We start from the raw sequence: 55,543 nt of genomic DNA, 5'->3' as shown, positions 1-55,543 counted from the left end.
ATGCGCGCGGTCGGCGTACGGCTCAGTCGCGCGCAGCTGTCGGACATCGCCCGCGCGGCCGAGTGATCCACCCCCGTGTCGGGGGCGTGACGTAGGCTGGAAGTGTTCGGCGGGGGGTCCGCACACTGACGACGAGGTGAGTTGACGTGACGCACTACATCTACCTGGTGCGCCATGGCGAGCACCAGGATGCCGAGCACGGGCTCACAGACGGCCCCCTCTCGCCCCGCGGCCAGCGCCAGGCTGCGCTGCTCGCCGACCGGCTCTCCGGGCTGCCGCTGGATGCCGTGTGGCACTCGCCGCTCGAGCGCGCTGCGCAGACCGCGCGCGCCGTCGCCGAGCGTCTGCCGTCGGTGTCGCCCGAGGCATCCGCCCTGCTGTTCGACTGCGTCCCGACGGGCATGACGCCCGAGACCCCCGCGGCGTACGAGCCGTTCTTCGGCTCCGTGACCGAGGCGGAGGTCGAGGCGGGGCGCGCGCAGATGGAAGACGCCACGGCCGAGTTCCTCGCGCGCAAGACCGGCGAGGTGCACGAGTTGCTCATCACGCACAACTTCGTCATCGCGTGGTTCGTCCGCGAGGTACTGCAGGCCCCCGAGTGGCGCTGGATGACGATCAACCAGGCCTACTGCGGGCTGACCGTCATCGCGCAGAAGAAGGGCCGACCCTGGACGGTCCTGTCGCACAACGACCTGGCCCACTTGCCGGTCGAGCTGCGCACCGGGCTCGTGGATCCGCTGCCGGTCTGAGATGCCGACGGCGTCGCGCGGCGGACCGTATGTGCCCGTCGTCGGGTGCCTGGCTCTGGGCGGCAGCGTCACCGGAGCCCTGGTCTGCGCGGTCCTCTTCGGCTTCCTGATCCCGCCCGACCGCGGCGAAGAGGGCGTGGTGTGGGTCCTGCCGTTCTACGGAGCCTTCGCCGGTTTCGTCGCCGTGCTGCCGGCGGTGCTCGGGTTCTGGGTCGCACTCCTGCTGTGGACAAGGTCTCGACAGCGATCGGTCGCCTCCCGCGCGGCGGTGGCGACCGCCTCCGCGGCGGGGACGGCATTCGTCTTCTGGCTCGCCGTCGTGACGGCGGCGACCGGGGGCTACGGCGTCGTGCTCGGCCTCTTCTTCGGCGGACTGACCGCGGTGGTCACGGTGGCGATCGTCGGCCCGGTGACCGTTCGGGCCGCGCGACGGAACGACCGCGCCGGCGCTGAGCGCGAGGCCGGCTTTGCTCGGGTCGACGTGCATCCGCACCGTCCCTGAGCGATCCGGGGCCACCGCGAGGTACGGTCATCTCCCGTGGTGAGAGCGGATCAGCGCGCCGCCGTGTCCCCTCGCGTCGCGAGGACGAAACCCTGCGCATACTTCGCGTGCGGTGTCCCGAGCGACCGTGTCGCGACTGTCGGAGACCGTGGTCAACTCCGGTGGAGCGGCAGCTGGCCCTCCTCCTGCAGCGCCTGCCGGTGCGCGGACAGCGCGGAGCGCACGGCGGTATAGATGATGAACCACAGGATCAGGCAGCCGATGAGGAACGATGCGGCGGCGATGATCCACGTGAGGGTGGTGGTTTCCTCGAGAGTCATGTCTCGGACGCTAGCGGAACGCGCGGTCCGCGCCCTGGTCCGTGCTCCCGGCTACGGCCGCGCGCCTTCTCTTCGGCCGGAGGCACGTCGGCGTTCATCCCGATCGGCATCCGTCTCGCCGTCGCGAGCGAAGACACCCGCGGTGCCGATGATCTGGAAGCTCTCCATCGACCCGGCTCTGCTCGGGCAGGGGATCGGCGCGCGGATGCTCGACACCGTCCGTGCCTTCCCGTCACCGGATGCCACCCGGGTCGGCATCGAGCACGTGACGGGTGGATGTGGGCGCCGGGCGGTTGTCCGAGCAGGAGGAGTTTCCCCTCGACCGCGTTGACGAGGAGGCGTCTGGAGACCCGCGCGAGAGCGTCACCTCATGCGTGAAGGCGATGAGGCGAGCGGGACGGCATCCCGGGCGGCTTCCAGCACCGGTTTCGCTGGCCAGGAGCGATCCTCGGGGCCGCCTCCGAGGCGACGCCCGCTCAGAGCACCTTGCCATACCACCTGGTCGCGTTGACATTGTCGTTGTACGCCGGGATCGCTTCGAAACCCGACCGCGCGTAGAGCCCGCCCGCCGCCTCCAGCGTGTGGTGCGTGTCGAGCACGAGTTCTGCCGCTCCGCGCTCGCGCGCCCGGCGTTCGAGGTCGTCGAGGAGCAGACGGCCCCACCCGCGACCGCGCCCGATGTCGCGCACGAACAGGTGCTTGACCTCGTCGCGCGGGCCGTGCGGTCCGTCGTCGATCCGCCGGATGCCGCCGCACCCGGCGGGGCGGCCTTCGTCGTCGTCGAGCACGACGAACACACCGGCCGGTTCGACGAACGTCGCGGGGGAGGGGAACGTCGTGCGGTATCCGCCGCCCGGGAAGATGGCGGCGCGCACGGCGAAGTACTCCTCGAGCAGCGCGTGAGCATCGGGGGCGTCAACGGGGGAGATGCGAATCGAAGCCACGGGTCGATGCTAGGCGAGGCCGGACGGCGCGTCTGTGGACAGGACCGGTCGGGAGGTGGCGCCGCCGCCTAGGCTGGCAGCATGACCACACGCGTTGCCATCGTGGGCGGAACCGGAAAGCTCGGCGGAGTCATCCGCGAGGTCGTCGAGGCCGAAGAGGGGTACGAGGTCTCCGCGGTGCTCGGCCCGCGCTCCGATCTCGGCGAGCTCGACGGTGCCGACCTGGTGATCGACGCGTCGACTCCCGCGGTCTCGATCGACGTCGTGCGCGCGGCCATCGAGCGCGGGATCAACGTGCTCGTCGGCACCTCGGGATGGTCGAACGAGCGCATCGCGCTGGTCCGCCCCCTCGTGGATGCCAGTGGCACGGGTGTCGTCTTCATCCCCAACTTCTCGCTGGGATCCGTGATCGGTAGCGCACTGGCGGCCGCGGCCGCCCCCTTCTTCCCCTCCATCGAGATCATCGAGGCGCACCGCGAGTCGAAGGTGGACTCACCCAGCGGCACCGCCGTCCGCACGGCCGAGCTCATCGCCGCCGCGCGCGAGAAGGTCGGTCCGGTCCGCTCGCCGCACGTCGACCAGCGCGCCCGCGGCCAGCAGGTCGCGTCTGTCCCGATCCACTCGCTGCGTCGTCCGGGAGTCGTCGCGAAGCAAGAGACCGTGCTGTCCGGGCCGGGGGAGTCGCTCACGCTCGTCCACGACACGATCGACCCGGCCACGGCCTATGCCCCCGGCATCCGCATCGCGATGGCCGCGGCCCGTGAGGCGCGCGGAGTGATCGTCGGTCTCGACAGCTTCATCGACATCGGCGTGCGTACGCGCCCGGCGCGCGACGAAGCGCCCGTCGCCGACGGCGCGGTCTCGGGCCAGGTCGCGGGCGCCACCAGCGCATGAAGACGCGCGCCGCCGTCGCGGTCATGACGGTGCTGCTGCTGCTGTACATCGTGCTGGCCGGTCAGCGCGCCGTCGTGCTGCTGTCCAGCGGCGAGGGCGTCGGTATCGCGATGGGGGTTGCGCTGATCGTGCTGCCGATCATCGCGCTGTGGGCCATCGGCCGTGAGCTGTGGTTCGGGGTGCGTGCTCAGAAGCTGGGCGAGATCCTGGATGCCGAGGGCGCCCTGCCCGACGAAGAGATCGATGTGCGACCGAGCGGGCGCGCGACGCGCGACGATGCCGACGCCCTCTTCCCCTCCTACCGCGCCGCCGCGGAGGCGCATCCCGACGATTGGCGGTCCTGGTACCGCCTCGGCCTCGCATACGACGCGGCCGGCGACCGGCGACGCGCTCGCGAAGCCGTCCGTCGGGCGATCGCGCTCGAGGCCGTCGACCGCCGCGCGGCCTGAGCCGGCGCGGCCGCACGACCGCGCGGCGCGTTCCCGGCCGCCGCCTGAGGCCGCCCCACCCCGCTCAGCGCGCGGCGGGGACGGCAGAGGCCACGGCATCCTCCACGGTCTCGTGCGTGAAGGTGAAGCCGTCGTCCTGCAGGACCGACGGGCGCACGTCGGCGTCCGAGGCCAGCAGCGCTTCGGTCGCATCGCGGCCGAGCGCGAGCTTGACGCCCCACACCGGGGCGCGGAGCGCATAGGGGCGGTTCATCCGGCGCGCGAGCGCGAAACCGAGGTCGTTCGCCGTGGCGCGCGCGGGTCCGGTGAGGTTGACGGGGCCGTCGAGGTCGGAGTCGATGACGTGACGGATGGCGCGCACCTCGTCGTCGAGCGTGATCCAGGGCCACACCTGGGTGCCGCGGCCGATCGGGCCCGAGACGCCGAGCTTCGTCAGGAGCAGCAGCGGCTTGAGGACACCGCGCTCGTGGACGATCGGGGCGGTGCGCAGCAGGGCGACGCGGGCGCGCGACCCTGCCCCGCGCGCGGCCGTCTCCCACTCTCCGCAGATGTCGGCGAGGAAGCCCTCGCCACGGGCGGACGCCTCGGTGAGCACCGCCCCGGGCTGAGACCCGTAGTAGCCGGTCGCCGAGGCGTTCACGAGCGCGGGGGCGTCGTCGCCGAGCTCCCGGATCGCGGTGGCGAGAGTGCGCGTGGGCGTGATCCGCGACCACAGCAGTGTGCTCTTGTAGGAGCGCGTCCAGGGGAAGCGGCCGATCGTCGCGCCGTTGAGGCACACGACGGCGTCGGCGCCGGCCAGCACGTCCGGGTCGAGGGGAGCAGCATCCTGGAGCCACTGCACCTCGTGCGGGCCGGTGGGCTCGTGACGGACGAGGGACGTGACCTCGATGCCGTCGGCGCGCAGCGCCTCGGTCAGGGCCGAGCCGATGAGACCCGACGCGCCGCTGAGGACGACGCGTCGGGTCGAGGACTCAGGCAAGCGTGGCCTCGAGGGTGATGTCGATTCCTGCCAGCGCCTGCGAGACGGGGCAGTTCGCCTTGGCGTCGTTCGCGATCTTCTCGAACGTGGCGGCGTCGATGCCGGGGACGACCGCGTTCACGTTCAGGTGGCTGCCGGTGATGCCGGTGCCCGGCTTGAAGGTGACGGAGGCGGTCGCATCGATCGACTGCGGCGGGGTGCCGTTCTCGGCGAGGGCGTTGGACAGCGCCATGCTGAAGCACGACGAGTGTGCGCCGGCGAGGAGCTCCTCGGGTGTGGTGACCGAAGCGGAGCCTTCGCTGCGCGCCTTCCAGTTCACGTCGAACGTGCCGATCCCCGACGACGTGAAGGTCACTTCGCCCGATCCCTCGAACAGGCTGCCCTTCCAGGCGGTGGTGGCTTCGCTCGTGACGGTCATTCGAACCTCCCGGTTTCCGACGCAGCCCTCATGGCTGCGGCGTTGGCCAGCCTAGCCAGGGGGTCCGACCCGCCGAGGGTCTTGACAGGCGACGCGGGGGAGAGGCTCAGGCGGCAGAGGGGCGCCGACGCCCGACGAGGCCCGCGCGCTGCAGCAGCAGGTAGAGCTGGCATCCCAGGCACAGTCCGAAGACGGCGTTGAGGAACGCCGCGACGAAGGCCATCGCCGCGGCGATCGGGAGAGCCCACGGCACGCCGAAGAGGTGCAGCAGGAGGCCAACGGCGGTCACGAACAGGCCGACGCCCTGCGCGAACCGCGGCGGACGCGGGTCCTCGAACTCGGTGGGCGGCGCGAGTCGCGGCTGCACCACGCGGCGGAAGAGCACACCCCACGGAGCGGTGCGCGGCGAGACGACACCCCACACGAACAGCAGGGCGATCACGAGCAGCAGCAGGAACCCGGGGTCGACGACGCGCGCCCACAAGGGAGCAGTCGACACGGCCCATTCCTCGGGGCGATAGACCGCGTCCGCGAGCGGCTGGTAGGCGAACCACCCGAAGGAGCGGGAGCGCTGCGTCGAGATCCCGACGAGCGACAGGAACGTCGCGATCAACAGCAGAACGGCGGTGAGGGATGCCGCGAACCGCGGTCCTCGGACATCGATGCGCTGGACCTCAGGCACGGGTGGTCTCCTCTTGCAGGCGGCTGAGCTCGAGTTCCACGACCGCGCGACCGGGCGTGCCCCCGAAACGGGTGCGGATCGCACCGTGGCGGTCGAGGACCAGGGTGGTGGGGGTCTGAAGAACGCGGAAGTGCTGGGCGATGTCGGGGCGGTGGGTGAGGTCGACGTCGAGATGCCGTACGCCCTCGCGGCCGTCGGCGACCTCCGACAGCATGCGGTGCACGCCGGGGCACCGCGAGCACATCTCGGTGCTGAACTGCAGCAGCGTGGCTTCCTCGCCGAGTGCGTCCGCACCGAGGCGGCGCGGGTCGACGATCTCGGCGGAGTCCACGGTGCGGGCGCGGCCCTGGGTGAGGCGGAAGACGACGCCGGCGACCGCTGCCAGCACGACGAGCGCGGCGACGGCGAAGAGAGCGATGGTCAGGTCCACGACCGACAACGCTAACGCGCCCGGGAGCGCCAGGGGCCGATGAGTCGCCCCATGACGCCTCCGCTCAGCGTTTGCCCGGCCCGCGTCCAGGTGGCGCCTCCTCCCCAGCGGGCCCGGCGCCGGGATCGTTCCCCCGGCGCACTCCGGCGCGCGGGACCCGCGGGTATCGTGAAGGCCGTGACCGCCGACATCCCCACCCCCTACGAAGACCTGCTCCGCGACGTCCTCGAGACGGGCGTCCACAAGTCGGATCGCACCGGCACCGGCACCACGAGCGTGTTCGGGCGGCAGATCCGCTTCGACCTGGCCGCCGGCTTCCCCCTCGTGACGACCAAGCGCGTCCACATGAAGTCGATCGTCTACGAACTGCTGTGGTTCCTTCGCGGCGAATCCAATGTGGGGTGGCTGCAGCAGCACGGCGTGAGCATCTGGGACGAGTGGGCGGATGCCGAGGGCGAACTCGGCCCCGTGTACGGCGTGCAATGGCGCTCCTGGCCCACCGCGGACGGCGGCGCGATCGACCAGATCTCGCAGGTGATCGACCAGATCCGCCGCGATCCCGACTCCCGTCGGCTCATCGTGTCGGCCTGGAACCCCGCCGACATCCCCGACATGGCGTTGGCTCCGTGTCACGCCCTGTTCCAGTTCTACGTCGCCGACGGCAAGCTCTCGTGCCAGCTGTATCAGCGCAGCGCCGACATGTTCCTCGGCGTCCCCTTCAACATCGCGTCCTACGCCCTGCTGACGCTCATGATCGCGCAGCAGACGGGGCTCGAGCCCGGCGAGTTCGTCTGGACCGGCGGCGACTGCCACGTCTACGACAACCACCGTGCGCAGGTCGAGGAGCAGCTCTCCCGCGACCCCTTCCCGTACCCGACCCTCCGGTTCGCCCGGAAGCCCGCCTCGGTCTTCGACTACACCTACGACGACATCGTGATCGACGACTACCAGCACCACCCGGCCATCCGGGCGGCCGTCGCGGTATGACGACCCTCGGACTCGTCTGGGCGCAGTCGCGCGCTGGCGTCATCGGCGCGGGCGGCGGCATGCCGTGGCACGTCCCCGAAGACCTCGCCCACTTCCGCGCCGTGACGGGGGAGTCCGACGTCGTCATGGGCCGGCGCACGTGGGAGTCGCTCCCGCCGCGCTTCCGGCCCCTTCCGGGGCGTCGCAACATCGTGGTGTCGCGGACGAGTGGAGGGGATGCCGAAGGCGCCGAGCGGGTGGACTCTCTCGATGCCGCCCTGCAGAGCGCCGACACCGACCGGGTGTGGGTGATCGGCGGGGGGCGCCTCTACGCCGACGCGATCACCCACGCCGACGTGCTCGAGGTCACGCAGCTCGATCTCGACGTCGACGGAGACACCGTGGCGCCGAGCCTGGACGGCTGGACACGGATCGCCGCCGACCCGAGCGACGGATGGCACGTCTCGCGGACCGGCATCCGCTACCGGTTCGAGACCTACGTGCCCGAGGGCCGGGAGTGACGCGGACCGCGCTCGTCACCGGCGCGAGCTCGGGCCTCGGCGCCGAGTTCGCGCGCCAGCTCGCCGCCCGCGGCGCGGACGTGATCCTCGTGGCGCGCGACCGCGCCGCGCTCGCCGCGGTGGCCGACGGCATCCGCTCGACGTGCGGATCGAACGTCGAAGTGCTCGCGGCAGACCTCCTCGACGCCGACGACCTCAGAGCGGTCGAGGCCCGGGTGGCCGCGGGCGTGGACCTGCTCGTCAACAACGCCGGCTTCGGGCTGAATCTGTCCTTCGAGGCCAACGACATCGCCGACGAGGTGCGCCACCTGCGGCTGCACGTCGAGGTCGCGATGCGATTGACCCACGCGGCGTTGCCGGCCATGCTCGCGCGCGGCGAGGGACGGATCGTCAACGTCGCCTCTGTCGCCGGGTTCGTCCCGCGCGGCACATACGGCGCCGTCAAGGGCTGGCTCATCTCCCTCAGCCGCTGGGCGAACGTCGCCTACGCACCGCACGGCGTGACGGTCACCGCCGTCTGCCCGGGATTCGTCCACACGAACTTCCATGAGCGGCTGGGCCTCCCGCCCGGCCAGGAGGGCGTTCCGCCCGGGATGTGGCTCGACGCCGAGACGGTCGTGCGCGAGGGACTGCGCGACGCGGCACGCGGTCGTGCAGTGTCGATCCCGTCCTGGAGATACAAGCTGCTCGTGGCCGCCTCGCGCGTTCTGCCCGACCGGGTGGTCGTGCGCGCGGCGGCGCGGGGGCGCTGAGCTCAGCGGAACCGGCCGAGCCGGATGCCGGCGAACGCCAGCGCCGCGACCGTCTCGCCGTCGGAGATCTCGCCGTCGGCGACCAGGCCCAGGACGTCCCCGAACGGTACCCAGCGCACGGCTTCGATGCCCTCCTCGCGCTGTGAGGCCGCGGCATCCACGATCTCCAGGTCCCGCGCGAGATAGACGTGCTCCGGGGCGTCAGCGATGCCGTTGAGGGCGTTCATGCGGCCCAGGTGCTCCCACCGTGCCGCGGTGACGCCCGTCTCCTCGCGCAGTTCCCGCTGCGCCGCGACGAGGGGGTCCTCGCCGTCCGTGCCACCGGCCGGGACCTCGAGCGAGCGCCCCGTCGTGTAGCGCTCCAGCTCGACCAGGCACACACGCTCGTTCTCATCGAGCGCGATGATGAAGACGGCGGGCTGCTGCATCCGCACGACTCCGTAGATGCCGTCGCCGTCCGGCCCGGTGACCTCGTCTTCGCGGACCTCGATCCACCGGTTCTCGTACACCGTGCGGGAGGAGCGGGTGGTCCAGGTCATGCGGTCAGCCTAGAGCGCCGCCGACCGCGGAACGGGCGGCGTCGGTCGATGTTCACCGGGAGGATCGGCGCGACAGCGGGGAGAGCGGGGCGAACCGATAACCTGAGAGCATGACGCACTCCGGCAACCCCTTCGGTCAGGTGCTCGTCGCGCTCGTCACCCCGATGACGGCCGACGGCGAGGTCGATTGGCCCGCCGTCGAGAAGCACATCGACGACGTCGTCAGCGCGGGCGCCGACGGTGTCGTCGTCACGGGCACGACGGGAGAGACCTCCACCCTCACCGACCCCGAGAAGCTCCGCCTCGTCGAGGTGGGCAAGGACGTCGCAGCCGGTCGCGCCAAGATCATCACGGGCGGCGGATCCAACGAGACCGCGCACGCGATCGAGCTCTACAAGGCCAGCGAGAAAGCCGGCGCCGACGGCATCATGATCGTCACGCCGTACTACAACAAGCCCACCCAGGCCGGCATCCTGACGCACTTCCGTCTCGTCGCCGACGCGACCGACCTTCCGGTGATCCTCTACGACATCCCCGGCCGTACGGGTGTCGAGATCAAGTACGAGACGATTCTGCGGCTGGCCAAGCACCCGAACATCCTCGCCGTCAAGGACGCCAAGGGCGACTTCAGCGAGGTCAGCCGGGTGCTCAATCAGACCGACCTGATGTACTTCTCGGGCGATGACGCCAACGTCCTCCCGCACCTCGCGATCGGGGCGTCCGGACTCATCGGTGTGACCGCGAACATCGCGGCCGCGCCGTACCGGACGATCGTGGATGCCGTGAACCGCGGCGACCTCGCGACCGCCACCGCAGCCCATCAGCGCCTCGAGCCCCTGGTCCGCGCCACGATGACGCACGTGCCGGGCACGGTCGCGGCCAAGTACATCCTGCACGGCCTCGGCCGCATCGGCAGCCCGCGCGTGCGCCTGCCCCTGGTCGGTCCCGAAGAGTGGGAGGCCGCGGCGATCGAGGACGAGCTCGCTCTCGTCCGCGAGGTCGCGGGCGCCGACTTCTCCAACTTCCGCCCCGACCGCAACGCGGCCGCCGGCGGTGCCCTGCCGAAGGTGCACGGCACCACGAGATAAGCACCGGCGTCCGCCGAACCGCGGCCAGGGACGCCACACGAAGGGATGCCGTACGGCGGCATCCGAGGAGGCACTTCATGCCCACGACCGTCTACGACCCGCCCGCGCTCCAGCCGGGCACACTGCGCGTCTTCCCCCTCGGCGGCCTCGGCGAGGTCGGCCGCAACATGACCGTCTTCGAGTACGAGGGCAAGCTCCTCGTCGTCGACTGCGGCGTGCTGTTCCCCGAGGAGCACCAGCCCGGCGTCGACCTGATCCTGCCGGACTTCGAGCCGATCAAGCACCGCCTCGACGACGTCGTCGGGGTCGTCCTCACCCACGGGCACGAAGACCACATCGGCGCCGTTCCCTATCTGCTGAAGCTCAAGGGCGACATCCCTCTGATCGGCTCGGGCCTGACGCTCGCTCTCATCGAGGCGAAGCTCAAGGAACACCGGATCCGCCCCTACACGCTCACGGTGAGAGAGGGGCAGCGCGAGCAGGTCGGTCCCTTCGACCTCGAGTTCATCGCCGTGAACCACTCGATCCCGGATGCCTTGGCGGTGGCGATCCGCACCCCCGCCGGCCTCGTGCTGGCCACCGGCGACTTCAAGATGGACCAGCTGCCGCTGGACGGCCGCATCACCGACCTCCGCGCATTCTCCCGCCTGGGAGAAGAAGGCGTCGACCTGTTCCTCGTCGACTCCACCAACGCCGACGTACCCGGGTTCACCCCCACGGAGCGTGCGATCGGACCCGTGCTCGACCAGGTCATCGCCAAGGCCCCCCGACGCGTCGTGGTCGCGAGCTTCTCGAGCCACGTGCACCGCGTGCAGCAGGTGCTCGACGCAGCCCACGCCAACGGTCGTCGTGTGGCGCTCCTCGGGCGCAGCATGGTGCGCAACATGGGCATCGCGGCCGATCTCGGCTACCTCAACGTCCCGGACGGCGTGCTCATCGACTACAAGAAGGCGCGCGACCTGCCCGACGACAAGATCGTCTACATGTCGACCGGTTCGCAGGGCGAGCCCATGGCCGTCCTGAGCCGCATGGCCAACCTCGACCACGCGATCGAGCCGGGCGAGGGCGACACCGTGATCCTGGCATCCAGCCTCATCCCGGGCAACGAGAATGCCGTCTACCGCGTCATCGACGGACTGACCAAGCTCGGCGCCACGGTCGTGCACAAGGGCAACGCCAAGGTGCACGTCTCGGGCCATGCCGCCGCCGGCGAATTGCTGTACTGCTACAACATCCTCCAGCCCAAGAACGTGCTGCCCGTGCACGGCGAGTACCGCCACCTGGTGGCCAACGCCAAGCTCGCTCAAGAGACCGGCATCCCGGCCGAGAACACGATCCTGGGCGAGAACGGGACCGTCGTCGACCTCCGCGACGGCCGCGCCGAGGTGGTCGGTCAGCTCGACATCGGCTTCGTCTACGTCGACGGGTCGTCCGTCGGAGAGATCACGGATGCCGACCTGAAGGACCGCCGGATCCTGGGAGAAGAGGGGTTCATCTCGGTGATCGTCGTCGTCGACCGCCAGACCGGGAAGATCATCTCGGGACCCGAGGTGCACGCCCGCGGCTTCGCCGAAGACGCCGCCGTGTTCGAGAGCGTCAAGCCGAAGATCGCAGCCGCGCTGGCGGAGGCGGCGCAGTCGGGAGTCCGCGACACGCATGCGTTGTCCCAGGTCGTGCGCCGGACGATCGGGCGGTGGGTGAACCAGGCGCTTCGTCGTCGTCCGATGATCGTTCCGCTCGTCATCGAAGCCTGAGGCCAGGCCCGATGACCACCCCGCGGAGTGGTCATCGGGCGCTCGCGCCGTGTGCCGGCGCGAGCGTCGGTATCATGCGGGCATGCCCGCCTTCCCGATTCGCGCGGCGCTCCCGTCCGACGGCTCCTTCCTGGTCGATATGACGGTCGAGGCCGCCAATTGGCGCGCCGGCAGTGCGCGCCCGCGCCACGAGATCCTCAGCAACCCCGACCACCGGCGTTACGTCGCGGGGTGGCTGCGACCGGGCGATGCGGGGTTCGTGGCGGAGTCGCCCGCGGGCGAGGCGATCGGGGCGGCGTGGTACCGCCTGCTTCCGCGCAGCGAGCCCGGGTTCGGCTGGGTCGGCACGGGGGTGCCGGAGCTGATCATCGGCGTGCGGCCCGTGTGGCGCGCGCACGGCGTGGGCCGTGCGCTCCTCCAACGTCTCGTCGGTCATGCCCGCGATGAGGGGTTCTCCCGCATCAGTCTGAGCGTCGAGCGGGACAACTTCGCCCGCACTTTCTATCGCCGCGAGGGCTTCGCCGTCACTCTCGCCGGGCAAGGGCGCGACGTCATGGTCCGTACGTTGCGCTGAGACTCCCGGGTATCGGTCCTGTCTCGAACCCCGCGTCGGTCCGCACGAATGTCGGACACCCCGCCTACCGTGGAGGAATGGCCCGCAGTACGTCCACGTCCGGCGGTCGCGCTCCCGCGAAGGGACAGGCGCGTCCGAAAGCGTCGGCGCCCGCGCCCAAGCGGTACGTCGACGAGCCCGAGAAACCGCCGTTCGCCGTCCGCGCCTGGATGGCGCTGGCTCACGGCGTCGGCGGGATGTTCCGCGTCTTCGGGCCCGAGACCCTCGAGCGCGATCAGCGGCGCGACGGATTCCCGTTCCTCCTCGTGCTGCTCGCCGCCGTCGGTGCCGTGGTCGAGTGGTTCTTCATCGGCACCGATGTCGCGGCCACGATCAGCGCCTACAGCTTCGGCGGACTCATCGGCCGCGTGGCTTTCGTCTTCCCCGTGCTGCTGCTCCTGCTCGCCGGGTGGCTGTTCCGGCATCCCTCCTCGGTGCACGACAACGGCCGCATCGGCATCGGCTTCGCCCTGTTCGTCATCGCGATGGCGGGATTCTGCCACGTCGCTGGCGGGCGTCCCGCGCCCAGCGCGGGGCTGCCGACACTCAGTCTCGCGGGCGGTCTCGCCGGTTGGCTGAGCGGGGAGCCGCTCGCCCTCGTGGTGAGGGACGTGGGCGCCTACATCGCGCTGTCGCTGCTGACGATCCTCAGCATCCTCATCCTCACCAAGACCCCGCCGAACCGCATCGGCCGACGTCTCGGCGACCTCTACGCGTGGATGTTCGGCGCCGAACGCGTCGAGAAGGACGCGACAACGGCGGTCCTCCCCGCGGATGCCGACGACGAGGCGACCGCAGAGAAGTCGATGCCGTGGTGGCGACGCAACAAGTCCGGCCGCGAAGAAGACGTCGACGGACAGCTCGGCTCCGACGACCTCACCTCCCTGCTGACTCCGGGAACCCCCCAGGGCGGTTTCGAGTCGGCGGTCGTGACACCCACCGCCCCGGCGGCCCCGCCGGCACGCCCGCCCCTCCCTCCCGCCCCCGACGCGCTCACCGAGGTCATCGACCCCTCGGCGCTGGCGGGGATCCCCACCGGACGCGGGCTGCAGGATGACTCGCCGACGGCCGAGACCGAGACCGACGACCTCCCGGGGATCTCGGGACTCGGCGGAGACAACGCGGGGCTGCCCCCGTCGGCGAACTACCGGCTCCCGGCGGTGAGCGCCCTCGCCGCCGGCACGCCGCCGAAGGAGCGGTCAGCAGCCAACGATGCCGTCGTGCGCGCGATCGAGAGCGTCATGGAGCAGTTCAAGGTCGACGCTCGCGTCACCGGGTTCTCGCGCGGCCCGACGGTGACCCAGTACGAGATCGAGGTCGGTCCCGGTGTCAAGGTCGAGCGCATCACCGCGCTCACCAACAACATCGCGTACGCGGTCGCCTCCAACGAAGTGCGCATCCTCGCGCCGATCCCCGGCAAGAGTGCGATCGGCGTCGAAATTCCCAACGCCGACCGTGAGATCGTCACCCTCGGCGACATCCTGCGATCGGATGCCGCGGCGGCCTCGACGCACCCCATGACGATCGGCGTCGGAAAAGACGTGGGTGGTGGCTTCGTCGTCGCCAACCTCGCCAAGATGCCGCACCTCCTCGTGGCCGGTTCCACCGGCTCGGGCAAGTCGAGCTTCGTGAACTCGATGATCACGAGCCTCTTGATGCGCGCGAAGCCGTCCGAGGTGCGGATGGTGCTCATCGACCCCAAGCGCGTCGAGCTGACCTCCTACGCCGGTGTTCCTCACCTCATCACGCCCATCATCACGAACCCGAAGAAGGCCGCCGAGGCGCTCCAGTGGGTCGTGAAAGAGATGGACATGCGGTACGACGACCTGGCGTCGTTCGGCTTCCGTCACATCGACGACTTCAACAAGGCCGTCGTGGCGGGCGAGATCCAGCTCCCGGCGGGAAGCGAGCGCGTCCTCAAGCCGTACCCCTACCTGCTGGTGGTCGTCGACGAGCTCGCCGACCTCATGATGGTCGCGCCGCGCGACGTCGAGGACTCGATCGTCCGCATCACGCAGCTCGCCCGCGCGAGCGGTATCCACCTCGTGCTCGCGACGCAGCGCCCTTCGGTCGACGTCGTCACGGGTCTCATCAAGGCCAACGTGCCGTCCCGCCTCGCGTTCGCCGTCACGAGCGTCACGGACTCGCGGGTCATCCTCGACCAGCCCGGCGCCGATCGCCTCATCGGTCAGGGCGACGGTCTGTTCCTGCCGATGGGTGCCTCCAAGGCCCTGCGTGTGCAGGGCGCGTGGGTCAGTGAGCAGGAGATCGAGCGCGTCGTCGCCCACGTCACGCAGCAGGCGCGTCCGGAGTACCGTTCCGACGTCCAGGCCGCGGCCGAGAAGAAAGAGATCGACGCCGACATCGGTGACGACCTCGAACTGCTGCTGGCGGCAGCCGAGCTCGTCGTCTCGACGCAGTTCGGATCGACCTCGATGCTGCAGCGCAAGCTCCGGGTCGGCTTCGCCAAGGCGGGGCGCCTCATGGACCTCCTCGAGTCGCGCGAGATCGTCGGCCCGTCCGAGGGCTCGAAAGCCCGTGACGTCCTCGTGACGAACGAACAATTGCCGAGTGTCCTGGCGCGCCTGCGCGGCGAGGAACCGCCCGTGGCGGCCGACGACGACCGCTACGGCCCCGATGCCGTGGAGTCCCAGTACGACGGCATCCCGGTGGCCGAGGACGACGAAGGCTCGGAAGACGCCTGGCAACTGACGGGACGTGACTGATGAGAGTGCATCCGCAGGTGCCCAACGCGATCACGATCGCCCGCATCCTGTGCGCCCCGGTCTTCCTGTGGATGCTCCTCGCCGACGGAGGCGCCGGGGGAGGGCTGCGGTGGGCTGCGGCCGTCGTCTTCATCGTCGCGATCGCGACCGATGGCATCGACGGGTACATCGCCCGCCGCTACGAGATCGTCAGCGACCTCGGCAAGCTCCTCGACCCGATCGCCGACAAGGCGCTCACGGGAGTGGCCTTCGTCGGGTTGTCGATCCTCGGCGAGCTGGACTGGTGGGTGACGATCCTCGTGCTGGTCCGCGAGATCGGCATCACGATCTACCGATTCCTGGTCGTGAGCGACCACGTCCTGGCGGCCGCCTGGATGGGCAAGCTGAAGACGGTGGCGCAGGCCGTGGCGCTGTCGATCGCCCTGCTGCCGTTGGCCTCGCTCTCCGAGGCCGCGGTGTGGCAGTCGACGGTGTGGTGGGCCGGGGTGGTGACCATGACGATCGCCGTGGTCCTCACCATCGCCTCGGGGATCGACTACGTCATCTCGGAGGTGCGAGGAGCCCGCGCGAAGCGGAGCGCCCGATGATCGACGGCGTCCCCGACGATCTCGACGAGACGCTCGTCCGTGATCCGCGTGAGAGCGCCGCGGTGCTCCTCGACCGGCTCGCCGAGCTCGGGTGGACGATCGCGGTCGCGGAGTCGCTCACCGGCGGCATGATCGTGTCCTCTCTCGTCGACGTTCCGGGAGCCTCGCGTGTGGTCCGGGGAGGCGTGGTGGCCTACGCCACCGACGTCAAGAACAGCGTCCTCGGCGTCGATCCCGCCCTGCTCGAGGCGCACGGTGCCGTCCACCCGCGCGTCGCCCGGCAGATGGCGCGGGGCGTTCGCGAGGTCCTGGGACGCGACGGGACGCCGGCCGACGTCGGAATCGCCACGACCGGGGTCGCCGGCCCGGATGAGCAGGACGGGCAGCCGGTCGGCACCGTGCACATCGCCGTCTCCACTCCACTCGGGACGCGCGTGGATTCCCTCGTGATCTCGGGCGACCGGGATCGCATCCGGCGTGAGGCGAGCCACATCGCCATCCGCCGTGCTCTCGCCGCCCTCTGACCATCCGTTCTCGACACGCCCGGCGGAGGGAACAAACGGCGTCACACGCCGGTTGTTTGAGAGCGATTCCCATCCAGTGCCCAGCGCGCGGCATTAGGGTGACCTGGAACGGTGTTGTACCGTTGTCCACCCGGACAGCGGGGGAATCTGCAGTGAGGAGGGGTTCACATGATCCTGGTCCGTCAAGAGATCGGCGAAGTCCTGCGTGAGCTCCGCCAGCAGAAGGGCCGCACCCTTCGTCAGGTCGCCAGCCGCGCGAGTGTCGCGCTGGGGTACCTCAGCGAGGTCGAACGCGGTCAGAAGGAGGCGTCGAGCGAGATCCTCGCGTCCGTCGCCGAGGCCCTCGATGTCCCCATCTCGACGATCATGCGCGAGGTCGGCGACCGACTGTCGGTCCTCGAAGGTTTGCAGACCTTCCCCGATGTCGTCCCCGACGATCTGGTCGCGGCGGTCGAGCCCGAGCTCTCCCTGCACTGACGTCTCTGCATGCGTCGAAGTGAGTTCGATCGTGCCGTCGCCGACGAGTTCGGACCTCGGGGCGGTTCTTTGATGACCGATCTCGTGCTGTCCGCCGTGGGCGGGCGCACGAGTGCCGATGCCCTCGCCGCGGGCGTCGATCCGCGTGAGGTGTGGCTCGCGCTCTGCGAAGAGACCGACGTTCCGCGGGATCGCCGCTACGGCGTCGGACGTCTCGACCCGCGGCAACGCTGATCCCCTCGGGCCCGCTTGCGGCGCGCCCGCGGATGCCGTGGGCTCGTGGCCCGCCCGCATTGTCCCCTGCGCGGATGACGGGCGCAGCTGGACGCCCGGGGCACGGGTGGATGCGGGACGAGTTCGGTAGTCGACTCGCCGGAACCGGCGTGTTATCGAATCTTCGTTCGATATCCGCGTAGGCTCCTGCACATCGGAGTTTCGAGCGGGTTCGTCCCCAGAAGGTCGGGTTTCCTCCGCCGATGTCGGAGGCCCTCCCTAACGTGGGCGAAGTCGAACGACACTCTGAACGCCTTGTCGGGAATCTCCACCGTCGGTGGAGAACGCGACAGCCTATAGGCGACGGAACGCGAGCAGAAAGAAGACGTCATGCCCTCACCCGCAGAACGCGAGAAGGCCCTCGAGTCGGCCCTCGCCCAGATCGACCGTCAGTTCGGAAAGGGCTCGGTCATGCGCCTGGGCAGCGACGAGCGCGCCCCGATCGAGACCATCCCGACGGGTTCCATCGCCCTCGACGCCGCTCTGGGGATCGGCGGGCTTCCCCGCGGCCGCATCATCGAGATCTACGGTCCGGAGTCGTCGGGTAAGACGACGCTCACCCTGCATGCGATCGCCAACGCGCAGCGCGCCGGGGGTATCGCCGCCTTCATCGACGCCGAGCACGCGCTCGACCCCGAGTACGCCAAGAAGCTCGGCGTCGACATCGATGCGCTTCTGGTGTCGCAGCCCGATACCGGTGAGCAGGCGCTCGAGATCGCCGACATGCTGATCCGTTCCGGCGCCATCGACCTCGTCGTCATCGACTCCGTCGCCGCCCTCGTTCCCGAGGCCGAGATCAAGGGCGAGATGGGTGACTCCCACGTCGGTCTCCAGGCCCGTCTGATGTCGCAGGCACTCCGCAAGCTCACGGGTGGGCTGAACACCACCAAGACGACGGCGATCTTCATCAACCAGTTGCGCGAGAAGATCGGTGTGTTCTTCGGGTCCCCCGAGACCACCGCCGGTGGAAAGGCGTTGAAGTTCTACGCTTCGGTCCGTCTCGACATCCGTCGAATCGAGACCCTGAAAGACGGCACCGAGGCGGTCGGTAACCGCACTCGCGTGAAGGTCGTCAAGAACAAGATGGCGCCGCCCTTCAAGCAGGCCGAGTTCGACATCATCTACGGCGTGGGTATTTCCCGCGAGGGAAGCCTCATCGACTTCGGTGTCGAGCACGGCATCGTGAAGAAGTCCGGTGCCTGGTACACCTACGACGGCGAGCAGCTGGGCCAGGGCAAAGAGAACGCCCGCGGGTTCCTCATCAAGAACCCCGACGTCGCGGCTGAGATCGAGTCGAAGATCAAGACCAAGCTCGGCATCGGTGTCGCCCCCGCGGCGGCGCCGACCACCGACGAGCTGGCCGCCCGCCGCCCCGCCTGATGATCGACGACGCAGGCCGCCCGGGCCGTGGATCCGAGACACTCTCGGGCCGCGGCGCGGGCGGCGGCGCGGTCGAGGACGCTCTCGCCCCCGTGATCCCTCTGTTCGGTGCGCGGGAACGCGAGGCGAAACCGCCGCATGACGGCGCGTCTGGCGAGACGCGACCAGGTGCGGGTCGCGCACGCGCACGGTGGACGCTTCCGGGCGACAGTACGGGCGAGATCAATGACGCGGGCGTCGCTGTCGACTCGCCGGATGAGATCCGCGACCGGGCGGAAGCGCTGCTCCTGCGGAGGCTCCGCGGACGCTCGCTTTCTCTGGTCGAGGCGGGCGCGGTCGTCCGCGAGGTCGAGGGTGCGGATGAGGCGATCGTCGACGAGGTCGTGGCGAAGTTCGTCGACCTCGGTTACCTGAACGACGAGGCCTTCGCCGAGCAACTGGCCATGACCGCCATCGAGCGACGTGGCCAGGGCCGTCGGGCAGTCGTCCAGACGCTCCGCAAGCGGGGGATCCCACGCGAGGTGGCCGACGCCGCCGTCGCCGAGCTCCCCGACGACGATGCCGAGCGGGCTCTGGAGTTCGCGCGATCCAAGATCCGCGGTGTGAGCGGCAAGGACTACGACGCCAGCCTGCGGCGCCTCGCGGGCCAGCTGGCCCGTCGCGGCTACTCCTCTTCGGTATCGCTCGACGCAGCGCGTCAGGCACTGGCGGAAGCCGGTGTGCGTCGTGCGCCCTTCACTCGTCCCGCCCCCTCGGGTGTGCGCTTCACCCCCGACGACTGAGCCGTCTCCGCGCCGGCGGAGCGCACGCCGGCAATGACACGGTCGTGCCGTCCGAATCCGCACGGCCCTCCGCCGCCCGGCGTGGGGTGGACTCCGACGCGGGCTCGGGGCGTACGCCGGCACGGGCTCGGGTGCACGGACCCCGGCACCGGCGCGAGCGGCGCTTAGAATGGCACGCATCATGACGACCCCCGTATCCACGCCGACGCTGATCGCGCCGTCCGCCGCTGCTGTCGCAGCCGACGGTCGTGCCCGCACCTACGAGGTGCGCACGTTCGGCTGTCAGATGAACGTCCACGACTCCGAGCGCCTGTCGGGCTCGCTCGAAAGCGCCGGGTACGTGCGCGCCGACGCCGGCGCCGACGCCGACGTCGTCGTGATCAACACGTGTGCCGTGCGTGACAACGCCGCGGGCAAGCTGTACGGCACGCTTGGCCACTTGAAGTCGCGCAAGGACGCTCACGGCGGCATGCAGATCGCCGTCGGCGGGTGCCTCGCCCAGATGGACAAGGACGCCGTCCAGCAGAAGGCGCCGTGGGTCGATGTCGTCTTCGGAACGCACAACATGGGGTCGCTGCCCGGAATGCTGGAGCGGGCGCGCCACAACGGCGAGGCCGAGCTCGAGATCCTCGAGTCCCTCGAGATCTTCCCGTCCACCCTGCCCACCAAGCGCGACTCGGTGCACAGCGGCTGGGTGTCCATCTCGGTCGGCTGCAACAACACGTGCACCTTCTGCATCGTGCCGAGCCTGCGCGGCAAAGAGAAGGACCGTCGTCCCGGCGACATCCTGAACGAGATCCGGCTGCTCGTCGACGACGGAGCGATCGAGGTCACGCTGCTGGGCCAGAACGTCAACTCCTACGGGGTCGAGTTCGGTGACCGTCTTGCGTTCGGCAAGCTGCTGCGCGCGGCGGGCGAGATCGAGGGCCTGGAGCGGATCCGCTTCACGAGCCCTCACCCGGCGGCGTTCACCGACGACGTCATCGCCGCGATGGCCGAGACGCCGGCGGTCATGCCGCAGCTGCACATGCCTCTGCAGTCCGGTTCGGACCGCATCCTCAAGGCGATGCGCCGGTCGTACCGCAGCGAGCGTTTCCTCGGTATCCTGGACCGCGTCCGCGAGCGCATCCCGCACGCGGCGATTACAACCGACATCATCGTGGGCTTCCCGGGCGAGACGGATGCCGACTTCGACGAGACGATGCGTGTCGTCGAGGCCTCGCGCTTCGCCAGCGCGTTCACCTTCCAGTACTCGATCCGTGAGGGCACACCGGCCGCCACGATGGAGGACCAGGTGCCCAAGGCCGTCGTGCAAGAGCGCTACGAACGACTCGTGGCTCTGCAGGAGCGCATCTCGCTCGAAGAGAACCAGAAGCAGCTCGGGCGTGCGCTCGAGGTGCTGGTCTCCGCGGGCGAGGGCAAGAAGGATGCCGCGACCCGCCGCCTCACCGGTCGCGCCGAAGACAATCGTCTCGTGCACTTCGAGGTGCCCGACGGGTCCGTGCTGCCGCGCCCCGGTGACGTCGTCTCGGTCGTGGTCACCCACGCCGCACCCTTCCACCTGCTCGCGGACGCTCCCGCGGGCGAGCCGCTGCGGATCCGCCGGACACGCGCCGGCGACGCCTGGGACCGTTCGCAGGCGGAGTCGTGCGGCGTGCCCGCCTCGACCGCCGACGAGGGCACCGTTCGCGCCGTCTCGCTGGGCCTGCCGACGCTGCGCATCGGCGGGTGACCGCGGACGAGGTCGCCGCACCGCGACTGTGGGCGATCGTCGGAGCGACCGGGACGGGGAAGACCGGGCTCTCGCTCGACTTCGCCGAGGCACTCGGACGTCGCGGTCGCCCCGCCGAGATCGTCAACGCGGATGCCATGCAGCTGTACCGCGGGATGGACATCGGTACCGCCAAGCTCCCGGTCGCCGAGCGGCGTGGCATCCCGCACCACCTCTTCGACGCGCTCGAGGTGACGGACGAGGCCGCGGTCGCGTGGTACCAGGTGGCGGCGCGCGAGGCGATCTCGGCGATTCACGGGCGCGGCGCCGACGCGATCCTCGTCGGAGGCTCCGGTCTCTATGTCTCGGGCGTCCTCTGGGATTTCCGCTTTCCACCCCGCGACGCGTCCGTGCGGGCGGAACTCGAGGCGTTGCTCGACCGACTCGGTCCCGGTGCTCTGTTCGAGCGGCTCCGTGCGGCGGATCCCACCGCAGCCGAGCGCATCGACCCGCGCAACGGACGCCGCGTCGTGCGCGCCCTCGAAGTGCTCGCGCAAGGCGCGGACACGCACGGCGGTGCCCTTCCCGAGGCGCCGGCCTTCTGGCATCCGTCGACGTCGATCCTCGGCACCGCCTTCGAGCGCGACCAGCTCGTCGGTCTGCTGGACGCGCGAGTGGAGCGCATGTGGGCGGATGGGCTGCTCGACGAGGTTGCCGCGCTCCGGCGCGACGGTCTCGAGCGCGGGGCCACCGCCGCCCGGGCGATCGGGTACGCGCAGGCTCTCGCCGAGCTGCGCGGCGAGGTCACTCGCGACGAGGCGATCGCCCAGACGCAGGCGCTCACGCGTCGCTACGCCCGCCGACAGGTGTCCTGGTTCCGGCGCTATGCCGACGCGCGGTGGGTCGATGCCCGGACGGCCGACGCCGACGCCCTCGCAGCCGAGGTCGAGGGCTGACCGCACGGATCCGGGCGTGCGACCGCGAACAGGGGCTCGGTCGCGCGGCGATCGCCGAGGCCGAACGGCGACGGGCGGCCCTCGGACGCCGTTGCCTAGACTGGGCGCATGGCGACTCTCGCGTTCACCAAGGGCCACGGCACCGGCAACGACTTCGTGGTCGTGTCCGACCCGGACGGCGAGCTCGACCTCTCGGATGACCAGGTCGCGATCCTCTGCGATCGCCACTTCGGCATCGGCGCCGACGGGCTGCTGCGCGTCGTGCGCTCGGCGGCCATCGCCGAGGGGGCGGATGTCGCCGCCTCCGGCGCCGAGTGGTTCATGGACTACCGCAACGCCGACGGATCGAAGGCGGAGATGTGCGGCAACGGCACGCGCGTGTTCGCCCGCTACCTTACGGACACGGGTCTCGCCGACATCACCGGGGGGCTGCGCATCGGCACGCGTGCCGGGGTGAAGACGCTCACGCGCAGCGACCGCGGCTTCGAAGTCGACCTGGGGGAGTTCCGCATCGAGCCGGGCGACGTGCTCGTGCGGGCCAAGGGGCTCCCGGTGGCCCGCCCCGGTGTGGGCGTCGACGTCGGCAATCCTCACGTCGTCGTCGCTCTGTCGTCGGACAGCGAGCTCGACGGCCTCGAGCTCGCTTACCAGCCGGTTCTCGACCCCGCACCGGCCCGCGGCGCGAACGTCGAGTTCGTGGTGCCCGCCGATCCGCTCGTCCACGAGGGTGTCGGCGCGATCAGCATGCGGGTGTTCGAACGCGGTGTCGGCGAGACGCTCAGCTGTGGAACGGGTGTCGCCGCCGCTGCTCTCGCCGTCCGGCACTGGGCGGGTTCGGCCGCGCCGGACTCCTGGGTCGTCGACACTCGCGGTGGCACTCTGGGGGTGCGCACCGCCGACGGCCGCGTGTACCTCTCGGGCCCGGCATCCCTCGTCTTCACCGGCGAGGTCGCCCTCGCCTGAACGCCGTCGTGGCGCGCGTCGTCTGCCCGCCACGGGCCCGTTCGCGGACGAACGGGGGCGTCAGGAGATGACGGCGATGGGTTCGCTCGGCGGGGAGCCGTGACGGCGCACGCGCAGCACGCGGTAGCTGCGGGCGGTCGCCGCGCGGTGCACCGAGAACCCTGTCGGGAAGGTCGCCGAGAGCCACCGCTGCAGGGAGTCGGAGCCGAGGTTGCGCTGCACGACGAACCAGCCGTCGGAGCGGTCCTCGAGCCGGGGGATCCACTGCTCGAGCATCCCGTGCAGCTCGTTCTTGCCGACGCGGATGGGCGGGTTGGAGCGGATGGTGCGGAAGGAGATGTCCGTGGGAACATCTTCGGGCCGCACGGCGTTGATGTTGTCGAGGCCGAGCAGTTGCGCGTTCTGCCTCACGAGGTCGAGTGCGCGTTCGTTGACGTCGACGGCCCAGACGGTCGCGTGCGGAGCGTCCAGGGCGAGGCTCAGCGTGATCGGACCCCACCCGCTCCCCAGGTCGAGGAAGTTCCCGCCGGACGGCGGGGCGGGGGTGTTCGCCAGCAGCACCGATGTCCCGGCATCCAGACGGTCGGGGCTGAAGACTCCACCCGCGGTGACCACCTCGAGCTCACGCCCGGCGAGGCTCACTCGGAGGCGGCGGAACTGCTCGGGACTCGATGGCGACGCGCTGAAATAGTGCTCGCTGCCCATGCCGGAAGCGTAGCGGAACGGAGCCCCGGACGTGGGGGCGACTAAAGTGCGAGGATGCCGCGGCATCGACCGCGGACGAAAGGAACACATGACCGAACACACCACACCCCCGAGCACCGACGAGTCGCCGGTGGATCCGGTCGACCGGGTGCTCTCGCGCGCCGAAGCGCACCGAGGGGTCCGGGTCTTCGGTGCGGCGCAGGCCCTCCAGGACGCCGCCACCGCGTACGGCGGATCGACCGACGGCGATCAGTGGGATCGCGAGGAACGCGCAGCGCTGCGCCGTGTTCCGGGGCTCTCCACCGAGCTCGAGGACGTCACCGAGGTCGAGTACCGCCAGTTGCGACTCGAGAACGTCGTGCTCGTCGGCGTGCACCCGCAGGGCGAGCAGGCGGATGCCGAGAACTCGCTGCGCGAGCTGTCTGCGCTGGCCGAGACCGCCGGCGCCGTCGTGCTCGACGGCGTGCTGCAGCGGCGTCCGCACCCGGACCCGGCGACGTACGTCGGACGGGGCAAGGCGGCGGAGCTGCGCGACATCGTCGCGGCGGTCGGCGCTGACACCGTGATCGCCGACACCGAGCTGGCCCCCAGTCAGCGGCGCGCGCTGGAGGATGTCGTGAAGGTCAAGGTCATCGATCGGACGACCGTGATCCTCGATATCTTCAGCCAGCACGCGAAGAGCCGCGAAGGCAAGGCTCAGGTCGAGCTCGCGCAGCTCGAGTACCTGCTCCCGCGTCTGCGCGGGTGGGGTGACTCGATGTCGCGCCAGGCCGGTGGACAGGTCGGCGCGGGCGGCGCGGGTATGGGGTCGCGCGGTCCGGGTGAGACCAAGATCGAGCTCGACCGCCGCCGGATCCGCACGAAGATGGCGCTGCTGCGCAAGCAGCTGCGCGACTTCGCCCCGGCCCGCGAGGCGAAGCGCGCGGAGCGCAAACGGAACACGATCCCCTCGGTCGCGATCGCGGGGTACACCAACGCCGGGAAGTCGAGTCTGCTCAACCGCCTCACCAGCGCCGGTGTGCTGGTCGAGAACGCCCTGTTCGCGACCCTGGATGCCACCGTCCGCCGCTCCGAGACGACCGACGGGCGCGTCTACACCTTCACCGACACGGTGGGCTTCGTGCGGAACCTGCCGCATCAGCTCGTCGAGGCCTTCCGCTCCACGCTGGAAGAGGTGGGCGACGCCGACGTCATCCTGCACGTCGTCGACGCGTCGCATCCCGATCCGGCGGCGCAGCTGTCGACGGTGCGCGACGTGATGGGCGACGTGCACGCCGATTTCGGCCACGAGATCGTGGTGTTCAACAAGGCCGACCTCCTCGGCCCCGATGATCGTCTGGTGCTCCGGGGCCTCGCTCCCGCGGCGCTGTTCGTGTCGTCGCGCACGGGCGAGGGCATCGACGAGCTGCGCGCCGCGATCGAGGAGGCCCTGCCGCTGCCGGCGGTCGAGGTGCAGGCGGTCGTGCCCTACGACCGCGGCGATCTGGTCTCGGCGGTGCACGAGACCGGCCTCATCCTCGCGCAGGAGCATCGTGAGCAGGGCACGTTCCTTCACGCGCACGTCGGTGCGCGACTCGCGGCCGAACTCGCGCCGTTCTCCGGCTGACACCCCCCGCGCAGAAGACCCCCGCCGACGTCTCGGCGGTGGTCGTCTGCGCGGGCGCGATGCCCCGATGAGCGCGTCAGTCGAGGGCGAGCGTCGGGATTCCGGGCGTCTCGAAACCGAACACCGCGCCGAGGAAGCCCAACTCGCGTTGCAGGGAGTCCACGACGGTCTCGGCCCGACGGAAGCCGTGGCCCTCGCCCTCGTACAGGACGTAGGCGTGCGCGACGCCGTGTTCGACGAGCGCGTCGCGGATGGCTTCGGCTTGCGAGGGGGGAACGACACGGTCTTCGGTGCCCTGCAGGATCAGCAGCGGAACCCGGAACCGCTCGGGATGCGACAGCGGTGATCGCTCGATGTAGACCGCCTCGGCCTCGGGGAGCGCTCCGATGAGGCCGTCGAGGTAGCGCGCCTCGAAGTCGTGGGTGTCTTCGGCCAGCGCGCGGGCATCCCCGACGCCATAGCGCGAGATGCCGGCCGAGAACACCTCGGTGTTCGTGACGGCGGCCAGCACCGTCCACCCGCCCGCCGACCCGCCCGCGATCGCGAGGCGCGCGGGGTCGGCGAGACCCGCGTCGGCGAGGGCGGATGCCGCGGCGGCGACGTCGTCGACATCGACGACGCCCCACTGGCCGCGCAACCGCTCGCGATACGCGCGACCGTAGCCGGTGGACCCGCCGTAGTTGACGTCGAGCACCCCGATGCCGCGGCTGGTGAAGAACGCGGTCTTCACCGACGGCGATGGGCCCACGTGCGAGGTGGGACCGCCGTGCACGAGGACGACGTAGGGAGGACGCTCGTCGGCGGGGCCGACGTGGTCGGGGCTGGTCGGGGCGTACGCGAACGCGTGCACCGGACCGTGCGGCCCCTCCGCCGTCAGAGCACGGGCGACCGGCATCCATTCGATCCCCGGGTGGTCGCCGCCGGTGACGAGCTCGGCGTCTCCCGAGTCGAGGTCGATCACCCACAGGCCGGCGAGGCCCGTCGCGTCGGAGCCGGAGACGAGGGCGCGCGATCCGCGGACGTCGTCGATCGAGGCACCCGCGCACACGGGCACGTCGAGGGGGCGCACGCCGCTCGGGGCGATCTCGACGACCTCGTCGGCGCCATCGGTGCGGACCGCCACGATGCGGCCGTCCGAAGTCGCCCCGAACCACCGCGTGCCCAGCACCCACACTCCACCCCCGGTGTCGGCGTCGGCCGGGGCCACGGCCTGCGGGTCCTCGCCGATGCGCAGCCGGAAGAGATTCCAGCGCCCGTCGGGGTCGTCGGTGTACAGCAGCTCGTCGTCGGCCATCCACACCGGCTGGAGGGGCGCGCGACGCGCACCGCCCGCGAGCTCGCGCACGGTACCCGTCGCGAGGTCGCGGACACGCACGGTCGTGGCATCCCACGGCATGTCGGGGTGATTCCACGCCGTCCAGGCCAGTCGTCGCCCGTCCGGCGAAAGCGCGGGGTGGACCAGGAAATCGCTGCCCTCGGCGAGGATCTCGGCCTCGGAGCCGTCGAGCGGGATCCGCACGATGGCGCGGGCCGGGACCCGGGCCTCGCCGTGGACCTCGCGTACCGCCAGCAGCGAGCCGTGCTGCCAGGACAGTCCGCCGTGCCGTACGCCGGCGGAGGCCGGGGTCAGGGGTCGTGGCTCGCCGCCGGGAGCGAGCGCGTAGACGCGTTGATCGGTCTTCTCGACGTAGTAGAGCTCGCCGTCGTCGGAGGCCGTCCAGGCGCCGCCGCCGTACTCGTGCACCGAGGAGCGCGCATTCGCGGGCGCCGGCAGCACGGTCTCGACCGCGCCGTCGGCGCGTCGACGGCGAACGGCGACGCGGCCGCCTTCGCTCGGAACGGATTCGCCCCACCAGATCTCGTCCCCGACGATCCGCGCCCCGTCGATGCGGGGCGACGACTGCGCGACGCGCTCGGGGGAGAGGGGAGAGGGCCAGGAACCGTAGGGGAGCGTCGAGGGCATGGCATCCACCCTACGGACGGGGGCGGACACGGTCGCGCGGCGGCACGGGCTCAGCCCCCGACGGGTTGCCGCACGATGCCGAGGCCGGCGGCCCAGTCTCGGACGATCTGCCGCTGGCTGTCGTCGCAGGTGTAGCCGTAGCCGACGCTCACCTCCCAGTACGAGAACTCGTCGATGGGGACCTCGTGCTCCAGCGACCACCCGTCGAGGAAGGTGAGCGCGTAGCAGTCCGCCATCGTCTCGACATCACCGGCGAACGCGGGGAGGGCGCTCTGGGTGGCTTCGGGGTTCGTGAACTGCAGGACGTGGGCGAACTCGTGGTACGCGATGCCGGTGCGGATCCAGTCCGTCATCGTCTCGTCCGTCCGCGTCGCGCCGTTGACGCGCACGGTGAAGGGGTCGGTGCTCGAGACGCACGCCAGGGCGTCGGCGCCGCACGGCGTGCCCCCCTCGTCGACGGCCATCGACACCCAGCCGCGACCGAGCGAGTCGAGGGTCGACTCCCAGGGCGTTCCGGACGCGTTGGCCGCGCCCTGGACACGCGCCGCGTCGGCGCGCGATGCCAGATCGGTCGCGAATGCCTCGACCTCGGCCACGTCCCTGCTCAGGGCGTCGGCGTTGCTCCGATGGATCCACGCGTGGTCTGCGAACTCCTCGACGCGAGCCCAGGGGACGAGCGTCGCGAAGGGAAGCCCGACAAGCGGCTCGACCGTCTCGTACAGGCCGGCCATGGCCGCACCGAACTGCTCCTTGCGGTCGATCAGCTCGCGTTGCTCCTCGATCTGTCGCTGCTGGTCGGTGATCTGCTGTCGCTGGTCGGTGATCTGCGAACGTGCGCCGTCGAGCTGCATCGCCAGCCACAGGATGCCGAGCCCAGCGGCGACGGCGACGAGCGCGAGCAGGCACGAGAGCACGACGATGCCCGTACGGGGCCGGCGCCCGGTCGGAGGGAGGGGCGGTGGGGACGCGGAGGCGATGTCGGGGAGGACCTCGACGGAGTGCTCGGGCGACGGCTGTCCGGTGGGGGAGGTGGAGGTCACGACGCTCGCTCTCTCGATGTGTCCTGTCATGGTAGGGGCCCCGGTGCTCCGGCTGCGGCGCCTGTGCATAACCGGCGGTGGGCGCGTGCGCGGCGACCCGTCGGCGGGGTCGACGAACGACGAAGGCCGGATGCCACTTCGCGTGGCATCCGGCCTTCCGGTATCGGTCGGCGGCGTCAGACCGTCCGCAGCACCGCGACGACGCGCCCGAGCACGACGGCCTCGTCGCCGAGAATCGGCTCGAAGGCGGAGTTGCGGGGGAGGAGCCACGTGTGGCCGTCGCGGCGGCGGAACGTCTTCACCGTGGCCTCGCCGTCGAGCATCGCGGCGACGATCTCACCGTTCTCGGCCGTGGCTTGCGTGCGGACGACGACCCAGTCGCCGTCGCAGATGGCCGCGTCGATCATGGAATCGCCCGAGACCTTGAGCATGAACAGCTCGCCCTTGCCGACGAGCTGACGGGGGAGGGGGAAGATCTCCTCGACCTGCTGATCGGCGGTGATGGGGACGCCCGCGGCGATGCGGCCGACCAGGGGGACGAGGGCGGCGTCGCCCACGGCGGGTGCGGTGTCGGCGGGGTTCTCTGCGGCGGTGCCGGGCAGGTCGATCAGCACCTCCATCGCGCGGGTCTTTCCGGGGTCGCGGCGCAGGTATCCGCTCAGCTCCAGCTGGTTGAGCTGATGCGTGACGCTCGAGAGCGACTTCAGCCCCACGGCGTCGCCGATCTCGCGCATGCTCGGCGGATACCCGTGCCGCGCGATCGAGCGCTGGATGACTTCGAGGATCGCCAGCTGCTTGTCGCTGAGGCTCTTCCGTCGCCGCGTCTGCGGTCTTTCGCGGCCGCCCGCGGTCGTCGCGTCGGTCATGTGTGCTCCCCTCGCACCGCGCTGTCGAAGCGGCGGAAATTCGAATGTCGGAGGTCCGTGGTGGGGTCTCCTCGTCGAAACCGTATCCGGTGAACGACCCGATCGATGCGGAGCGCTCCGCGTGTCGCGTTCGATCGGTCTCCGATAGCCCTGGTCTTGACAGTCCCGCAGTATCGAATATAGATTCGGAATACAGATTCGCACAGCCACCCTCCCGGCCGAGGGTGGCGTGCGAATCTCTCCCCACCGAGGAGCACATCATGAGCAGCATCGCCATCACCCCCACGACCCGCCTGCGGTTGACCGCGCGCGGACGTCGTGTGTTCGCTTTCCTCGCCGCTCTGCCGGTCGTTGTCGCGCTATCCGTCGCCGTCGTCGGCGGCGGAGCCGCGCTCGCGTCGAACGACAGCGGTGCCTCGGCGGGGGCGTTCGCTGAGATCACGGTCATGAGCGGCGAAACCCTCTGGTCGATCGCCGAAGACGTCGCTCCGGGTGCCGACCCCCGCGACGTGGTGGCAGAGATCACGCGGTTGAACGCTCTCGAAGACGCATCGGTCGCGGCCGGCCAGCGCATCGCGATCCCGGCCGCCTACGTCGCCGGGAGGTGAGCCCCGGCGTCGTCGCCGCCTACGATGGGTGAGGTGACCGTGCGCCTCGATGACCTGCCTCTTCGCGACGACTTGCGGGGCATGACCCCGTACGGAGCCCCGCAAGCCGCACTCCCTGTCGCCCTCAACGTGAACGAGAACACGCATCCCGTTCCCTCCGAGGTCGCCGACGACATCCTGGATGCCATCGCCCGCGCACTGCGCGACGTCAACCGCTATCCCGACCGTGAGTTCACCGGTCTCCGCGAGGCGTTCGCCGACTACCTGGGGCACGGGCTCGTCCGCGAGCAGATCTGGGCGGCCAACGGGTCGAACGAGGTCCTGCAGCACATCCTCCAGGCCTTCGGTGGTCCAGGGCGTCGGGCCATGGGTTTCGCTCCCAGCTACTCGATGTATCCGATCCTGACGCGGGCGACCGGTGCCGAATGGATCGCGGGGGAGCGCGAGCACGACTTCACGCTCAGCCCGGCCTCCGCCGCCGAGCAGGTCGTGCGCGAGAACCCCGACGTCGTCTTCCTGTGTGCGCCGAACAACCCGACGGGCACGCCCCTCGGTCTCGACGTGATCGAGGCGGTCTACGCCGTGACCGACGGCATCGTCATCGTCGACGAGGCGTACCAGGAGTTCGCCCCGCACGACCAGCCCTCCGCGGTGACGCTCCTCCCCGGACGCCCGCGCCTGGTGGTGTCCCGCACGATGAGTAAGGCGTTCGCATTCGCCGGCGCGCGGGTGGGATATCTCGCCGCCGACCCGGCGGTCATCGACGCCTTGCGTCTGGTCCGCCTGCCGTACCACCTCAGCGCGCTGACGCAGGCGGCGGCGACGGCCGCGCTCGGGCATGCGGACACGATGCTGTCGATGGTCGACGAGATCGTCGCTCAGCGCGACCGGATCTCGGCCACGGTGGCGGCACTGGGCTACACGGCACACGAGTCGTGGACGAACTTCGTGCTCTTCGGCGGGGTCGACGACCCCGCGGCCACGTGGAAAGCGCTGTATGACCGCGGGGTGCTCATCCGCGACGTGGGCATCGCTCACCACTTGCGCGTCACGGCGGGTACCGCCGACGAGACGACCGCGTTCCTGGATGCACTGGCCTCGGTAGGATCGCGAGCATGACCGGCCCCGCCACGCCCCGCACCGCATCGATCGTCCGCGAGACGAGCGAGTCGCGCGTCGAGCTGTCCCTCGACCTCGATGGGACCGGCGCGAGCGAGATCTCCACGAGCGTGCCGTTCTTCGATCACATGCTCACGGCGTTCGCGAAGCACTCGCTCACCGACCTGCGCGTCACCTCCGTAGGCGACACGCACATCGACGCGCACCACACCGTCGAGGACACCTCGATCGTGCTCGGTCAGGCGATCCGCCAGGCGCTCGGTGACAAGTCCGGCATCGCCCGGTACGGCGATGCCCTCGTTCCGCTGGACGAAGCGCTCGCGCAGGCCGTCGTCGACATCAGCGGACGTCCGTATCTCGTGCACACCGGAGAGCCCGCGGGCTTCGAGCACCACTTGATCGGCGGGCACTTCACCGGCTCGCTCGTGCGCCACTCGTTCGAGGCCATCTCGATCCACGCGGGACTGACGGTGCACGTACGCGTCCTGGGCGGGCGCGACCCGCACCACATCGCCGAGGCCGAGTACAAGGCCCTCGCCCGTGCGTTCCGCCAGGCCAAGGCCCTGGATCCCTTCGTCGACGGCATCCCGAGCACCAAGGGCGCCCTGTGAGCAAGCCCGTCGTCGCTGTCCTCGACTACGGCTCGGGCAACGTCCACTCGGCCGTCAAGGCGCTCATCGTGGCGGGGGCCGATGCGCGCTTGACTTCCGATCGCTCCCTTCTCCTCGACGCCGACGGGCTGCTCGTCCCCGGAGTCGGGGCCTTCAGCGCCGTGATGGACGCGCTCAACGCCAGCCGCGGCGGCGAGATCATCGATCGTCGACTCGCCGGAGGTCGCCCGGTGCTCGGCATCTGCGTGGGGATGCAGGTGATGTTCGGGCGTGGCATCGAACGCGGGACCGACACGGAAGGGCTGGGCGAGTGGCCCGGCACCGTGTCCGAACTTGCGGCGCCGGTGCTTCCGCACATGGGGTGGAACACGGTTTCGGCCGGCGAGGGCTCTCGCCTGTTCGACGGCATCGGCGACGAGCGGTTCTACTTCGTCCACTCCTACGCCGCGCAAGAATGGCAGCTCGAGGTCACGCCGCCGTTCCCCGAGCCGGTGTTGACGTGGTGCACGTACGGCGCGCCGTTCCTCGCCGCGGTCGAGAACGGTCCGTTGGCGGCGACCCAGTTCCACCCCGAGAAGTCGGGGGAAGCCGGCATCCGTCTGCTGGCGAATTGGATCGACGGGCTGCGCGCGACTACTGTGTGACCTCGTGCCCGGGGCTGGCGAGAGGCGCCTGCCGGCACGAGGAGCCATGAACGATTTCGCGTCCACGCCCGAGCTTGTCCTTCTGCCCGCGGTTGATGTCGCCGACGGCAAGGCCGTCCGACTGACCCAGGGAGAGGCGGGCACCGAGACCAGCTACGGCGACCCGGTGGATGCCGCGCTGGACTTCGCGCGCCAGGGTGCGGCGTGGATCCACCTCGTCGACCTCGACGCCGCGTTCGGCCGCGGCAACAACACCGCGGTGATGCGCAAGGTCATCAAGCAGGTCAAGGGCGTGCAGGTCGAGCTCTCCGGCGGCATCCGTGACGACCGGTCCCTGGAGGCGGCTCTGGAGAGCGGCGCCAGTCGCATCAACCTGGGTACCGCCGCCCTGGAGAACCCCGAGTGGGCCGCGGACGTCATCAACCGCTACGGCGAGGCGATCGCGGTCGGGCTCGACGTGCGCGGCACGACCCTGGCCGCCCGCGGATGGACGCGCGACGGCGGCGACCTGTGGACGGTGCTCGAGCGTCTCGAGGACGCCGGCTGCAGCCGGTACGTCGTGACCGATGTCACCAAGGACGGCACGCTCCGCGGCCCCAACCTCGAGCTTCTGCGCGAGCTGACGCAGCGCACGCCGAAGCCCATCGTGGCCTCCGGCGGAGTGTCGAGCCTCGACGACATCGTGGCGCTGCGCGAGCTGGTGCCGCTCGGCGTCGAAGGGGCGATCGTGGGCAAGGCCCTCTACGCGGGCCAGTTCACCCTCGCCGAGGCGCTGGATGTCGCCGGGCACTGACGACCATCGCGCCGACTCGGCGGGCGTCCCTTGGGAGGGGCGTCGTTTCGAGTCGAACCCGCACTCCGGTGACGACGGTTCTGCCGACCCCGCCCTCTTGATCGCCCTGCAGGCCGTCTCGACGGGGGAGGGCGACGCCCGTGCCGTCGTCGAGGCCTACCGCACCGCTCGCCTGCTGATCCCGCTCGTCGCCGAGAAGGGCGACCACGGCGTCGGCCCGCACGGGCTGGAGGTCGACAAGACGCAAGAGCTGTCGATCGTGACGGTGGCCGCCCCCGACGGCCGCAAGGTGTTGCCGGTGTTCAGCTCGGTCGAGGCGATGCAGCGCTGGGATGCCACCGCGCGCCCTGTCCCCGCGGACGGCCGCCGCACCGCTCTGGCGGCGGCGTCGGAAGACACCGAGTTGATCGTCATCGATCCGACTTCCGAGACCGAATTCGTGTTGCGCCGCCCCGCGGTGTGGGCGATCGCTCAGGGGGAGGCGTGGGAGCCCGCGCACGTGTCCCCGGCCGTGTTCACGGGCCTGCAGGAGAGCATCTCCGGTGAGCTGGCGGTGCTCGACCTCGCCGTGCAGCCGGGGGACCCGTTCGGGCGGTTGCGCGGCCCCGAGCTGGTCGTGCACCTGCGGCTCATGGCCGGCCTCGCGCAGGACGAGCTCGACGCGGTCCTCGCGCGCCTCGCGCGTCGGTGGGCGGCGGACGACCGGGTCGCCGTGCTCGTGGACTCCCTGACGGTGAAGCTGCACCGCCCCACCGACATCTGACCGCCTCCACGTCGTCGCGAGAACAGGCTTCGCGTCGAGAACAGTCTGTTTCGCGCGCCCGCCGAATCGCCCTGTTCCCGCGGCATCGGGAGGCCGGTACCGAGGTTCCCGCGACCTACGTGACGGGACCCGTCCACTTCTCGCCCGGACCCTTGCCGATCGGGTCGGGGATGACCGAGGCCTCGCGGAACGCGAGCTGCAGCGATCGCAGACCGTCGCGGAGCGATCGGGCGTGCATGTCGCTGATCTCGGGCGCCCCGGCGGTGATGAGGCCGGCGAGGGCGTTGATGAGCTTGCGGGCCTCGTCGAGGTCGAGCTGCTGCTGCGGGTCGTCGGCGAGTCCGACCTTGATCGCCGCGGCGCTCATGAGGTGGACGGCGGTCGTGGTGATGACCTCGACGGCGGGGACGTCGGCGATGTCGCGGGAGGCGGAGGCGGAGACGCGCTCCTGCTCCTCCCACCTCGCAAGACGCTCGGCGTCCTGGGCGGCGCGGCTGTCGTCGGGGGGAATCGTGTCCACGTGTTTCTCTCTGCTAGACTATGGCGGGCTTCGGAGTGTTCTGCTCCGTACGAAAGAGGATGACATCCCACCCGCGCTTGCCGCTCCAGGCTACCGGGTTCCCGCACTCCGCTCCGTTCCGTACAGAGCTGTCAGGGTGCAGAAGCCGGTGCTCTGAGCACCGTGCCGGGTGGCATGTTCTCCTCTTCGCCCGCGATTCCCATGGATCGCGGCGGCCGCCATCCGCATGAAAGAGGAGTTCCGCATCAGCGATCCCCGCACCAACGAGCGCATCCGAGTCCCGGAGGTCCGTCTCGTCGGACCCAACGGCGAGCAGGTCGGCATCGTCCGAATCGAAGCTGCGCTGCGCCTGGCCCAGGAAGCGGACCTCGACCTGGTCGAGGTTGCGCCGAGCTCGAAGCCGCCCGTGGTCAAGATCATGGATTACGGCAAGTTCAAGTACGAGGCCGCTCAGAAGGCCAAGGAAACGCGTCGTAACCAGGCCAACACGGTCCTGAAAGAGGTCCGGTTCCGCCTGAAGATCGAGGCCCACGACTACATCACCAAGCTCAAGCGCGCTGAGGGATTCCTCCAGGCGGGCGACAAGGTGAAGGCCATGATCCTCTTCCGCGGTCGCGAGCAGTCGCGTCCCGAGCAGGGTGTGCGTCTGCTCCGCAAGTTCGCGGAGGACGTCGCCGAGTTCGGCACCGTCGAGTCGAACCCCACGATCGACGGCCGCAACATGGTGATGGTGGTCGCTCCTCACAAGAACAAGTCCGAGGTCAAGACCGAGCAGAACGCGCAGCGCGCGGCGAACCGTGAGGCGGCGCGCAGCGCGGCCCGCGGCGACTCGGCCCCCGACGACCACGCTGCTCCGGCGTCCGCCGAGTAAGCCCCCCGTCTCCCGCAGTGCCGGGATACCCAACGAAGGAAGACAGATGCCGAAGCAGAAGACCCACTCGGGCGCCAAGAAGCGTTTCAAGTTGACCGGTAGCGGCAAGCTCATGAAGCAGCAGGCCGGCATGCGGCACAACCTCGAGGGCAAGGCCTCCAAGCGCACCCGTCGCCTGAACCAGGAGCAGGTCCTGGCCAAGGGCGACTCCAAGGTCGCCAAGAAGCTCCTCGGCCTCTGAGCGCCGACGCACGTTAGGAAAGAACAGAAATGGCTAGAGTCAAGCGGGCTGTCAACGCCCACAAGAAGCGTCGCGTCATCCTCGAGCGCGCGTCCGGTTACCGCGGTCAGCGTTCGCGCCTGTACCGCAAGGCCAAGGAGCAGGTCACTCACTCCCTGGTCTACGCATACCGTGACCGTCGCAAGCGCAAGGGCGACTTCCGTCGTCTGTGGATCCAGCGCATCAACGCCGCGAGCCGCCAGAACGGTCTCACGTACAACCGCTTCATCCAGGGCCTCGGCCTCGCGGGTGTTCAGGTCGACCGCCGCATGCTCGCCGAGCTCGCGGTCAACGAACCGGCCGTGTTCGCCTCGCTCGTCGCGACGGCCAAGGCCGCGCTGCCCAGCGACGTCAACGCCGCCAAGACCGCGTAATCACCGGTTCCACGAACGGGCGTCCTCCTCGGAGGGCGCCCGTTCGGCGTTTCCCCGCCGTTCTCCGGGATGCATGCCGGTCGCGTCATACACTGGGTGCGTGCTGGAGAACCCTCGTTCGCCGCGGGTGCGCGCCGTGGCCAAGTTGAGCAAGCGCGCGGCCCGGCAGGAGACCGGTCTGTTCCTCCTCGAGGGGCCTCAGGCCGCGCGTGAAGCCCTCGCCTGGGCGCCCGAGACGGTGCTCGAGCTCTACGGCACTCCGACGGCACTCGAGAAGCACACCGACGTCCGCGACGCCGCCGTCGACGCCGACGTCGATGTGCAGTACACGACCGAAGCGGTCCTGGATGCCATGGCCGACACCGTCACGCCGCAGGGCATCGTCGCGGTGGCCCGGCAGTCGCCGACGGCTCTCAAGGACATCCTCGCCACGCAGCCGCGCCTGCTCGCGATCTGCGAGGAGGTGCGTGATCCGGGCAACCTCGGCACGATCATCCGCGCCGCCGATGCGGCGGGCGCGGACGCCGTGATCCTGACGGGTCGCACGGTCGACCTGTACAACCCGAAGGTCGTGCGGTCGACCACGGGGTCGCTGTTTCATCTCCCGGTCGCAGTGGATCTGGAGCTGAGCGACGTCGTCGAGCGCGTGCACGAGGTGGGGTTGCGGGTGGTTGCCGCCGATATCGGGGGTGAGGATTTCCTCACGTCCCGCCGCCTGCTGGCCGAGCCGACGGCGTGGTTGTTCGGGAACGAAGCCCGGGGTCTGGACGATTCCGCGCTCGGGTACGCGGATCTCTCGTTACGGCTTCCCATCTACGGGCGAGCGGAGTCGCTGAACCTCGCCACCGCCGCGAGCGTCTGCCTGTACGAGACCGCCTTCGCCCAACGCGCGGGCTGAGTCACCCGCTGTTACAGAACGGTTAAGGCGTCCGCAAGAAGGTGGTCGCATTCCCGGCCGTCTCATAGGGTGGGGAAATGGCATCCGTTCCCCCGGCGGGCTCCGAGCCCCTCGTCGTCCTCTCCGGCGTCCAGAAGCACTATGGACAGTTCCAGGCTCTGAAGGACATCGATCTGACCGTCGACCGCGGCGAAGTCGTCGTCGTCATCGGCCCCTCCGGCTCGGGCAAGTCGACCCTCTGCCGCACCATCAACCGCCTCGAAACGATCACGAGCGGATCGATCACGATCGACGGTGTGGCGCTGCCCGAAGAAGGCAAGGGATTGGCGAAGCTGCGTGCCGATGTGGGCATGGTCTTCCAATCGTTCAACCTCTTCGCCCACTTGACGATCCTCGAGAACGTCACCCTCGGGCCGATCAGGGTCCGCAAGATGAAGAAGGCGGATGCCGAGAAAGAAGCGCGCGCTCTCCTGGACCGCGTGGGCGTGGGCCACCAGTCCGACAAGCTGCCCGCGCAGCTCTCCGGCGGCCAGCAGCAGCGCGTCGCGATCGCCCGCGCCCTCGCGATGAAGCCGAAGGTCATGCTCTTCGACGAGCCGACCTCGGCCCTCGACCCCGAGATGATCAACGAGGTCCTCGACGTGATGGTCGGGCTCGCGAAGGACGGGATGACGATGATCGTCGTCACGCACGAGATGGGCTTCGCCCGCAAGGCCGCCAACCGTGTGGTGTTCATGGCCGACGGGCAGATCGTCGAGCAGGCCACGCCCGAGCAGTTCTTCACGCACCCCGAATCCGATCGTGCGAAGGACTTCCTCTCGAAGCTCATCACGCACTGACTCCGGGGCGGAACGACGACGTTCCGCCTCCCGCACCGCCTCCGGCCGACCCGACGTGCCACCCCCTCGTATCCCCTCCGCACAGCACACGTAACCAAGGAGACATCACATGCGTAAGACACGTTTTCTCGCCGGCGCGAGTATCGTCGCCGCCGGCCTGCTGGCCCTGACGGCCTGCAACAGCGGGACCCCGGGTGCGGCGCCCGGAGCCGACGGCAGCGGCGATTCGACCCAGCTCTGGGAGGTGGCCTCCGACGTCTCGCTCGACGGCAGCCCCACCTACGAGCGCATGGCCGCGGCCGACAAGGTCGTCGTCGGTGTCAAGGAGGACCAGCCCGGTCTCGGCTTCAAAGACCCCGTGAGCAACGAGCGCGGCGGCTTCGACGTCGAGATCGCCCAGTGGATCGCCGCGTCGCTCGGGTTCGACGCCGACAAGATCGAGTACAAGACGATCCCGTCGGCCAACCGCGAGCAGGAGCTCGTCAACGGCAACATCGACTACTACGTCGGTACGTACTCCATCACCGACAAGCGCAAGCAGCAGATCGACTTCGCCGGTCCGTACCTGATCACCGGCCAGGGTCTGCTGGTCGCGGCGGACAACGACTCGATCAACGGTCCCGATGACCTCGCCGGCAAGATCGTCTGCTCCGTGACGGGCTCGACGCCTCTGCAGCGCATCCGTGACGAGTACGCGCCCGGCGACACCGTCGAGTACGACACCTACACCCAGTGCCTCGAGCAGCTGCGGGCCGGCTCCGTGGACGCCGTGACCACCGACCAGGCGATCCTCGCCGGTTACGTGGCGCAGGAGCCCGACGCGTTCAAGATCGCGGGCGACACCTTCAGCGAAGAGCGCTACGGCGTCGGTCTGCCCAAGGGCGACACCGTCCTGAAGGACCACATCAACACCCTCTTCAACGACGGTGGCGAGATCTGGACCGCGCTGTTCGACAAGAATCTGGCACCGGCCGGCATCACGGGCCAGCAGCCCACCGCCGACGAGTGATCCGTTCGGGGGCGGCGCGCCGCGCCGCCCCCGAACCCCCGACCAAGACAAGGACCACGCATGGGTGTCATCACCGGCAACCTCGACATCTGGGGCCAAGCGCTCGTCGGCACGCTCGTGCTGTTCTTCGCGGGCGGCGCGCTCGCGCTCGTACTGGGCATCATCGTCGGCGCGATGCGCGTCTCACCCGTGCCGATCGCTCGTGGCGTCGGCACGTTCTATGTCAGTGCCATTCGGAACACGCCCCTCACGCTCGTGTTCTTCGCTTTCGTGTTCGCCCTGCCACCGCTCCTCGGCTTGCGATTGACCGGCGAGGTCTCGCTGACGCTCGGCATCTGCGCGCTCGGCATCTACACCGCCACGTACGTCGCCGAAGCGATCCGCTCCGGCGTCAACACGGTCCCGGTGGGTCAGGCCGAAGCCGCCCGTGCCCTCGGGCTCGGCTTCGGCCAGGTGATGGGCCTGGTCGTGCTGCCGCAGGCGTTCCGCTCGGTCATCCCCCCGATGATGAGCGTGTTCATCGCCCTGCTGAAGAACACCACTGTCGCCGCGGGCTTCTCCATCGTGAACCTCGGCTCGGTGCGCAACTACCTCAGTGAGCGGGGCGAGAACGCCTTCGTCGTCATCCTGTGGATCATGGTGGCCTTCGTCGCCCTGGTGCTGCTGCTCTCGTGGCTCCAGCGAACTCTCGAGAACCGGTGGAGGATCGCCCGATGAGCAGTGTCCTGTACGACGTCCCGGGCCCCAAAGCGATCGCCCGCAACCGGATCCTCGGAGTGGTGACGATCCTGGTTGTGCTCGCCATCGTCGGATTCTTCGTGTGGCGGTTGGCCGCGACGGGTCAGTTCACGGCGCAGAAGTGGTCGGCCTTCACCTACAGCAACGTGTGGATGCAGGTCCTGCAGTCCACGGTGGCCACGCTCGCCGCGTTCGCCGCGGCCGCCGTCGGCGCGCTCGCCCTCGGTTTCGTCCTGGCGATCGGTCGCCTGTCCGACCACGCCTGGGTGCGCTGGCCGTTCACCGCGGTCATCGAGGTGTTCCGCGCCATCCCGGTGCTGATCTTCATGTTCTTGCTGTACTACGGCTTCCCGGTCATCGGCATCCGTATGGAGCCCTATTGGGCCGTCGTCATCGCGCTGGTCTGCTACAACGGCTCGGTGCTCGCGGAGGTCATCCGCGCCGGCGTCGAATCGTTGCCGCGGGGTCAGAGTGAGGCCGGATACGCGATCGGTCTGCGCAAGGCGGGCGTCATGCGCTTGGTGCTGCTTCCGCAGGCGATCCGCGCCATGATGCCGGTGATCATCGCGCAGCTCGTGGTGACGCTGAAGGACACCGCTCTCGGCTTCATCATCACCTACCCCGAGCTGCTGTTCTACGCGAAGTACATCGGTGCGCAACCGAGCGTCGGTTCGCCGATCATCCCGGCCACGATCATCGTCGGCGCGATCTACATCTCGCTGTGCCTCCTGCTGTCGTACGTCGCCACCCTCGTCGAGAAACGACTGCGCCGCTCGCCGCGCTCCCCGCAGGTCGCGGCCGCCGTGCCGCAGCAGGCCGGCACGGACACCGAGCTCATCGTCGCCCAGCGCGGGCTCGGGAAGAACGACGCGTCGGGTCTCTGACCACGGGCGGGCGGGGCAGTGTCCCCGCCCGTCGGTAGACTCTCATCTCGTGTCCGACGCACCCGAGATCACCCCCGAGGCCGTCGCCTCCGCCGTCGATGCCGCTCTCGCGGCGATCGCCGGCGCCGCGACGACCGCAGACCTGAAGGCCGCTCGCTCCGCTCACGCGGGGGAGCAGTCCTCGCTCGCCCGCCTGAACTCCCAGCTGCGCAACGTCGCCCCCGAGAACAAGGCCGAGTTCGGCAAGCTCGTCGGCCAGGCGCGCGGCCGCGTGAACCAGGCGTTCGCCGCGCGCGAAGGCGAACTCGCCGAGGCCGAAACCGCCGCGCGGCTCGAAGCGGAGCGGGTGGATGTCACGGCCCTTCCGCAGCGCGCCCGCGTGGGGGCGCGGCATCCGATCTCGCTCCTGCAGGAGCAGGTGTCCGACATCTTCGTCGGCATGGGGTGGGAGATCGCCGAGGGCCCCGAGCTCGAGCACGAGTGGTTCAACTTCGACGCGCTCAATTTCGACGTCGATCACCCGGCGCGGCAGATGCAGGACACGTTCTTCGTCGACCCGGTCGCCCGCCACCTCGTGATGCGCACGCACACGAGCCCCGTCCAGGTGCGGTCGATGCTCGAGCGCGACCTGCCGATCTACGTCCTGTGCCCCGGTCGGGTGTACCGGACCGATGAGTTCGACGCGACGCACCTTCCCGTCTTCACGCAGTTCGAGGGTCTGGTCATCGACAAGGGCATCACGATGGCCCACCTCAAGGGCACGCTCGACCACGCCGCCCGGGTCCTGTTCGGCCCCGAGGCCAAGACGCGGTTCCGCGCCAACTTCTTCCCGTTCACCGAGCCGAGCGCCGAGCTCGACCTGTGGCATCCCACCTTCAAGGGCGGGGCGCGCTGGATCGAGTGGGGCGGCTGCGGGATGGTGAACCCCAATGTCCTGCGTGCCGCGGGCATCGATCCCGAGGAGTACTCGGGCTTCGCCTTCGGCATGGGCATCGAGCGCACGCTCATGTTCCGCAGCGACGTGCAAGACATGCGCGACATGGCCGAGGGCGATGTCCGCTTCAGCGAGCAGTTCGGAATGGTGGTCTGATGCGCGTCCCGCTCTCCTGGTTGCGCGAGTACGTCGACGTGCCCGCGGATGCCACGGCCGACGACGTCCTCGCGGCGCTGGTGTCCGTCGGATTCGAAGAAGAAGACGTGCATCGCTTCGAGCTCGAAGGCCCCATCGTCGTCGGTGAGGTGAAGGAGTTCACTCCTGAGCCGCAGTCCAACGGCAAGACGATCCGCTGGTGCCAGGTCGACGTCGGCGAAGAGCACGGCGGCGTCCGTGGCATCGTGTGCGGCGCCGGCAACTTCTTCGAGGGCGACAAGGTCGTGGTGACCCTGCCCGGCTCCGTTCTGCCCGGGCCGTTCCCGATCGCGGCACGCAAGACCTACGGTCATGTCTCGGACGGCATGATCGCCTCGGCGAAAGAGCTGGGACTCGGCAGCGAGCACTCCGGCATCCTGCGCCTGGTCGACCTCGGCATCGACGCTCCCGTGGGCTCCGACGCGATCGCCCTGCTCGGCCTGGACGACATCGCCGTCGAGATCAACGTCACCCCCGACCGCGGGTACGCGCTGTCTCTGCGCGGTGTCGCCCGCGAGTACTCGCACGCCACCGGCGCGGTCTTCCGCGACCCGGGCGCCGGTCACGACGCCGCGCGCGACCGCACGCCGCAGGGCTTCCCGATCACGGTCGACGACGTCGCGCCCATCCGTGGCCGCGTCGGCGCGAGCCAGTTCGTCGCGCGCATCGTCCGCGACGTGGACCCCTCGCGTCCCACGCCGCCGTGGATGATCACGCGCCTGTCGCTCGCCGGCATCCGGTCGCTCGGTGTCCTGATCGACATCACGAACTACGTCATGCTCGAGCTCGGCCAGCCGATCCACGGCTACGACCTCGACCGTCTGCAGGGGGGGATCACCGTCCGTCGTGCGACGGCGGGCGAGAAGCTCGAGACGCTGGACGGCCAGGTGCGTACGCTGCACGACGAGGATCTGCTCATCACCGACGAGTCCGGCCCCATCGGTCTGGCGGGCGTCATGGGCGGTGGCCCGACCGAGATGAGCGATGCGACGCGCAACGTCCTGATCGAGGCGGCCACCTTCGACCAGGTCTCGATCGCCCGTACGGCGCGCCGGCACAAGCTGCCCTCCGAGGCCTCGCGGCGCTTCGAGCGCGGCGTCGACCCGCTCGTCGCGTTCGTCGCGGCCGAGCGCGTGGCGTCGCTGATGGTCGAGCTGGCCGGTGGCTCTCTCGACACCGAGGTCGGCGGATCGCTCGCCGAGACCTTCACGCGGGACGCGATCGTCCTGCCGTCGGGGTTCGTTTCTGGGCTGATCGGCGTCGAGTACACTGACGACGAGGTCGAGCGTGCGCTGCGCCTGATCGGGTGCACCGTCGAGCGCCGTGAGACCGGCTGGTCGGTCGTCCCGCCGTCATGGCGTCCCGACCTCACCGACAAGTGGACGCTGGCCGAAGAGGTCGCGCGAATCGAGGGGTACGACCGGATCCCGTCCGTGCTGCCCACTCCGCCGTCGGGGCGCGGTCTGACCTCCGCTCAGCAGGGCCGTCGCCGCGTGAGCAACACGCTGGCCGCGGCGGGCTTCGTCGAGACGCCCTCGTTCCCGTTCACGACCGCCGAGCAGAACGACCTGCACGGCTCGCCCTCGGGCGAGACGTTGCCGAGCGTTAAGCTCGCCAACCCGCTCGACGGTCTGGCGCCCTTCCTGCGGCGCTCGCTCGTCCCGGGCCTGCTGCAGGTCGCGCACCGCAACCTCTCGCGGGGGATCGTCGACCTCGCGCTGTTCGAGGCGGGCACGGTATTCCTTCCCAAGCCCGGTGTGCAGTACGGCACCGCGTCGGTCCCGCCGCTGGCGGTGCGTCCCGACGCGGCGACGCTGACGGCGCTGGATGCCTCGATCCCGCCGCAGCGTCGGCACGTCGCCGTGCTGCTGACGGGGAACCTCGTTCCCAAGCAGCCGGGGCAGGCCGCGGTCGCGGCCGACCTCGCCGATGCGGTCGACGCCGTGCGGATCCTCGCGGGTGCCGCGGGAGTCGACGTCGAGCTGGTTCAGGCCCAGCGCGCGGCGCTGCACCCCGGTCGTACGGCGCGTGTCCGGGTGGCGGGTGCCGACGTGGGCTACGTGGGCGAGCTGTTGCCGACCGTCGCAGCGGCCGCCGACCTGCCGGGACGTGTCCTCGTGGCGGAGCTCGACCTGGACGCGCTCCTCGAGAGCGCGCAGAACCGCGTGGTCGTGGCATCCCTGTCGGGGTTCCCGGCGGCGACGCAGGACGTCTCGGTGGTCGTGCCGGTCGGCACCCCGGCCGGAGACGTCCGCGCGGCGCTGCTCGAGGGTGGGGCTCCGCTCATCGAGGGGGCCCGTCTCGTGGACGACTACCGCGGCACCGGGGTGGCCGAGGGGACGAAGAGTCTGACCTTCGCGCTGCGGTTCCGCGCCGCGGACCGCACGCTGACCGCGGCGGAGGCGTCGGATGCCAAGCTCGCGGGTGTCGCGGTGGCGGCCGAGCGCTTCGGTGCCGTCTTGCGCGACGGCGAGCAGTCGGCGGGCGCGGAGGTCCCGGGTCGCTGACATGTCACCCGGACATGTGCCTGCCCTCATCGCCGGCGAGGGGGCAGTCGGAAGTGGCCGACGATGAGGGCAGGTGCGATCAGCATACCCCGTACTTGTCCCCCAAATGGGGGACAAGCTGAGAAATGTCGAGGGATGCCCTCGCATCGGTCGAGACGGGCGCCCTCCCGCGGCGGATTTGCTCCCGTCGGCGCAGGCCGGATACTCTCGCGGAATGTCGTCGATCGTCGTCCGCAACGAGGAGCTCTCCGTGAGCACCGTTGTGGTGCGTCGACGTCGGGTCGCACGCCGAGTTTCGGCGACCTCGTAACCCGCCGTCGGTCGGGCATACGGGCGTCGCCGCCCCGGTTCACGCTGAATGCAGCACCAGCCCCGACTCCTAAGGTGGATCCATGACCCTCTCGGTCGCCGTCTCCGGCGCCTCCGGCTACGCGGGCGGCGAGATCCTCCGCTTGCTCGCCGATCATCCCGACGTCGACATCCGCACGGTCACCGCGCACTCGAGTGCCGGGCAGCCCCTCCTCGCGCACCAGCCGCACCTGCGCTCCCTCGCGCATCTCGAGTTGCAGCCCACGACGCCCGAGGTGCTGGCCGGTCACGATGTCGTCTTCCTGGCCCTACCGCACGGGCAGTCCGCGCAGTACACCGACGCCCTGGTCGACACCCCGCTCGTCATCGACGCCGGCGCCGACCATCGGCTCGTCTCGCCCGAGGACTGGGCCGCCTTCTACGGCGGTGTCCACCCCGAGCCCTGGGCATACGGCGTTCCCGAACTCCTCGTGGGCGGCGGCAAGCAGCGCGAGCTCTTGCGCGGGGCCTCGCGGATCGCCGCACCCGGATGCAACGCCTCGACCGTGTCGCTCTCGCTCGCTCCCGGCGTTGCTGCGGGTGTCATCGACCCGAGCGACATCGTTTCGGTGCTCGCGGTGGGCCCGAGCGGGGCCGGAAAAGCCGCGAAGACGAACCTCCTCGCGAGTGAAATCCTCGGCACCGCCAATCCCTATGCCGTCGGCGGCACACACCGGCACATCCCCGAGATCCGCCAGGCGCTGCGCGCCGCAGGGGCGCCGGGCGACGGCATCCGGATCTCGTTCACCCCCGTGCTCGTCCCGATGGCGCGCGGGATCCTCGCGACTTCCTCCGCGCCGATCCGCGAGGGCGTGACGGATGCCGAGATCCGCGACGCATGGGAGAGCGCCTACGCCGACGAGCCCTTCGTCGAGCTGCTTCCCGCGGGGACGTTCCCGCGGACGGCCGACGTGCTCGGCGCGAACGTGGCATCCCTCGGTCTCGCGATCGACCGCGCGGCGAACCGCGTCGTGATCGTCGCGGCCGTCGACAATCTGGTGAAGGGCACCGCGGGCGCCGCGGTGCAGTCCATGAACATCGCGCTGGGTCTCCCCGAGACCACGGCGCTTCCGACGAACGGAGTCGCCCCGTGAGCGTGACCGCCCCCGCAGGATTCGAGGCGGCCGGTGTCGCCGTCGGCCTGAAATCGACCGGCGCGCGCGATGTCGCGGTGGTCGTCAACCGCGGTCCGCACAAGGTGGGTGCCGCCGTCTTCACCTCCAACCGCGCCAAGGCCAACCCCATCCTGTGGTCGGAGCAGGTCGTGCGCGACGGTGTCGTCGAGGCCGTGGTGCTCAACTCCGGCGGCGCGAACTGCTTCACCGGATCGTTCGGCTTCCAGACCACCCACCAGACGGCCGAGCGCGCCGCCGAGCTCCTCGGCGTCGGGGCCGGCGACGTTGTCGTGTGCTCGACGGGACTGATCGGCACCGGCGACGAGGTCTTCCGGGCCAAGGTGCTCGACGGGGTCGAGAAGGGCGTCGCCGCCCTCTCGGCGGACGGGGGCGAGGACGCGTCGCTGGCGATCATGACCACCGATTCCCGTCCCAAGCGCGCCGTTCACCACGGTGAAGGCTGGACCATCGGCGGCATGGCGAAGGGCGCGGGCATGCTCGCTCCCGGGCTGGCCACGATGCTCGTCGTCGTCACCACCGACGCCGTGCTCGACGCCGCCCAGGCCGATGCGGCCCTGCGCGCGGCGACCCGGGTGAGCTTCGATCGCCTCGATTCGGACGGCTGCATGTCGACGAACGACCAGGTGACCCTCCTGTCCAGCGGCGCCAGCGGCATCCGGGTGGATGCCGACGAGTTCGCCGCCGCGCTGACCGCGGTGTGCGATGACCTCGCCGCCCAGTTGCAGGGCGACGCCGAGGGCGCCAGCCACGACATCACGATCCGTGTCGTCGGCGCAGCCTCGGAGGATGACGCCGTCGAGGTCGGTCGCTCGGTCGCCCGCAACAACCTCTTCAAGGCCGCGATCTTCGGACAGGATCCCAACTGGGGACGCGTCCTGGCCGCGATCGGCACGACGTCCGCCGACTTCGACCCGTACGACGTCGACGTCTGGATGAACGGTGTGCGCGTGTGCACCGCGGGCGGACCCGATCGCCCGCGCGAAGAGGTCGACCTGACCCCGCGCGCGACCGACCTCGTCATCGACCTGCGGGTCGGCGAGGCCGCGGCCACGATCCGCACCAACGACCTCACGCACGACTACGTCCACGAGAACAGCGCCTACTCCTCATGAGCGACATCGATATCCAGGACACCGATCCGGCCGAAGCCAGCGAGCGGGCGGTGACTCTCGTCGAGTCGCTGCCGTGGGTGCGCAAGTACCGCGACCAGGTGGTGGTGGTGAAGTACGGCGGCAACGCGATGGTGAGCGACGAGCTGCAGGACGCCTTCGCCGCCGACATCGCCTACCTCCGCTACGTGGGGGTCAAGCCCGTCGTCGTGCACGGCGGAGGACCGCAGATCTCGTCGATGCTCGACCGGCTCGACATCCCGAGCGAATTCCGCGGCGGCTACCGCGTCACCTCGACCGAGGCGATCGGCGTGGTCCGGATGGTGCTGACCGGGCAGATCAACCCGCAGCTGGTGGCCAAGGTCAACGCGCACGGACCGCTCGCGACGGGGCTCAGCGGCGAGGATGCGGGGCTGTTCGGCGGTCGCCGTCGCGGCGTCGTCGTCAACGGGGTCGAGCACGATCTCGGCCGGGTCGGCGATGTCGTCACGGTCGACCCGCAGCCGGTGCTCGATCACCTCGCCGCGGGCCGAGTGCCGATCGTGTCGAGCATCGCGCCCGACCTCGACCATCCGGGTGCGTCGCTGAACGTCAACGCGGATGCCGCGGCGGCCGCGCTCGCGGTGGCGCTGAAGGCCGCGAAGCTCGTCGTCCTCACCGACGTCCCGGGTCTGTACGCCGACTGGCCCAACCGCGACTCCCTCGTGTCGCACTTGACCTCGACCGAGTTGCGCGCGATGGTGCCGCGACTGGAGTCGGGCATGATCCCGAAGATGCAGGCGTGCCTCGACGCCGTCGACGGGGGAGTGCCCACGGCCGCGATCATCGACGGCCGCGTGCCGCACTCGGTGCTCGTCGAACTTTTCACCAGTAAGGGAATCGGAACGGAGGTGGTCGCGTGAACGCGGACACGACACAGGAATCGACGTCGCTGCGCGGCCCTTCGTGGCAGGAGGATGCCGGACGCGACCTCGTGCGCAGCTTCGGCGACCGCATGGCGCTTTTCGTGCGCGGTGAGGGGGCGTACATCTGGGACGGCGAGGGCAAGAAGTACCTCGACTTCCTGGCGGGGATCGCCGTCGATGCGCTGGGTCACGCCCACCCGGCCTTCGTCGAGGCGGTCTCCACGCAGGCCGCCACCCTCACGCACGTCTCGAACTACTTCGCCACGCCGCCGCAGCTGGCGCTCGCGGCCCGGCTGAAGCGGCTCGCCGGCACCGGCGAGACCGGCAGGGTCTACTTCGCCAACTCCGGCGCCGAAGCCAACGAGGCGGCGTTCAAGCTCGCCCGCCTGCACGGCCGGGGCACCGAGCGCACGCGCATCCTGACCCTGAAGGGCGGGTTCCACGGACGCACGATGGGCGCGCTCGCGCTCACGGGCAAGCCGGCTCTGCAGGCCGACTTCCTCCCGATGGTGCCGGGGGTCGAGCACATCGACGCCACTGTCGACGCGCTCGAAGCCGCCTTTGACGATCGCGTTGCGGCGTTCATCGTCGAGCCCATCCAGGGTGAAGCGGGCGTCGTGGAGCTTCCCGAGGGCTATCTCGAAGCCGCGCGCGAGATCACCGCGCGCCACGGGGCCCTGCTCATCGTCGACGAGATCCAGACCGGTGCCGGACGCACCGGCGAGTGGTTCGCGTTCCAGCACGCGGGCATCGTCCCGGATGCCATCACCGTGGCCAAGGGCATCGGCGGCGGGTTCCCGATCGGCGCCCTCATCACCTTCGGTGCCGCGAGCGAGCTGTTCTTCCCCGGCACGCACGGTTCGACCTTCGGCGGCAACGCGCTGGGCACGGCCGTCGCCGGTGCCGTGCTCCAGGAGATCGAGTCCGCCGGCCTGGTGGCCAACGCCGCCGCCCGCGAGACGCAGCTGCGCGCGGGGATCGTCGCTCTCGGCTCGCCGCTGGTCGCTGGTGTGCGCGGACGTGGACTGCTCCTGGGCGTCGAGCTCTCGAGCCCCGTCGCGAAGGCGGTCGTCGCTGCCGCGCAGGAGCACGGTCTGATCGTCAACGCCGCGAACGACGACACGATCCGTCTCGCACCGCCGCTGATCATCGGGGATGCCGAGATCGCGGAGTTCCTGTCCCTGTTCGGCGCGGCGCTGGCCACCGTCTCTGACGCCCTCATCCTCGAAGGAGCCCCCGCGTGACCCGCCACCTGCTGCGCGACGACGACCTGAGCCCGGCCGAGCAGGCCGAGATCCTCGACCTTGCGATCGAGCTGAAGAAGGACCGTTGGGCCCAGAAGCCGCTCGAAGGTCCTCAGACGGTGGCCGTCATCTTCGACAAGTCCTCGACGCGGACGCGCGTGTCCTTCGCTGTCGGCATCGCCGATCTCGGCGGTTCCCCGCTGATCATCTCCACCGCGAACAGCCAGCTCGGCGGCAAGGAGACCCCCTCCGATACCGCGCGCGTGCTCGAGCGGCAGGTCGCCGCGATCGTGTGGCGCACGTACGCGCAGGCCGGGCTCGAAGAGATGGCCCGGGGGACGCGCGTCCCCGTCGTCAACGCGCTGAGCGACGACTTCCACCCGTGCCAGCTGCTGGCCGACCTGCTCACGATCCGTGAGCACAAGGGTGAGCTGGCCGGTCTGACGCTGTCCTTCTTCGGCGACGGTCAGAGCAACATGGCGCACTCGTACGTCCTGGCCGGTGTCACGGCCGGGATGCACGTGCGCGTCGCGTCCCCCGCGGAGTACGCGCCCCGCGCCGACGTGATCGCCGACGCCGAGCGCATCGCCGCGGCGACGGGAGGGTCGGTGACGTTGACCTCCGACCCCGAGGGCGCGGCATCCGGGGCCGACGTCGTCGTCACCGACACCTGGGTGTCGATGGGCAAGGAAGAGGAGAAGATCGCCCGCATCCGCGATCTCGGTGGGTTCAAAGTCACCCCCGATCTCATGGCGCGCGCCGACGGCGAGGCGATCTTCATCCACTGCCTGCCCGCCGACCGCGGGTACGAAGTGGATGCCGAGGTCATCGACGGTCCGCAGAGCGTCGTCTGGGACGAGGCCGAGAACCGACTGCACGCCCAGAAGGCGTTGCTGGTGTGGCTGCTGCGTCAGGACCGATGACGCGGGCGAGCCGGGCCTGGCGCCGTTTCGACGGCCCGGCCCGGCTCGTCGGCATCGATCTCGCGCGCGGACTGGCGGTGGTCGGGATGCTCGCCGCGCATCTCGTGACGATCGATCCGTTCGATGCGGACGACCCCTCGACCTGGCTCGATGTGGTCAACGGCCGTTCGTCGATCCTCTTCGCCACTCTCGCCGGTGTCTCTATCGCGCTGGTCACCGGGGGCACGCGCCCCCTCGTGGGGCCCGCCCGTACCCGCGCCGCCGGGCGGCTGGCCCTGCGCGGTGCCCTGCTCTGGGTGATCGGCATCCTGCTGGTGCTCACCGGGGTCCCCGTCTACGTGATCCTCCCGGCGTACGCGCTGCTCTTCGCACTGTCGCTGCCGTTCCTCGGAATGCGGCCGCGCGGTCTGTTTCTGGCCGCGGCCCTCGTCGCGGCCGTCGCCCCGTGGGTCTTCCCCGTTCTCGACGCCGCGCCGCTGTGGAACGGACGCGGGGGAGAGGAGCTGCAGGCGCTGGTCGGTTGGGCGTATCCGTTCCCCGTCTGGATCGCGTTCCTCCTGGCGGGCATGGGTCTCGGGCGCCTCGACCTGCGCCGGCTGCCCGTGCAAGCCGCGATCACGGTGATCGGAGCGGCGCTGTCCGCCCTCGGGTATGGCGTCGCGATCGTGACCGGGCCGGCCGTGTCGGCGGCCGGGCCGTACGTCGCCGCGGTGTGGAGCGCCGAGGCGCACTCGTCGGGGGTGTGGGAGGTCGTCGGCTCCGGTGGCTTCGCGATCGCCGTGATCGGGATGTGCCTGTTGGCGTGCCGGACGCCGCTGCGGTGGCTGGCGATCCCGATCCGGGCCGTCGGGTCCCTTCCGCTGACGGCCTACGTGGTGCAGCTGGTCGTATGGGCGGTGTTCGCCGCCGCGGTGCTCGGCGACACGTCCGACCTCTTCGGCGTGCGCGAGGCCGGACTGTTCCCGCCCCTGACCCTGGGGCTCGTGGCCGCGTGCACGGCGTGGGCTCTCCTGATCGGCCGCGGACCGCTCGAGGTGCTGATCGACGGCATCGTGCGTCGTGTGGTGGGTGGGCCCGCCCGACCGGATGCCGCGTCCCCGGCGCCCGTGCCCTGACCCGGCCGGGTGGTGTCCGCTGCTCTCGCTAGGCTGGGACGCATGAGCAGCGAGACCGGTCAGGCCACGAACGAGGGCGCCCTGTGGGGTGCCCGTTTCTCGGGCGGGCCCTCTCCCGAGCTGGCGGCGCTCAGCCGCTCCACGCACTTCGATTGGGACCTCGCGTTGTACGACATCGCCGGTTCGCACGCGCACGCCGCCGCGCTCGAAGCCGCGGGCTATCTCTCCGCCGATGAGGCTCGCGACATGCACGCCGGTCTCGACGACCTCGCCGATCGGGTGCGGGCGGGCACTCTCGTCGCCGCTCCGAGCGACGAAGACGTGCACGGCGCCCTCGAGCGGGTGCTCATCGAGACGGTAGGCCCGGCCCTGGGCGGCAAGCTCCGCGCCGGACGCAGCCGCAACGACCAGATCGCGACGCTCGTCCGCCTCTACCTGCTCGACCACTCCCGCACCATCACGCGCGAGCTGCTCCGGCTCGTCGACGCGCTCGTCTCGCAAGCAGCCGCACACGAGTCGGCCATCATGCCCGGTCGCACGCACCTGCAGCACGCGCAGCCCGTGCTCCTCGCCCACCACCTGCAGGCGTACGGCTGGGCGTTCGTCCGCGGGATCGAGCGCCTGCGCGACTGGTCGGTGCGGGCCTCGGTCTCGCCCTACGGCGGTGGTGCGCTCGCCGGGGCCACCCTGGGTCTCGACCCGCAGCTGGTCGCCGACCGCCTCGGCCTCGCGCGCCCGGCCGAGAACTCCCTCGACGGAACGGCGTCGCGCGACGTGGTCGCCGAGTTCGCGTTCATCACCGCCATGATCGGCGTCGATCTCTCTCGTCTGGCAGAGGACGTCATCCTGTGGAACACGCGGGAGTTCGGCTTCGTCACCCTCGACGACGCCTATTCGACGGGGTCGAGCATCATGCCCCAGAAGAAGAACCCCGACATCGCCGAGCTCGCCCGCGGCAAGGCGGGACGACTGATCGGAAACCTCTCCGGTCTGCTCGCGACGCTCAAGGGTCTGCCGCTGGCCTACAACCGCGACCTCCAAGAAGACAAAGAGCCGGTCTTCGACTCGGTCCGCACCCTCGAGCTCGTCCTGCCCGCGTTCTCGGGGATGATCTCCACCCTCCGTTTCCACACCGACCGGATGGCCGAACTCGCGCCGCAGGGATTCTCCCTCGCGACCGACGTCGCCGAATGGCTGGTGCGGCAGGGCGTCGCCTTCCGCGATGCGCACGAGATCTCCGGCGCGCTGGTGCGTGCGTGCGAAGACCGGGGCATCGGTCTGGAAGACGCCGACGACGCCCTCCTGGCATCCGTCTCTCCGTCGTTGACGCCCGAGGTACGGGGCGTGCTGTCGATCGAGGGATCGGTGGCGAGTCGGACCGGCGCCGGCGGTACCGCGCCGGAAAGGGTGAACGAGCAGCGCGCCGAACTGGTGTCGCGCGCCCAGGCCGCCGCCCACTCACTCGGTATCTGAATCAGTCATTCGCTTATCAAGCATGATCAATAAGCTATAAGCTGATCACATGATCGCCGCCGTCATCGCCGACATCGTCCGCTCCCGCGAGCTGGGCGATCGAGCCGAGGCGCAGCGTGCGATTGCGGCGGCCGTCGCGCGCGCCGACGCCGATATCCCGCTCGCGCTCGCCCCGCTCACGGCGGTGGTGGGCGACGAACTGCAGGGCGAGTACGCCACGATCGGCGCGGCCGTGGCGTCGCTGCTCTTGGTGCGGTTGAACCTGCCCGATGGCGTGGACTGCCGTTTCGGGGTGGGGTTCGGCGAGGTGCGTCCGGTCGAGCTGGACGGACGCACGATCCCCGAGGGGCCCGCGTGGTGGGCGGCCCGGGCGGCGATCGAGCGGGTCGAGACGATGCAGCAGCGCCGCGCGCCGCTCGCGCGCACGTGGGTCGAGGCCTCCGAATCCGCGGATGCCGTCGTGCGGCACGAGGTGGCGCTGGCAAATGCCTACGTGCTCTTACGCGATCACCTGGTGTCGTCGATGAGCGAACGCACGCGCCGTCTCACGTACGGCCGATGCCTGGGGCGGTCGCAACGCGATCTCGCCGCCGACGAGGGCATCACGCAGTCCGCGGTGTCGCAGGCTCTCGCCTCCGCCGGGTCGGCCGCTGTCGTCGAGGGCTTCCTGGCGCTGAGCTCCGGGGGCGCGTCGTGATCGCCGCGGGCCTGCTCCTGGTCGCGGTCGGCGGCGTCGACCTGGTGCGCCGCCTCGTCCCCGGTCGCCGCATCGCGGCGTTCGTGATCGCGGCCGCAGTGCTGGTGGCGCTGTCGGCCGGGGCGGATGCCATCGTCGCCGGCCTCCTCGCCGTCGCCGTCGCGGCGATCTGGACCTGGGTCGTGCCGGAATCGGGCCCGGCGCGGGCGGGACTCTGGCCCGTGGGGCTGCTGGGCGTGGCCGCCGCCGCCTGTGTGGTCGTGGCACCCGCGCGTCCGAGCCCCGGACTGCTCGGGGCGGTGTGGGTCACGTACGGTCCGCGCGAGGGCATCTCCGTCGACGTCCTGTTCCTGGTCGCCGGCTGTCTGCTGTTCCTCCTCGAGTCCGGCAACGCCGTCGTCCGCATCGCACTGCGCGCCGAGATGGGGGAGCGCGTGGCCCCCTCCACCGGCGACGCCCCCGGAACCCTGCGCGGCGGGCGTCTGATCGGCCCGCTCGAGCGCATCCTGGTCTTCGCGCTGACCCTCGCGAGCGCCTACACCCTCTTGGCGGCGGTCCTTGCGGCCAAGGGCATCGTGCGTTTCCCCGAGATCTCCCGCGACGGCGAGGGCGGCGATCGCGCGGAGTACTTCCTCATCGGGAGCCTCGTCAGCTGGGTCACGGCGCTCGCCGCGGCGTTCCTCGTGTGGTGGGGTGTCGGGGGCGTCTGACCGGCGCCCGACAACCGAGGCGCCCGGTCGCCGCTGATAGCCTGGGACAGTGTCCGCGCCCTTCGACGATGCTTCCGTTCGCGCTCTCGAGCCTGCCAACGACCCTGCCTTCGATTCGGTGTGGGACGAGCTGGTCTGGCGCGGACTGATCCACGTCTCGACCGATCAGGACGACCTGCGTGATCTCCTCGCCGGCCCCCCGATCGTCTTCTACTGCGGTTTCGATCCGACGGCGCCGAGCCTTCATCTGGGTAACCTCGTCCAGCTGCTTACGATGCGTCGGCTGCAGCTCGCCGGTCACCGGCCGCTCGGTCTGGTCGGAGGGTCGACGGGTCTGATCGGCGATCCCCGCCCCACGGCCGAGCGCACTCTCAACACGCGGGAGACGGTCGCCGAGTGGGTCGACCGCCTGCGTCTGCAGGTCGAGCGTTTCCTCAGCTTCGAGGGCGACAGTGCCGCGCGGATGGTCAACAACCTCGATTGGACGGCGCCCCTCAGCGCGATCGACTTCCTGCGCGAGATCGGCAAGCACTACCGGGTCGGCACGATGCTCAAGAAGGATGCGGTCAGCGCGCGGCTGAACTCCGAGGCCGGCATCAGCTACACCGAGTTCAGCTACCAGATCCTGCAGGGGATGGACTACCTCGAGCTCTACCGCGCGTACGGCTGCGTCCTTCAGACCGGGGGCAGCGACCAGTGGGGCAACCTCACCAGCGGCACCGATCTGATCCGTCGCGTCGAAGGGGTCTCCGCCCACGCCATCGGAACGCCACTGATCACCAACAGCGACGGCACGAAATTCGGCAAGAGCGAGGGCAACGCGATCTGGCTGGATGCCGAGATGTGCAGCCCCTGGACGATGTACCAGTTCTGGCTCAACACCGATGACCGCGACGTCGTCGAACGCTTGAAGGTGTTCACCTTCCTCACCCGCGCCGAGATCGAGGAGTATGCCCGTCTCGTCGCCGAAGAGCCCTTCCGCCGTGCGGCGCAGAAGCGACTGGCGCGCGAGGTGATCACGACGGTGCACGGCCCCGAGGCGGCCGAAGCGGTCATCGCGGCCACCGAGGCTCTTTTCGGTCAGGGTGATCTCCGCGCATTGGATGCCGCGGTGCTCCGTACCGCTCTCGAGGAACTCCCGCACGCGTCGCTCGCCGCGGGCTCGACGGTCGTGGATGCGCTGACGGCGACAGGGCTCGTGAGCAGCTTGAGCGAGGCGCGGCGAGCCATCGCGCAGGGCGGCGTCTCCCTGGACGGCGAGAAGGTCGGCTCCGACGATGTCATGGTCACCGGGTCTCTACCCGGGGGAGTGTCGGTCGTGCGTCGTGGCAAGAAGACCCTCGCCGGAGTGTTCGTCGGCTGACATGCCCTTCACGCCGAGCCACGCCGTCGTCGCACTCCCGTTCGTGCGCACGCGACTGGTGCCGGCGGCGATCGCCGTGGGGGCGATGACACCCGACCTGCCGTTGTTCCTTCGAGGCATGGTGCCGGATTACGCGATGACGCACGATCCGCTGTGGGTGCCCGTGACGGTGCTCGTCGCTTTCGTGCTTCTGGTGGTCTGGCGGTGCGTCCTGCGCCCCGCGGTGCGCGAACTCACGCCGAAGCCGGTCGCCGAGCGGTTGCCGGCGGAGTGGGATGCCGGTGCCCGATCGGCGTTCCGCGAGACCGTCGGCGGGGGAGTCGCGGCCGTACTCTGGCTCGTCGCCTCTCTCGCACTCGGAGTCCTGACCCACATCGCGTGGGATGTCCTCACGCACGAGGGACGGGCGGGAGTGCAACTGTTTCCCGTCCTCGATGAGCAGTGGGGGCCGCTGCCCGGGGTGAAGTGGCTCCAGCACGCATCGAGCCTGTTCGGTCTCGTCGTCCTCGCCGTCTTCGCGGCGGTCTGGCTCGCGCGTCGTGCTCCGCAGCCGGTGAACCGAGTGATCCCGGATGCCGCCCGCCTGGCGTGGTGGCTCTCACTCCCGCTCGCACTGCTGGTGTCGAGCGCCATCGCCATCGTCCTCGCCGGGGGATTCGGTCCGGACTTCACACCGACCCATCTCGTCTACGGCGTCCTCACCAAGGTCGCCACCGCGTGGGCCGTCGTGACCGTTGCACTCGCCCTCGCCGTGCAAGCCCGTCGCCGTGCCTG

61 protein-coding genes (1 of these 61 cut by a window edge) are annotated in these 55,543 nt (G+C 70.2%); 49 read left to right on the top strand and 12 right to left on the bottom strand.

Annotated features, from left to right (window positions below):
- The 3 genes from AC3E6M_RS13635 to AC3E6M_RS13625 all read left to right on the top strand — a co-directional run.
- On the top strand, positions 1-66 hold the end of the coding sequence (locus tag AC3E6M_RS13635; protein WP_138176851.1) for an aldo/keto reductase. It extends 981 nt beyond the left edge of the window; the window shows 66 of its 1,047 coding nt (coding positions 982-1,047); its start codon lies beyond the left edge, outside the window; the stop codon is at positions 64-66.
- Between the two features lie 80 nt (positions 67-146).
- Positions 147-749, top strand: a complete 603-nt coding sequence (locus tag AC3E6M_RS13630) for a histidine phosphatase family protein (protein WP_138176848.1) — start codon at positions 147-149, stop codon at positions 747-749.
- Between the two features lie 31 nt (positions 750-780).
- The gene (locus AC3E6M_RS13625; protein WP_490530225.1) at positions 781-1,251 is read left to right on the top strand and encodes a hypothetical protein; all 471 of its coding nucleotides are present in this window, start codon (positions 781-783) and stop codon (positions 1,249-1,251) included.
- A 152-nt stretch (positions 1,252-1,403) separates the two neighbouring features.
- On the opposite strand, the gene AC3E6M_RS13620 is transcribed toward AC3E6M_RS13625, so the two are convergent.
- Positions 1,404-1,571 carry a hypothetical protein gene (locus AC3E6M_RS13620; RefSeq protein WP_490530224.1) on the bottom strand — a complete coding sequence of 56 codons (168 nt, stop codon included), beginning with the start codon at positions 1,569-1,571 and terminating at the stop codon, positions 1,404-1,406.
- Positions 1,572-2,047: 476 nt separating this feature from the next.
- Complete coding sequence (locus tag AC3E6M_RS13615) at positions 2,048-2,515, bottom strand: GNAT family N-acetyltransferase (protein ID WP_138176842.1); 468 nt, start codon at positions 2,513-2,515, stop codon at positions 2,048-2,050.
- 81 nt (positions 2,516-2,596) lie between these two features.
- Here AC3E6M_RS13615 and dapB point away from each other — a divergent pair, with 81 nt between their 5' ends.
- On the top strand, positions 2,597-3,409 hold the full coding sequence (gene dapB / locus AC3E6M_RS13610) for a 4-hydroxy-tetrahydrodipicolinate reductase (protein WP_490530223.1): 813 nt from the start codon (positions 2,597-2,599) through the stop codon (positions 3,407-3,409).
- On the top strand, positions 3,406-3,858 hold the full coding sequence (locus tag AC3E6M_RS13605; protein ID WP_490530222.1) for a hypothetical protein: 453 nt from the start codon (positions 3,406-3,408) through the stop codon (positions 3,856-3,858). The genes dapB and AC3E6M_RS13605 overlap by 4 nt, the downstream gene beginning before the upstream one ends.
- Positions 3,859-3,922: 64 nt before the next feature.
- Here the strand turns inward: AC3E6M_RS13605 and AC3E6M_RS13600 are convergent, their stop codons facing one another.
- The 4 genes from AC3E6M_RS13600 to AC3E6M_RS13585 form a co-directional block, all read right to left on the bottom strand.
- Positions 3,923-4,837: a TIGR01777 family oxidoreductase gene (locus AC3E6M_RS13600; protein WP_490530221.1), complete on the bottom strand. Its 915-nt coding sequence runs from the start codon at positions 4,835-4,837 to the stop codon at positions 3,923-3,925.
- Positions 4,830-5,255, bottom strand: a complete 426-nt coding sequence (locus AC3E6M_RS13595; RefSeq protein ID WP_138176830.1) for an OsmC family peroxiredoxin — start codon at positions 5,253-5,255, stop codon at positions 4,830-4,832. The genes AC3E6M_RS13600 and AC3E6M_RS13595 overlap by 8 nt, the downstream gene beginning before the upstream one ends.
- 106 nt (positions 5,256-5,361) lie before the next feature.
- Positions 5,362-5,937, bottom strand: a complete 576-nt coding sequence (locus AC3E6M_RS13590) for a DUF4395 domain-containing protein (RefSeq protein WP_490530220.1) — start codon at positions 5,935-5,937, stop codon at positions 5,362-5,364.
- Positions 5,930-6,367, bottom strand: a complete 438-nt coding sequence (locus AC3E6M_RS13585; protein ID WP_138176824.1) for a TlpA family protein disulfide reductase — start codon at positions 6,365-6,367, stop codon at positions 5,930-5,932. The genes AC3E6M_RS13590 and AC3E6M_RS13585 overlap by 8 nt, the downstream gene beginning before the upstream one ends.
- Before the next feature lie 177 nt (positions 6,368-6,544).
- Between AC3E6M_RS13585 and AC3E6M_RS13580 the strand changes: the two genes are divergently transcribed.
- Genes AC3E6M_RS13580 through AC3E6M_RS13570 form a run of 3 tightly spaced genes read left to right on the top strand, consistent with a single transcriptional unit; the run spans position 6,545 to position 8,606 of the window.
- Entirely contained in the window at positions 6,545-7,354 is an 810-nt protein-coding gene (locus AC3E6M_RS13580) for a thymidylate synthase (RefSeq protein ID WP_490530219.1), read from the top strand.
- Complete coding sequence (locus tag AC3E6M_RS13575) at positions 7,351-7,854, top strand: dihydrofolate reductase (RefSeq protein ID WP_138176818.1); 504 nt, start codon at positions 7,351-7,353, stop codon at positions 7,852-7,854. The genes AC3E6M_RS13580 and AC3E6M_RS13575 overlap by 4 nt, the downstream gene beginning before the upstream one ends.
- Complete coding sequence (locus AC3E6M_RS13570) at positions 7,851-8,606, top strand: SDR family NAD(P)-dependent oxidoreductase (protein ID WP_490530218.1); 756 nt, start codon at positions 7,851-7,853, stop codon at positions 8,604-8,606. Before AC3E6M_RS13575 ends, AC3E6M_RS13570 begins: the two co-directional genes overlap by 4 nt.
- 2 nt (positions 8,607-8,608) lie before the next feature.
- Here the strand turns inward: AC3E6M_RS13570 and AC3E6M_RS13565 are convergent, their stop codons facing one another.
- Positions 8,609-9,145, bottom strand: coding sequence for an NUDIX domain-containing protein (locus AC3E6M_RS13565; protein WP_292901006.1), 537 nt, complete (start codon positions 9,143-9,145; stop codon positions 8,609-8,611).
- A gap of 110 nt (positions 9,146-9,255) precedes the next feature.
- Between AC3E6M_RS13565 and dapA the strand changes: the two genes are divergently transcribed.
- The 13 genes from dapA (at position 9,256) to dapF (ending at position 22,979) form a co-directional block, all read left to right on the top strand.
- Positions 9,256-10,233, top strand: a complete 978-nt coding sequence (gene dapA / locus AC3E6M_RS13560; protein ID WP_138176809.1) for a 4-hydroxy-tetrahydrodipicolinate synthase — start codon at positions 9,256-9,258, stop codon at positions 10,231-10,233.
- A 77-nt stretch (positions 10,234-10,310) separates the two neighbouring features.
- Complete coding sequence (locus AC3E6M_RS13555) at positions 10,311-11,987, top strand: ribonuclease J (RefSeq protein ID WP_138176806.1); 1,677 nt, start codon at positions 10,311-10,313, stop codon at positions 11,985-11,987.
- Positions 11,988-12,069: 82 nt separating this feature from the next.
- Positions 12,070-12,561, top strand: a complete 492-nt coding sequence (locus tag AC3E6M_RS13550; RefSeq protein ID WP_138176803.1) for a GNAT family N-acetyltransferase — start codon at positions 12,070-12,072, stop codon at positions 12,559-12,561.
- A gap of 77 nt (positions 12,562-12,638) precedes the next feature.
- Positions 12,639-15,326, top strand: coding sequence for a DNA translocase FtsK (locus tag AC3E6M_RS13545; RefSeq protein ID WP_394529776.1), 2,688 nt, complete (start codon positions 12,639-12,641; stop codon positions 15,324-15,326).
- Positions 15,326-15,913 (top strand): CDP-diacylglycerol--glycerol-3-phosphate 3-phosphatidyltransferase, encoded by a 588-nt coding sequence (gene pgsA, locus AC3E6M_RS13540; RefSeq protein ID WP_138174356.1) that lies wholly within the window; start codon positions 15,326-15,328, stop codon positions 15,911-15,913. Before AC3E6M_RS13545 ends, pgsA begins: the two co-directional genes overlap by 1 nt.
- Entirely contained in the window at positions 15,910-16,437 is a 528-nt protein-coding gene (locus tag AC3E6M_RS13535) for a CinA family protein (RefSeq protein ID WP_138174358.1), read from the top strand. The genes pgsA and AC3E6M_RS13535 overlap by 4 nt, the downstream gene beginning before the upstream one ends.
- Before the next feature lie 168 nt (positions 16,438-16,605).
- Positions 16,606-16,914 carry a helix-turn-helix domain-containing protein gene (locus AC3E6M_RS13530; RefSeq protein WP_138174360.1) on the top strand — a complete coding sequence of 103 codons (309 nt, stop codon included), beginning with the start codon at positions 16,606-16,608 and terminating at the stop codon, positions 16,912-16,914.
- Between the two features lie 9 nt (positions 16,915-16,923).
- Positions 16,924-17,148, top strand: a complete 225-nt coding sequence (locus tag AC3E6M_RS13525) for a DUF3046 domain-containing protein (RefSeq protein WP_138174362.1) — start codon at positions 16,924-16,926, stop codon at positions 17,146-17,148.
- Between the two features lie 369 nt (positions 17,149-17,517).
- A complete protein-coding gene (gene recA / locus AC3E6M_RS13520; RefSeq protein ID WP_138174364.1) occupies positions 17,518-18,567 on the top strand; it encodes a recombinase RecA in 1,050 nt (349 codons plus the stop codon).
- On the top strand, positions 18,567-19,349 hold the full coding sequence (locus AC3E6M_RS13515; protein ID WP_138174366.1) for a regulatory protein RecX: 783 nt from the start codon (positions 18,567-18,569) through the stop codon (positions 19,347-19,349). Before recA ends, AC3E6M_RS13515 begins: the two co-directional genes overlap by 1 nt.
- A gap of 181 nt (positions 19,350-19,530) precedes the next feature.
- A complete protein-coding gene (gene miaB, locus AC3E6M_RS13510; RefSeq protein WP_394529774.1) occupies positions 19,531-21,081 on the top strand; it encodes a tRNA (N6-isopentenyl adenosine(37)-C2)-methylthiotransferase MiaB in 1,551 nt (516 codons plus the stop codon).
- Positions 21,078-22,016: a tRNA (adenosine(37)-N6)-dimethylallyltransferase MiaA gene (gene miaA, locus AC3E6M_RS13505; protein ID WP_138174370.1), complete on the top strand. Its 939-nt coding sequence runs from the start codon at positions 21,078-21,080 to the stop codon at positions 22,014-22,016. The genes miaB and miaA overlap by 4 nt, the downstream gene beginning before the upstream one ends.
- A gap of 108 nt (positions 22,017-22,124) precedes the next feature.
- Positions 22,125-22,979 carry a diaminopimelate epimerase gene (gene dapF, locus AC3E6M_RS13500; RefSeq protein WP_490530217.1) on the top strand — a complete coding sequence of 285 codons (855 nt, stop codon included), beginning with the start codon at positions 22,125-22,127 and terminating at the stop codon, positions 22,977-22,979.
- A gap of 60 nt (positions 22,980-23,039) precedes the next feature.
- Here dapF and AC3E6M_RS13495 read toward each other — a convergent pair whose 3' ends face one another.
- On the bottom strand, positions 23,040-23,684 hold the full coding sequence (locus AC3E6M_RS13495; RefSeq protein ID WP_138174374.1) for a class I SAM-dependent methyltransferase: 645 nt from the start codon (positions 23,682-23,684) through the stop codon (positions 23,040-23,042).
- Positions 23,685-23,772: 88 nt separating this feature from the next.
- Here AC3E6M_RS13495 and hflX point away from each other — a divergent pair, with 88 nt between their 5' ends.
- Positions 23,773-25,290 (top strand): GTPase HflX, encoded by a 1,518-nt coding sequence (gene hflX / locus AC3E6M_RS13490; protein ID WP_490530216.1) that lies wholly within the window; start codon positions 23,773-23,775, stop codon positions 25,288-25,290.
- Positions 25,291-25,366: 76 nt separating this feature from the next.
- Here hflX and AC3E6M_RS13485 read toward each other — a convergent pair whose 3' ends face one another.
- The 3 genes from AC3E6M_RS13485 to lexA form a co-directional block, all read right to left on the bottom strand.
- Positions 25,367-27,253 carry a S9 family peptidase gene (locus AC3E6M_RS13485; RefSeq protein WP_138174378.1) on the bottom strand — a complete coding sequence of 629 codons (1,887 nt, stop codon included), beginning with the start codon at positions 27,251-27,253 and terminating at the stop codon, positions 25,367-25,369.
- 50 nt (positions 27,254-27,303) lie between these two features.
- The gene (locus tag AC3E6M_RS13480; protein ID WP_138174380.1) at positions 27,304-28,293 is read right to left on the bottom strand and encodes a hypothetical protein; all 990 of its coding nucleotides are present in this window, start codon (positions 28,291-28,293) and stop codon (positions 27,304-27,306) included.
- A 176-nt stretch (positions 28,294-28,469) separates the two neighbouring features.
- Positions 28,470-29,159, bottom strand: coding sequence for a transcriptional repressor LexA (lexA, locus tag AC3E6M_RS13475; protein WP_138174382.1), 690 nt, complete (start codon positions 29,157-29,159; stop codon positions 28,470-28,472).
- Between the two features lie 260 nt (positions 29,160-29,419).
- On the opposite strand from lexA, the gene AC3E6M_RS13470 reads away from it, so the two are divergent.
- The 6 genes from AC3E6M_RS13470 to AC3E6M_RS13445 are packed head-to-tail and all read left to right on the top strand — an operon-like array spanning position 29,420 to position 33,697.
- On the top strand, positions 29,420-29,767 hold the full coding sequence (locus AC3E6M_RS13470) for a LysM peptidoglycan-binding domain-containing protein (RefSeq protein ID WP_138174384.1): 348 nt from the start codon (positions 29,420-29,422) through the stop codon (positions 29,765-29,767).
- A 24-nt stretch (positions 29,768-29,791) separates the two neighbouring features.
- Positions 29,792-30,886 carry a histidinol-phosphate transaminase gene (locus tag AC3E6M_RS13465; RefSeq protein ID WP_490530215.1) on the top strand — a complete coding sequence of 365 codons (1,095 nt, stop codon included), beginning with the start codon at positions 29,792-29,794 and terminating at the stop codon, positions 30,884-30,886.
- Positions 30,883-31,497 carry an imidazoleglycerol-phosphate dehydratase HisB gene (hisB, locus tag AC3E6M_RS13460; protein WP_138174388.1) on the top strand — a complete coding sequence of 205 codons (615 nt, stop codon included), beginning with the start codon at positions 30,883-30,885 and terminating at the stop codon, positions 31,495-31,497. Before AC3E6M_RS13465 ends, hisB begins: the two co-directional genes overlap by 4 nt.
- Positions 31,494-32,141, top strand: coding sequence for an imidazole glycerol phosphate synthase subunit HisH (hisH, locus tag AC3E6M_RS13455; RefSeq protein WP_490530214.1), 648 nt, complete (start codon positions 31,494-31,496; stop codon positions 32,139-32,141). The genes hisB and hisH overlap by 4 nt, the downstream gene beginning before the upstream one ends.
- A 46-nt stretch (positions 32,142-32,187) precedes the next feature.
- Positions 32,188-32,934, top strand: a complete 747-nt coding sequence (gene priA, locus AC3E6M_RS13450; RefSeq protein WP_138174392.1) for a bifunctional 1-(5-phosphoribosyl)-5-((5-phosphoribosylamino)methylideneamino)imidazole-4-carboxamide isomerase/phosphoribosylanthranilate isomerase PriA — start codon at positions 32,188-32,190, stop codon at positions 32,932-32,934.
- Entirely contained in the window at positions 32,918-33,697 is a 780-nt protein-coding gene (locus AC3E6M_RS13445) for an SseB family protein (protein WP_138174394.1), read from the top strand. Before priA ends, AC3E6M_RS13445 begins: the two co-directional genes overlap by 17 nt.
- A 115-nt stretch (positions 33,698-33,812) precedes the next feature.
- Here AC3E6M_RS13445 and AC3E6M_RS13440 read toward each other — a convergent pair whose 3' ends face one another.
- Positions 33,813-34,217 (bottom strand): DUF1844 domain-containing protein, encoded by a 405-nt coding sequence (locus AC3E6M_RS13440; protein WP_374208160.1) that lies wholly within the window; start codon positions 34,215-34,217, stop codon positions 33,813-33,815.
- A 226-nt stretch (positions 34,218-34,443) separates the two neighbouring features.
- Between AC3E6M_RS13440 and infC the strand changes: the two genes are divergently transcribed.
- From infC to AC3E6M_RS13335, 21 genes are all read left to right on the top strand, one after another.
- Positions 34,444-35,088: a translation initiation factor IF-3 gene (infC, locus tag AC3E6M_RS13435; protein WP_138174432.1), complete on the top strand. Its 645-nt coding sequence runs from the start codon at positions 34,444-34,446 to the stop codon at positions 35,086-35,088.
- 46 nt (positions 35,089-35,134) lie between these two features.
- A complete protein-coding gene (gene rpmI / locus AC3E6M_RS13430) occupies positions 35,135-35,329 on the top strand; it encodes a 50S ribosomal protein L35 (protein ID WP_013583375.1) in 195 nt (64 codons plus the stop codon).
- 29 nt (positions 35,330-35,358) lie between these two features.
- Positions 35,359-35,742, top strand: a complete 384-nt coding sequence (gene rplT / locus AC3E6M_RS13425) for a 50S ribosomal protein L20 (protein ID WP_063257942.1) — start codon at positions 35,359-35,361, stop codon at positions 35,740-35,742.
- A 100-nt stretch (positions 35,743-35,842) separates the two neighbouring features.
- Positions 35,843-36,640, top strand: coding sequence for a TrmH family RNA methyltransferase (locus AC3E6M_RS13420; protein WP_138174396.1), 798 nt, complete (start codon positions 35,843-35,845; stop codon positions 36,638-36,640).
- A gap of 77 nt (positions 36,641-36,717) precedes the next feature.
- A complete protein-coding gene (locus AC3E6M_RS13415) occupies positions 36,718-37,479 on the top strand; it encodes an amino acid ABC transporter ATP-binding protein (protein WP_490530213.1) in 762 nt (253 codons plus the stop codon).
- Between the two features lie 109 nt (positions 37,480-37,588).
- Positions 37,589-38,488: a glutamate ABC transporter substrate-binding protein gene (locus AC3E6M_RS13410; RefSeq protein WP_490530212.1), complete on the top strand. Its 900-nt coding sequence runs from the start codon at positions 37,589-37,591 to the stop codon at positions 38,486-38,488.
- A 60-nt stretch (positions 38,489-38,548) separates the two neighbouring features.
- Complete coding sequence (locus tag AC3E6M_RS13405) at positions 38,549-39,205, top strand: amino acid ABC transporter permease (RefSeq protein WP_138174402.1); 657 nt, start codon at positions 38,549-38,551, stop codon at positions 39,203-39,205.
- Entirely contained in the window at positions 39,202-40,110 is a 909-nt protein-coding gene (locus AC3E6M_RS13400) for an amino acid ABC transporter permease (protein WP_490530211.1), read from the top strand. The genes AC3E6M_RS13405 and AC3E6M_RS13400 overlap by 4 nt, the downstream gene beginning before the upstream one ends.
- A gap of 49 nt (positions 40,111-40,159) precedes the next feature.
- A complete protein-coding gene (gene pheS / locus AC3E6M_RS13395; RefSeq protein ID WP_490530210.1) occupies positions 40,160-41,200 on the top strand; it encodes a phenylalanine--tRNA ligase subunit alpha in 1,041 nt (346 codons plus the stop codon).
- Positions 41,200-43,746, top strand: a complete 2,547-nt coding sequence (gene pheT, locus AC3E6M_RS13390; protein WP_138174408.1) for a phenylalanine--tRNA ligase subunit beta — start codon at positions 41,200-41,202, stop codon at positions 43,744-43,746. The genes pheS and pheT overlap by 1 nt, the downstream gene beginning before the upstream one ends.
- 392 nt (positions 43,747-44,138) lie before the next feature.
- Entirely contained in the window at positions 44,139-45,188 is a 1,050-nt protein-coding gene (gene argC / locus AC3E6M_RS13385) for an N-acetyl-gamma-glutamyl-phosphate reductase (protein ID WP_490530209.1), read from the top strand.
- The gene (gene argJ, locus AC3E6M_RS13380) at positions 45,185-46,342 is read left to right on the top strand and encodes a bifunctional glutamate N-acetyltransferase/amino-acid acetyltransferase ArgJ (protein ID WP_490530208.1); all 1,158 of its coding nucleotides are present in this window, start codon (positions 45,185-45,187) and stop codon (positions 46,340-46,342) included. Before argC ends, argJ begins: the two co-directional genes overlap by 4 nt.
- On the top strand, positions 46,339-47,241 hold the full coding sequence (argB, locus tag AC3E6M_RS13375) for an acetylglutamate kinase (RefSeq protein WP_138174414.1): 903 nt from the start codon (positions 46,339-46,341) through the stop codon (positions 47,239-47,241). The genes argJ and argB overlap by 4 nt, the downstream gene beginning before the upstream one ends.
- Positions 47,238-48,488 (top strand): acetylornithine transaminase, encoded by a 1,251-nt coding sequence (locus AC3E6M_RS13370; protein ID WP_289508580.1) that lies wholly within the window; start codon positions 47,238-47,240, stop codon positions 48,486-48,488. Before argB ends, AC3E6M_RS13370 begins: the two co-directional genes overlap by 4 nt.
- Positions 48,485-49,411 (top strand): ornithine carbamoyltransferase, encoded by a 927-nt coding sequence (argF, locus tag AC3E6M_RS13365; protein ID WP_138174416.1) that lies wholly within the window; start codon positions 48,485-48,487, stop codon positions 49,409-49,411. The genes AC3E6M_RS13370 and argF overlap by 4 nt, the downstream gene beginning before the upstream one ends.
- Entirely contained in the window at positions 49,408-50,526 is a 1,119-nt protein-coding gene (locus AC3E6M_RS13360; protein ID WP_490530207.1) for a heparan-alpha-glucosaminide N-acetyltransferase domain-containing protein, read from the top strand. Before argF ends, AC3E6M_RS13360 begins: the two co-directional genes overlap by 4 nt.
- Before the next feature lie 42 nt (positions 50,527-50,568).
- Positions 50,569-51,999 carry an argininosuccinate lyase gene (gene argH / locus AC3E6M_RS13355; RefSeq protein ID WP_490530206.1) on the top strand — a complete coding sequence of 477 codons (1,431 nt, stop codon included), beginning with the start codon at positions 50,569-50,571 and terminating at the stop codon, positions 51,997-51,999.
- 49 nt (positions 52,000-52,048) lie between these two features.
- Complete coding sequence (locus AC3E6M_RS13350; RefSeq protein WP_490530205.1) at positions 52,049-52,696, top strand: SatD family protein; 648 nt, start codon at positions 52,049-52,051, stop codon at positions 52,694-52,696.
- Positions 52,693-53,406 carry a hypothetical protein gene (locus AC3E6M_RS13345; protein ID WP_138174424.1) on the top strand — a complete coding sequence of 238 codons (714 nt, stop codon included), beginning with the start codon at positions 52,693-52,695 and terminating at the stop codon, positions 53,404-53,406. Before AC3E6M_RS13350 ends, AC3E6M_RS13345 begins: the two co-directional genes overlap by 4 nt.
- A gap of 49 nt (positions 53,407-53,455) precedes the next feature.
- On the top strand, positions 53,456-54,769 hold the full coding sequence (tyrS, locus tag AC3E6M_RS13340; RefSeq protein WP_138174426.1) for a tyrosine--tRNA ligase: 1,314 nt from the start codon (positions 53,456-53,458) through the stop codon (positions 54,767-54,769).
- A 1-nt stretch (position 54,770) separates the two neighbouring features.
- On the top strand, positions 54,771-55,543 hold a 773-nt coding region (locus AC3E6M_RS13335; RefSeq protein WP_490530204.1), incomplete at its 3' end, for a DUF4184 family protein.

The organism is Microbacterium sp. SCPM-O-B-15248 (M128) (assembly GCF_058214835.1).
The sequence above is the reverse complement of the archived record's forward strand: the minus strand, read 5'-3'. Positions and strand labels throughout refer to the sequence as shown.

Bases quoted from the DNA above. Each gene is read 5' to 3' on its own strand.
- AC3E6M_RS13620 (WP_490530224.1), bottom strand. From the start codon at position 1,571: ATGACTCTCGAGGAAACCACCACCCTCACGTGGATCATCGCCGCCGCA.
- dapB (WP_490530223.1), top strand. From the start codon at position 2,597: ATGACCACACGCGTTGCCATCGTGGGCGGAACCGGAAAGCTCGGCGGA.
- AC3E6M_RS13605 (WP_490530222.1), top strand. From the start codon at position 3,406: ATGAAGACGCGCGCCGCCGTCGCGGTCATGACGGTGCTGCTGCTGCTG.
- AC3E6M_RS13595 (WP_138176830.1), bottom strand. From the start codon at position 5,255: ATGACCGTCACGAGCGAAGCCACCACCGCCTGGAAGGGCAGCCTGTTC.
- AC3E6M_RS13575 (WP_138176818.1), top strand. From the start codon at position 7,351: ATGACGACCCTCGGACTCGTCTGGGCGCAGTCGCGCGCTGGCGTCATC.
- AC3E6M_RS13565 (WP_292901006.1), bottom strand. From the start codon at position 9,145: ATGACCTGGACCACCCGCTCCTCCCGCACGGTGTACGAGAACCGGTGG.
- dapA (WP_138176809.1), top strand. From the start codon at position 9,256: ATGACGCACTCCGGCAACCCCTTCGGTCAGGTGCTCGTCGCGCTCGTC.
- AC3E6M_RS13555 (WP_138176806.1), top strand. From the start codon at position 10,311: ATGCCCACGACCGTCTACGACCCGCCCGCGCTCCAGCCGGGCACACTG.
- AC3E6M_RS13550 (WP_138176803.1), top strand. From the start codon at position 12,070: ATGCCCGCCTTCCCGATTCGCGCGGCGCTCCCGTCCGACGGCTCCTTC.
- AC3E6M_RS13545 (WP_394529776.1), top strand. From the start codon at position 12,639: ATGGCCCGCAGTACGTCCACGTCCGGCGGTCGCGCTCCCGCGAAGGGA.
- pgsA (WP_138174356.1), top strand. From the start codon at position 15,326: ATGAGAGTGCATCCGCAGGTGCCCAACGCGATCACGATCGCCCGCATC.
- AC3E6M_RS13535 (WP_138174358.1), top strand. From the start codon at position 15,910: ATGATCGACGGCGTCCCCGACGATCTCGACGAGACGCTCGTCCGTGAT.
- AC3E6M_RS13530 (WP_138174360.1), top strand. From the start codon at position 16,606: ATGATCCTGGTCCGTCAAGAGATCGGCGAAGTCCTGCGTGAGCTCCGC.
- AC3E6M_RS13525 (WP_138174362.1), top strand. From the start codon at position 16,924: ATGCGTCGAAGTGAGTTCGATCGTGCCGTCGCCGACGAGTTCGGACCT.
- recA (WP_138174364.1), top strand. From the start codon at position 17,518: ATGCCCTCACCCGCAGAACGCGAGAAGGCCCTCGAGTCGGCCCTCGCC.
- AC3E6M_RS13515 (WP_138174366.1), top strand. From the start codon at position 18,567: ATGATCGACGACGCAGGCCGCCCGGGCCGTGGATCCGAGACACTCTCG.
- miaB (WP_394529774.1), top strand. From the start codon at position 19,531: ATGACGACCCCCGTATCCACGCCGACGCTGATCGCGCCGTCCGCCGCT.
- dapF (WP_490530217.1), top strand. From the start codon at position 22,125: ATGGCGACTCTCGCGTTCACCAAGGGCCACGGCACCGGCAACGACTTC.
- AC3E6M_RS13495 (WP_138174374.1), bottom strand. From the start codon at position 23,684: ATGGGCAGCGAGCACTATTTCAGCGCGTCGCCATCGAGTCCCGAGCAG.
- hflX (WP_490530216.1), top strand. From the start codon at position 23,773: ATGACCGAACACACCACACCCCCGAGCACCGACGAGTCGCCGGTGGAT.
- AC3E6M_RS13485 (WP_138174378.1), bottom strand. From the start codon at position 27,253: ATGCCCTCGACGCTCCCCTACGGTTCCTGGCCCTCTCCCCTCTCCCCC.
- lexA (WP_138174382.1), bottom strand. From the start codon at position 29,159: ATGACCGACGCGACGACCGCGGGCGGCCGCGAAAGACCGCAGACGCGG.
- AC3E6M_RS13470 (WP_138174384.1), top strand. From the start codon at position 29,420: ATGAGCAGCATCGCCATCACCCCCACGACCCGCCTGCGGTTGACCGCG.
- AC3E6M_RS13465 (WP_490530215.1), top strand. From the start codon at position 29,792: ATGGGTGAGGTGACCGTGCGCCTCGATGACCTGCCTCTTCGCGACGAC.
- hisB (WP_138174388.1), top strand. From the start codon at position 30,883: ATGACCGGCCCCGCCACGCCCCGCACCGCATCGATCGTCCGCGAGACG.
- priA (WP_138174392.1), top strand. From the start codon at position 32,188: ATGAACGATTTCGCGTCCACGCCCGAGCTTGTCCTTCTGCCCGCGGTT.
- AC3E6M_RS13445 (WP_138174394.1), top strand. From the start codon at position 32,918: ATGTCGCCGGGCACTGACGACCATCGCGCCGACTCGGCGGGCGTCCCT.
- infC (WP_138174432.1), top strand. From the start codon at position 34,444: ATGAAAGAGGAGTTCCGCATCAGCGATCCCCGCACCAACGAGCGCATC.
- rpmI (WP_013583375.1), top strand. From the start codon at position 35,135: ATGCCGAAGCAGAAGACCCACTCGGGCGCCAAGAAGCGTTTCAAGTTG.
- rplT (WP_063257942.1), top strand. From the start codon at position 35,359: ATGGCTAGAGTCAAGCGGGCTGTCAACGCCCACAAGAAGCGTCGCGTC.
- AC3E6M_RS13415 (WP_490530213.1), top strand. From the start codon at position 36,718: ATGGCATCCGTTCCCCCGGCGGGCTCCGAGCCCCTCGTCGTCCTCTCC.
- AC3E6M_RS13410 (WP_490530212.1), top strand. From the start codon at position 37,589: ATGCGTAAGACACGTTTTCTCGCCGGCGCGAGTATCGTCGCCGCCGGC.
- AC3E6M_RS13405 (WP_138174402.1), top strand. From the start codon at position 38,549: ATGGGTGTCATCACCGGCAACCTCGACATCTGGGGCCAAGCGCTCGTC.
- AC3E6M_RS13400 (WP_490530211.1), top strand. From the start codon at position 39,202: ATGAGCAGTGTCCTGTACGACGTCCCGGGCCCCAAAGCGATCGCCCGC.
- pheT (WP_138174408.1), top strand. From the start codon at position 41,200: ATGCGCGTCCCGCTCTCCTGGTTGCGCGAGTACGTCGACGTGCCCGCG.
- argC (WP_490530209.1), top strand. From the start codon at position 44,139: ATGACCCTCTCGGTCGCCGTCTCCGGCGCCTCCGGCTACGCGGGCGGC.
- argB (WP_138174414.1), top strand. From the start codon at position 46,339: ATGAGCGACATCGATATCCAGGACACCGATCCGGCCGAAGCCAGCGAG.
- AC3E6M_RS13360 (WP_490530207.1), top strand. From the start codon at position 49,408: ATGACGCGGGCGAGCCGGGCCTGGCGCCGTTTCGACGGCCCGGCCCGG.
- argH (WP_490530206.1), top strand. From the start codon at position 50,569: ATGAGCAGCGAGACCGGTCAGGCCACGAACGAGGGCGCCCTGTGGGGT.
- AC3E6M_RS13350 (WP_490530205.1), top strand. From the start codon at position 52,049: ATGATCGCCGCCGTCATCGCCGACATCGTCCGCTCCCGCGAGCTGGGC.